The 57,671-nt window shown below is 45.8% G+C and carries 62 protein-coding genes and 1 pseudogene (2 of these 63 running past the window's edge); 6 read left to right on the forward strand and 57 right to left on the reverse strand.

The annotated features are described in order from the left end of the window. From MHH86_RS21535 to MHH86_RS21550, 4 genes are all read right to left on the reverse strand, one after another. Positions 1–239, reverse strand: partial view of a helix-turn-helix transcriptional regulator gene (locus MHH86_RS21535; protein ID WP_036676012.1) — the start only. Its footprint begins 421 nt before the window's first position; the window shows 239 of its 660 coding nt (coding positions 1–239); its start codon is at positions 237–239; its stop codon lies beyond the left edge, outside the window. Positions 240–1,184: 945 nt separating this feature from the next. Further along, positions 1,185–1,361 (reverse strand): S-layer homology domain-containing protein, encoded by a 177-nt coding sequence (locus tag MHH86_RS21540; RefSeq protein ID WP_080742546.1) that lies wholly within the window; start codon positions 1,359–1,361, stop codon positions 1,185–1,187. 39 nt (positions 1,362–1,400) lie between these two features. After that, complete coding sequence (locus MHH86_RS21545; protein WP_038572498.1) at positions 1,401–1,814, reverse strand: hypothetical protein; 414 nt, start codon at positions 1,812–1,814, stop codon at positions 1,401–1,403. A 117-nt stretch (positions 1,815–1,931) separates the two neighbouring features. Beyond that, positions 1,932–2,849 carry a LysR family transcriptional regulator gene (locus tag MHH86_RS21550; RefSeq protein ID WP_038572500.1) on the reverse strand — a complete coding sequence of 306 codons (918 nt, stop codon included), beginning with the start codon at positions 2,847–2,849 and terminating at the stop codon, positions 1,932–1,934. 164 nt (positions 2,850–3,013) lie between these two features. Between MHH86_RS21550 and MHH86_RS21555 the strand changes: the two genes are divergently transcribed. Then, on the forward strand, positions 3,014–3,763 hold the full coding sequence (locus MHH86_RS21555) for an SDR family oxidoreductase (protein WP_036676006.1): 750 nt from the start codon (positions 3,014–3,016) through the stop codon (positions 3,761–3,763). Between the two features lie 79 nt (positions 3,764–3,842). Here MHH86_RS21555 and MHH86_RS21560 read toward each other — a convergent pair whose 3' ends face one another. The 4 genes and pseudogenes from MHH86_RS21560 to mobB all read right to left on the reverse strand — a co-directional run bounded on the left by MHH86_RS21560 (position 3,843) and on the right by mobB (position 5,998). Further along, positions 3,843–4,133 (reverse strand): MazG nucleotide pyrophosphohydrolase domain-containing protein, encoded by a 291-nt coding sequence (locus MHH86_RS21560; protein WP_036676004.1) that lies wholly within the window; start codon positions 4,131–4,133, stop codon positions 3,843–3,845. Between the two features lie 154 nt (positions 4,134–4,287). Then, on the reverse strand, positions 4,288–4,773 hold the full coding sequence (locus MHH86_RS21565) for a molybdenum cofactor biosynthesis protein MoaE (protein WP_038574689.1): 486 nt from the start codon (positions 4,771–4,773) through the stop codon (positions 4,288–4,290). A 252-nt stretch (positions 4,774–5,025) separates the two neighbouring features. Beyond that, positions 5,026–5,343: pseudogene (locus MHH86_RS21570) on the reverse strand (NTP transferase domain-containing protein); the annotation flags it as partial. Beyond that, positions 5,327–5,998, reverse strand: coding sequence for a molybdopterin-guanine dinucleotide biosynthesis protein B (gene mobB / locus MHH86_RS21575; protein ID WP_244886529.1), 672 nt, complete (start codon positions 5,996–5,998; stop codon positions 5,327–5,329). The gene mobB and the pseudogene MHH86_RS21570, both read right to left, overlap by 17 nt. A 134-nt stretch (positions 5,999–6,132) precedes the next feature. Between mobB and MHH86_RS21580 the strand changes: the two genes are divergently transcribed. Further along, the gene (locus MHH86_RS21580; RefSeq protein WP_169744792.1) at positions 6,133–6,846 is read left to right on the forward strand and encodes a YwiC-like family protein; all 714 of its coding nucleotides are present in this window, start codon (positions 6,133–6,135) and stop codon (positions 6,844–6,846) included. A gap of 191 nt (positions 6,847–7,037) precedes the next feature. Here the strand turns inward: MHH86_RS21580 and moaA are convergent, their stop codons facing one another. The 11 genes from moaA to MHH86_RS21635 all read right to left on the reverse strand — a co-directional run bounded on the left by moaA (position 7,038) and on the right by MHH86_RS21635 (position 20,382). Beyond that, positions 7,038–8,054 carry a GTP 3',8-cyclase MoaA gene (gene moaA, locus MHH86_RS21585; protein WP_036676001.1) on the reverse strand — a complete coding sequence of 339 codons (1,017 nt, stop codon included), beginning with the start codon at positions 8,052–8,054 and terminating at the stop codon, positions 7,038–7,040. A gap of 25 nt (positions 8,055–8,079) precedes the next feature. Beyond that, entirely contained in the window at positions 8,080–9,330 is a 1,251-nt protein-coding gene (gene glp / locus MHH86_RS21590; protein ID WP_036675999.1) for a gephyrin-like molybdotransferase Glp, read from the reverse strand. Positions 9,331–9,372: 42 nt separating this feature from the next. Continuing rightward, on the reverse strand, positions 9,373–10,863 hold the full coding sequence (locus tag MHH86_RS21595) for a nitrate/nitrite transporter (protein WP_036675998.1): 1,491 nt from the start codon (positions 10,861–10,863) through the stop codon (positions 9,373–9,375). Between the two features lie 260 nt (positions 10,864–11,123). Beyond that, entirely contained in the window at positions 11,124–11,651 is a 528-nt protein-coding gene (locus tag MHH86_RS21600; RefSeq protein ID WP_038572503.1) for a hemerythrin domain-containing protein, read from the reverse strand. Between the two features lie 23 nt (positions 11,652–11,674). Then, a complete protein-coding gene (locus tag MHH86_RS21605) occupies positions 11,675–12,322 on the reverse strand; it encodes a response regulator transcription factor (protein ID WP_036675996.1) in 648 nt (215 codons plus the stop codon). 7 nt (positions 12,323–12,329) lie between these two features. Further along, entirely contained in the window at positions 12,330–13,382 is a 1,053-nt protein-coding gene (locus tag MHH86_RS21610; protein WP_244886365.1) for a sensor histidine kinase, read from the reverse strand. Positions 13,383–13,393: 11 nt separating this feature from the next. Then, the gene (locus MHH86_RS21615; protein ID WP_036675992.1) at positions 13,394–13,852 is read right to left on the reverse strand and encodes a GAF domain-containing protein; all 459 of its coding nucleotides are present in this window, start codon (positions 13,850–13,852) and stop codon (positions 13,394–13,396) included. A 52-nt stretch (positions 13,853–13,904) separates the two neighbouring features. Further along, a complete protein-coding gene (narI, locus tag MHH86_RS21620) occupies positions 13,905–14,591 on the reverse strand; it encodes a respiratory nitrate reductase subunit gamma (protein ID WP_036675990.1) in 687 nt (228 codons plus the stop codon). Next, entirely contained in the window at positions 14,588–15,154 is a 567-nt protein-coding gene (gene narJ, locus MHH86_RS21625) for a nitrate reductase molybdenum cofactor assembly chaperone (protein WP_036675989.1), read from the reverse strand. Before narJ ends, narI begins: the two co-directional genes overlap by 4 nt. Then, positions 15,147–16,718, reverse strand: a complete 1,572-nt coding sequence (gene narH, locus MHH86_RS21630) for a nitrate reductase subunit beta (RefSeq protein WP_036675987.1) — start codon at positions 16,716–16,718, stop codon at positions 15,147–15,149. The genes narJ and narH overlap by 8 nt, the downstream gene beginning before the upstream one ends. After that, positions 16,708–20,382: a nitrate reductase subunit alpha gene (locus tag MHH86_RS21635; RefSeq protein ID WP_342479418.1), complete on the reverse strand. Its 3,675-nt coding sequence runs from the start codon at positions 20,380–20,382 to the stop codon at positions 16,708–16,710. The genes narH and MHH86_RS21635 overlap by 11 nt, the downstream gene beginning before the upstream one ends. Positions 20,383–20,769: 387 nt before the next feature. Between MHH86_RS21635 and MHH86_RS21640 the strand changes: the two genes are divergently transcribed. Continuing rightward, the gene (locus tag MHH86_RS21640; RefSeq protein WP_036675981.1) at positions 20,770–21,189 is read left to right on the forward strand and encodes a hemerythrin domain-containing protein; all 420 of its coding nucleotides are present in this window, start codon (positions 20,770–20,772) and stop codon (positions 21,187–21,189) included. Between the two features lie 277 nt (positions 21,190–21,466). Here the strand turns inward: MHH86_RS21640 and MHH86_RS21645 are convergent, their stop codons facing one another. From MHH86_RS21645 to MHH86_RS21660, 4 genes are all read right to left on the reverse strand, one after another. Then, the gene (locus MHH86_RS21645; protein WP_341286631.1) at positions 21,467–21,862 is read right to left on the reverse strand and encodes a DUF488 family protein; all 396 of its coding nucleotides are present in this window, start codon (positions 21,860–21,862) and stop codon (positions 21,467–21,469) included. Positions 21,863–22,201: 339 nt separating this feature from the next. After that, the gene (locus MHH86_RS21650; protein WP_076141343.1) at positions 22,202–22,555 is read right to left on the reverse strand and encodes a cyclic-phosphate processing receiver domain-containing protein; all 354 of its coding nucleotides are present in this window, start codon (positions 22,553–22,555) and stop codon (positions 22,202–22,204) included. A 38-nt stretch (positions 22,556–22,593) separates the two neighbouring features. After that, entirely contained in the window at positions 22,594–23,370 is a 777-nt protein-coding gene (locus MHH86_RS21655; protein WP_076141344.1) for an RNA ligase family protein, read from the reverse strand. Between the two features lie 418 nt (positions 23,371–23,788). After that, positions 23,789–24,262, reverse strand: coding sequence for a hypothetical protein (locus MHH86_RS21660; RefSeq protein ID WP_076141345.1), 474 nt, complete (start codon positions 24,260–24,262; stop codon positions 23,789–23,791). Positions 24,263–24,648: 386 nt separating this feature from the next. Between MHH86_RS21660 and MHH86_RS21665 the strand changes: the two genes are divergently transcribed. Further along, positions 24,649–26,391 carry an ATP-binding cassette domain-containing protein gene (locus tag MHH86_RS21665; protein WP_342479419.1) on the forward strand — a complete coding sequence of 581 codons (1,743 nt, stop codon included), beginning with the start codon at positions 24,649–24,651 and terminating at the stop codon, positions 26,389–26,391. Between the two features lie 181 nt (positions 26,392–26,572). Here MHH86_RS21665 and MHH86_RS21670 read toward each other — a convergent pair whose 3' ends face one another. The 29 genes from MHH86_RS21670 to MHH86_RS21810 all read right to left on the reverse strand — a co-directional run bounded on the left by MHH86_RS21670 (position 26,573) and on the right by MHH86_RS21810 (position 51,327). Then, positions 26,573–27,427 (reverse strand): IS3 family transposase, encoded by an 855-nt coding sequence (locus MHH86_RS21670; protein ID WP_081383579.1) that lies wholly within the window; start codon positions 27,425–27,427, stop codon positions 26,573–26,575. A 20-nt stretch (positions 27,428–27,447) separates the two neighbouring features. Further along, on the reverse strand, positions 27,448–28,137 hold the full coding sequence (locus MHH86_RS21675) for a helix-turn-helix domain-containing protein (protein ID WP_076147889.1): 690 nt from the start codon (positions 28,135–28,137) through the stop codon (positions 27,448–27,450). Between the two features lie 155 nt (positions 28,138–28,292). Further along, complete coding sequence (locus tag MHH86_RS21680; RefSeq protein ID WP_342479420.1) at positions 28,293–29,012, reverse strand: hypothetical protein; 720 nt, start codon at positions 29,010–29,012, stop codon at positions 28,293–28,295. A gap of 282 nt (positions 29,013–29,294) precedes the next feature. After that, positions 29,295–30,110, reverse strand: coding sequence for a sporulation transcription factor Spo0A (gene spo0A, locus MHH86_RS21685; RefSeq protein ID WP_036682806.1), 816 nt, complete (start codon positions 30,108–30,110; stop codon positions 29,295–29,297). A 197-nt stretch (positions 30,111–30,307) separates the two neighbouring features. Next, entirely contained in the window at positions 30,308–31,420 is a 1,113-nt protein-coding gene (spoIVB, locus tag MHH86_RS21690) for a SpoIVB peptidase (protein WP_080742549.1), read from the reverse strand. A 138-nt stretch (positions 31,421–31,558) separates the two neighbouring features. After that, positions 31,559–33,286, reverse strand: a complete 1,728-nt coding sequence (gene recN, locus MHH86_RS21695) for a DNA repair protein RecN (RefSeq protein ID WP_038572526.1) — start codon at positions 33,284–33,286, stop codon at positions 31,559–31,561. A gap of 46 nt (positions 33,287–33,332) precedes the next feature. Continuing rightward, entirely contained in the window at positions 33,333–33,782 is a 450-nt protein-coding gene (gene argR / locus MHH86_RS21700; RefSeq protein WP_036682813.1) for a transcriptional regulator ArgR, read from the reverse strand. 31 nt (positions 33,783–33,813) lie between these two features. Beyond that, positions 33,814–34,260, reverse strand: a complete 447-nt coding sequence (locus MHH86_RS21705) for a hypothetical protein (RefSeq protein WP_076098663.1) — start codon at positions 34,258–34,260, stop codon at positions 33,814–33,816. A gap of 292 nt (positions 34,261–34,552) precedes the next feature. Continuing rightward, entirely contained in the window at positions 34,553–35,452 is a 900-nt protein-coding gene (locus MHH86_RS21710; RefSeq protein ID WP_342479421.1) for a TlyA family RNA methyltransferase, read from the reverse strand. 45 nt (positions 35,453–35,497) lie between these two features. Continuing rightward, positions 35,498–37,402 carry a 1-deoxy-D-xylulose-5-phosphate synthase gene (dxs, locus tag MHH86_RS21715; RefSeq protein ID WP_036682816.1) on the reverse strand — a complete coding sequence of 635 codons (1,905 nt, stop codon included), beginning with the start codon at positions 37,400–37,402 and terminating at the stop codon, positions 35,498–35,500. 99 nt (positions 37,403–37,501) lie between these two features. Further along, the gene (locus tag MHH86_RS21720) at positions 37,502–38,449 is read right to left on the reverse strand and encodes a polyprenyl synthetase family protein (protein WP_076098644.1); all 948 of its coding nucleotides are present in this window, start codon (positions 38,447–38,449) and stop codon (positions 37,502–37,504) included. After that, positions 38,436–38,693 (reverse strand): exodeoxyribonuclease VII small subunit, encoded by a 258-nt coding sequence (gene xseB / locus MHH86_RS21725; RefSeq protein ID WP_036682818.1) that lies wholly within the window; start codon positions 38,691–38,693, stop codon positions 38,436–38,438. Before xseB ends, MHH86_RS21720 begins: the two co-directional genes overlap by 14 nt. Then, on the reverse strand, positions 38,671–40,050 hold the full coding sequence (gene xseA, locus MHH86_RS21730) for an exodeoxyribonuclease VII large subunit (RefSeq protein WP_038572529.1): 1,380 nt from the start codon (positions 40,048–40,050) through the stop codon (positions 38,671–38,673). The genes xseB and xseA overlap by 23 nt, the downstream gene beginning before the upstream one ends. Positions 40,051–40,061: 11 nt before the next feature. Then, complete coding sequence (folD, locus tag MHH86_RS21735) at positions 40,062–40,919, reverse strand: bifunctional methylenetetrahydrofolate dehydrogenase/methenyltetrahydrofolate cyclohydrolase FolD (RefSeq protein WP_036682821.1); 858 nt, start codon at positions 40,917–40,919, stop codon at positions 40,062–40,064. 42 nt (positions 40,920–40,961) lie between these two features. Continuing rightward, positions 40,962–41,414 carry a transcription antitermination factor NusB gene (nusB, locus tag MHH86_RS21740; protein ID WP_036682824.1) on the reverse strand — a complete coding sequence of 151 codons (453 nt, stop codon included), beginning with the start codon at positions 41,412–41,414 and terminating at the stop codon, positions 40,962–40,964. Positions 41,415–41,671: 257 nt separating this feature from the next. Further along, complete coding sequence (locus MHH86_RS21745) at positions 41,672–41,905, reverse strand: DUF2273 domain-containing protein (RefSeq protein ID WP_036682825.1); 234 nt, start codon at positions 41,903–41,905, stop codon at positions 41,672–41,674. Positions 41,906–41,920: 15 nt separating this feature from the next. Further along, entirely contained in the window at positions 41,921–42,460 is a 540-nt protein-coding gene (amaP, locus tag MHH86_RS21750) for an alkaline shock response membrane anchor protein AmaP (protein ID WP_036682827.1), read from the reverse strand. Between the two features lie 74 nt (positions 42,461–42,534). Continuing rightward, entirely contained in the window at positions 42,535–42,951 is a 417-nt protein-coding gene (locus MHH86_RS21755) for an Asp23/Gls24 family envelope stress response protein (RefSeq protein ID WP_076129649.1), read from the reverse strand. A 115-nt stretch (positions 42,952–43,066) separates the two neighbouring features. Further along, positions 43,067–44,410, reverse strand: coding sequence for an acetyl-CoA carboxylase biotin carboxylase subunit (gene accC / locus MHH86_RS21760; protein WP_036682831.1), 1,344 nt, complete (start codon positions 44,408–44,410; stop codon positions 43,067–43,069). A 54-nt stretch (positions 44,411–44,464) separates the two neighbouring features. Beyond that, on the reverse strand, positions 44,465–44,974 hold the full coding sequence (gene accB, locus MHH86_RS21765; RefSeq protein ID WP_036682835.1) for an acetyl-CoA carboxylase biotin carboxyl carrier protein: 510 nt from the start codon (positions 44,972–44,974) through the stop codon (positions 44,465–44,467). Positions 44,975–45,121: 147 nt separating this feature from the next. Continuing rightward, positions 45,122–46,039, reverse strand: coding sequence for a SpoIIIAH-like family protein (locus MHH86_RS21770; RefSeq protein WP_036682837.1), 918 nt, complete (start codon positions 46,037–46,039; stop codon positions 45,122–45,124). Between the two features lie 67 nt (positions 46,040–46,106). Next, positions 46,107–46,751, reverse strand: coding sequence for a stage III sporulation protein AG (gene spoIIIAG / locus MHH86_RS21775; protein ID WP_036682839.1), 645 nt, complete (start codon positions 46,749–46,751; stop codon positions 46,107–46,109). 43 nt (positions 46,752–46,794) lie between these two features. Beyond that, entirely contained in the window at positions 46,795–47,571 is a 777-nt protein-coding gene (spoIIIAF, locus tag MHH86_RS21780; protein ID WP_342479422.1) for a stage III sporulation protein AF, read from the reverse strand. Positions 47,572–47,598: 27 nt separating this feature from the next. Beyond that, positions 47,599–48,831 (reverse strand): stage III sporulation protein AE, encoded by a 1,233-nt coding sequence (gene spoIIIAE, locus MHH86_RS21785; protein WP_036682845.1) that lies wholly within the window; start codon positions 48,829–48,831, stop codon positions 47,599–47,601. Positions 48,832–48,875: 44 nt separating this feature from the next. Beyond that, positions 48,876–49,265, reverse strand: a complete 390-nt coding sequence (spoIIIAD, locus tag MHH86_RS21790) for a stage III sporulation protein AD (RefSeq protein ID WP_036682847.1) — start codon at positions 49,263–49,265, stop codon at positions 48,876–48,878. Positions 49,266–49,272: 7 nt separating this feature from the next. Further along, entirely contained in the window at positions 49,273–49,476 is a 204-nt protein-coding gene (gene spoIIIAC / locus MHH86_RS21795; RefSeq protein WP_036682849.1) for a stage III sporulation protein AC, read from the reverse strand. Between the two features lie 13 nt (positions 49,477–49,489). After that, complete coding sequence (gene spoIIIAB / locus MHH86_RS21800) at positions 49,490–50,008, reverse strand: stage III sporulation protein SpoIIIAB (protein WP_036682851.1); 519 nt, start codon at positions 50,006–50,008, stop codon at positions 49,490–49,492. After that, on the reverse strand, positions 50,001–51,002 hold the full coding sequence (gene spoIIIAA, locus MHH86_RS21805; protein ID WP_038572536.1) for a stage III sporulation protein AA: 1,002 nt from the start codon (positions 51,000–51,002) through the stop codon (positions 50,001–50,003). The genes spoIIIAB and spoIIIAA overlap by 8 nt, the downstream gene beginning before the upstream one ends. An 82-nt stretch (positions 51,003–51,084) precedes the next feature. Further along, positions 51,085–51,327, reverse strand: coding sequence for a YqhV family protein (locus tag MHH86_RS21810; RefSeq protein WP_036683194.1), 243 nt, complete (start codon positions 51,325–51,327; stop codon positions 51,085–51,087). Positions 51,328–51,650: 323 nt separating this feature from the next. On the opposite strand from MHH86_RS21810, the gene MHH86_RS21815 reads away from it, so the two are divergent. Then, positions 51,651–52,517, forward strand: a complete 867-nt coding sequence (locus MHH86_RS21815) for a YitT family protein (protein WP_342479423.1) — start codon at positions 51,651–51,653, stop codon at positions 52,515–52,517. Positions 52,518–52,651: 134 nt separating this feature from the next. Here the strand turns inward: MHH86_RS21815 and MHH86_RS21820 are convergent, their stop codons facing one another. The 5 genes from MHH86_RS21820 to MHH86_RS21840 form a co-directional block, all read right to left on the reverse strand. Then, a complete protein-coding gene (locus tag MHH86_RS21820; protein WP_342479424.1) occupies positions 52,652–53,905 on the reverse strand; it encodes an aspartate kinase in 1,254 nt (417 codons plus the stop codon). 193 nt (positions 53,906–54,098) lie between these two features. After that, positions 54,099–54,647, reverse strand: a complete 549-nt coding sequence (locus MHH86_RS21825; RefSeq protein ID WP_076223549.1) for a dihydrofolate reductase family protein — start codon at positions 54,645–54,647, stop codon at positions 54,099–54,101. 147 nt (positions 54,648–54,794) lie between these two features. Further along, positions 54,795–55,352 carry an elongation factor P gene (efp, locus tag MHH86_RS21830; protein WP_038572538.1) on the reverse strand — a complete coding sequence of 186 codons (558 nt, stop codon included), beginning with the start codon at positions 55,350–55,352 and terminating at the stop codon, positions 54,795–54,797. Positions 55,353–55,399: 47 nt separating this feature from the next. Next, complete coding sequence (locus MHH86_RS21835) at positions 55,400–56,470, reverse strand: Xaa-Pro peptidase family protein (RefSeq protein WP_036682862.1); 1,071 nt, start codon at positions 56,468–56,470, stop codon at positions 55,400–55,402. Between the two features lie 74 nt (positions 56,471–56,544). Beyond that, entirely contained in the window at positions 56,545–57,036 is a 492-nt protein-coding gene (locus MHH86_RS21840; RefSeq protein ID WP_036682865.1) for a YqhR family membrane protein, read from the reverse strand. Positions 57,037–57,191: 155 nt separating this feature from the next. Here MHH86_RS21840 and MHH86_RS21845 point away from each other — a divergent pair, with 155 nt between their 5' ends. Beyond that, positions 57,192–57,671, forward strand: the start of a protein-coding gene (locus MHH86_RS21845; protein ID WP_036682868.1) for a DUF1385 domain-containing protein. The gene runs 519 nt beyond the window's last position; the window shows 480 of its 999 coding nt (coding positions 1–480); it begins with the start codon at positions 57,192–57,194; its stop codon lies beyond the right edge, outside the window.

Genomic DNA, 57,671 nt, shown 5'->3' on the forward strand with positions numbered 1-57,671 from the left:
ATATCTGGCATATAATCTGCCAAATGGTACATCCGATTCTTCAGATCCGTTCCAAGCGCTTCAATGATCTTGTCCAGATTGTCTTTAAGCGGAATGCTCTCTCCACGTTCGATTTTGCTGAGCTGTGAGTAACTTATACCGCTCTTTTCTTCCAGTCCTCTTAAGGTTAACCCTCTCGTCTTTCTGATGTGCCGAATGAAATTACCCAGCTCATCGGGATAGTTCTCAAAATCATTCATGGGAGTCACCTCCCTACTATCATAACACAACATAACAATTTGTGTTGGCTAATAACAATTATTCCTTGTTTTTACTTGCCTCTGAAGAGCAATTCCCAGTATTCCACGCCCAATATAACCCTATCTTTACAAAATACCGGAAAAAGACTCAGCGCTCGTCTGTAAGGATTTGGAATATGCTCGATACTCGCCTCAGTTTTACTATACGCTTAAACCCCATCTGTATTCTGCATCTTATCTTCCGTTTACTGACTCAGTTTACTTACTTTACTCATCTAGCTCACCTTCTCAACTTGCTCACTTTACTCACTTGACTTACCTAGCTCACTTGGCTCACATAGCTCACCTTACTCACCTTACTCACCTTACTCACCTTACTCACCTTATTAACTCAATTCTACTTCATCGGACCGAGGAGACCTTATTAAGCTGATTTCTGCCATTCTGCTCAGCTATCGGACTCAAATGCAGCTATTCATTAAAATATATTACGATTCCGTGCAAAAGTATGACAATAAGAGCTATGGAGTCCGAAAAATTGGAAAAATAGACCAAAAAGTTCAAATAGCGGCAATACAGTCCGTTACGATCCCAAACCATCGAGGCTATCTGTTAAAACAAACTTTCTTGATAAAAGTAGCTCGTCCGAGCCAAACTTACCAAGTGTGCGTCGCTGTTGGCGCACTTTAGCTTTAGCGTACCTCAGTGAGCGTACTTTAGCTTTAGCACACCTCAGCGAGCGTGCCTCAGCTTTATTGTACCTTAGCGAGCGTGCCTTAGTTCTCTGTTCTCCATATACACTTACCTTTTGTGTCACACCCTTATTTTTACTTTTACTCCGCTTCCCCCTCAGTGTATTCATGCGTGCGTATCCTGCGTATATCCCACTAATCCAATTATCAAAAAAACAGCCAGTCCCTATAAACCTGAGACTGGCCATAATCATTACTCCATAACACTCAGCAGGTTGAGGATCATCTGTGCACTTTCAGCACGTGTTCCGTTTTGGTCCGGTGCAAATTGCCCTTCAGCACGTCCTTGCATCAAACCAAGTCTGTACACTTCACTGATTGCCTCTTGAGCCCACTGTGGAGCAAGACCAATATCATTGAATGCCGAAATGTTACGGCTAGCTACAGATACACTACTCTTGGTGTAAGCTTAAAGTCCATTGGGAACACCCGTAGCAAAACCGGGGATTTCATAGAAATCACCGTTGATCCCTGCGATCACTCGGTTTCCAGGCGAATCCGCATACATGGCCATTTCGGTAACGCCCTTCATACCGTATACCTTTCCATCCTTCGTACCTGCCCGCAGCTCCAAATTTCCTTGTTGCGGGTTGAACTCCACTGCATGTATCTTTTGTAAACCACGTTCATTCTGGAGATCTATCCAGGTATACATCGCCCCGGGTGCAAGCTCTGTTTGGCGAACATCAATAACGGTTCCGTAATCTGTTGCTGGTAAATATAAATCAGAAATGGAAGCGCGAACAATTGCTCCCGGTTGTAACAACGAAATCAACAAAACAAAGATAATAACAACATTAATTTGCCTAAGATACCATCTCACTATGTTGACATCCTCCCCACTTGGCTGTCCTAATATCGATCTGAGCTTGGACAACATCATAGGGTTAATATTAACTAGGAAGCGTAAAGGTTAGATAAAATTTACCAAGGCATACTGTTAACTTCGTCTAATCATTTCATCAAATTCATGCTTTAGCCTGTTGATAAATCTCCGGGCGGTCTGGGAGGTCTGTTTTGAAGCAGAGACAATAGCTCCTGAATATTTCGCACGGGTATCTGGTGATCGTAACTCGATGGTTTTCATGAAGGCTGGAGAACCCTCTGATATTTTCAGAAACGAATAATCCAGACCAATTGTGATGGCCAGTCCTTCTGCAACTGCATTCTCAATCGCCCGTGTGTTGTTACTTACAAAAAGCAAATTGATCGGCCCATAGCCAGATAAATATCGCTCTACATAGTCCTTAATGTAAGAATCATCGTATAAAACCAACGTCTGCCCCACTAACTGAGCAGGTGTAAGGATGGAATTCAGGGCAAGCGGTGAGTGAGGATGTACACCGACTACAATCTTTCCTTCCACTAACCGTTCAAACTTAACCCCTTTATATTTGTCAGGCATTCCCTCCGGCGAGACCATAAGTCCAATGTCCATTTCATCCTGCAGTACATTATCCAGAATTTCTTTAGGTCCCTTTTCAAAAATCTCTATTTTCACATTTGGAAAATCTGCCTTAAAGCTAGAGATTACCTTCACCATCAAATGCATGGGTCCAGGTATCATAGCAATTTTCAAATGACCACTTAACGTATCGCTGTAAATCTGTGCTTCTTCTTTTAATTCATTTACTTTCATCAGGACTTCATTTGCTTTGCTAATAATGGCATTTCCTTCTGCTGTGGGAACCGCCTTTTGCCCGCGCGAACGGATGAACAAAGTAACTCCCAGCTCAGCCTCCAGCATGGTAATGGACTGGCTCATTGCGGATAGAGTGATATGACGATTCTGAGCTGCTTTGGTTAAAGAACCAATCTTTGCGACTTCTACGATATTCTCGCACTGCTCCAAATTCATTTGAATCACCCCTTAAGTTAATCTTTACTTAATAACTATTAAATTTACTTAAATTTTAATTAATTTAGACAAGTGCTACAATGTAAATAAGTTAGTAAGTAACCATTTTTACTATATCAACTTTCATTTCTAGTATAACTATATTTCTCGAGGGGGAAACTCAAATGACAGACAAAAGAGTAGCCGTAATAACAGGTGGAGCCAGTGGAATCGGGAAACAAACCGCCATTAAATTTGCAAGTAAAGGTGATCAAGTTGTCGTTGCCGATTTCAATCAACAATTAGGTGAAGAAACGGTAGCACAAATTATTAAAGATGGTGGCGAAGCTATTTTCGTCAAAACTGACGTCTCAAAATACGAAGAAGTTGAAGCACTCGTTCAGAAAACTGTAGATACTTATGGAAGAATTGACGTAATGTTCAACAATGCCGGCATCGGCCGCGTCACTCCTGTACTAGACCAAGACCTTAAGGATTATCATAGTGTCATTAATGTCAATCAGCATGGCGTAGCCCATGGGATTATCGCTGCTGGTAAAAAAATGCGTGAGCTCGGCATTAAAGGTGTGATCATCAATACAGCTTCTGTATTTGGATTCCTAGCTTCCCCAGGTACATTCGCATATCACGCTTCCAAAGGTGCGGTCATTATGATGACTAAATCCGCAGCACTAGAACTTTCCGTCCATGGTATCCGCGTGCTTGCCGTTGCTCCAGGCGCTGTGGATACGCCAATTATCCAAGGATATAAAGATCAAGGAATGGTCGACCAAATGAAGAGTAAAGTAATGGGTAACAAATTAACATTGCCTGAACAAGTTGCAGACACTGTATACTTGCTCTCCTTACCAGAAGCTAGTGCAATTAACGGTAGTGTTGTAATGGCTGATGAAGGTTATGCTTCATTTAAATAAAATTTCGGGTGAAAAAAATCCAAGGCTTCCCACAGGGGAGGTCCTTGGATTTTTTTTTATAGTATTCAATAGATACACCTTACTCCCAAGTCCTCTGTTCATTAATCTCCAGCTTACGTTTAAAAGCCTGCTCCAGATCAATGCCAAGTTTATTGGCCAGATCAAAAATATTCCACACCACATCGTACATCTCGTATCCCAAGTTTTCTTTCCGCTCTGCATCTGGATGAAAAGATACGGACAAAACTTCTTTGGACAACTCCCCAACCTCAGTCATTAAGTACAGCATTCTCTGCTCAATGGTGCTGGTATCAAACCCTTTGATTTCACTGAACTCCTTAACATACTGTTGAAACTCTGCTGCATTCATTTCCTTACGCCTCGCTTTTTGGGTAAAAATCCCTATGTTCTATTGCTGCCTTAGGTTTAGATGGCTTGAATTGATTAATATTATACTACAAGGCAATTCGAGCAGTACTCATTTATGTTCTTTGCTTCCTCCCCTGCTTCATTAATAGCCGCCTCTACTTCTTATCTTCTGCAGAAACATCCGGAAAAAATGGCCGCCCTTCCGGATAGGTTAATTGATTCAGCTGATCGCCAACCCATGCTTCGCCGTCTTCGCCCATTTCTTTTTTCCAAATAGGCACGATTTCTTTAATCCGGTCAATCACATATTCATTCGCTTCGTAAGCGGCCTTACGGTGCGGCGAGGATACAGCGATCACAACGGCGATATCAGTGATTTCAAGTTTTCCTATCCTATGGGTTACAGCAACCATAGTATTTGGCCAACGCTCATTCACTTCCTGCCCGATTCGTTCCAATTGCGCTACAGCCATGAGCGGATAAGCTTCATATTCAAGATATAATGTCCGCTTACCCTGCGTGAACTCCCGTACAGTGCCTAGGAATAAGGTAATCGCTCCCGCTTCTCTACGCAGGACTTTATCAGATACCTCCGCTGGTGTGATCGGTCCGTCTGTAATTTCAAATAATGAACTGCCCATGTGATCACTCCCTTTCGATAGATGCAGCAAATCCTTATATTGCTCAGGTGTATCTACATCTACAGTGAAATCCTCATATATACCAGCACCAGCAAGGTCGCCCTTATCTACCCCTAACCAATGCATCGAATCTAATAATCCTGATAGCTGGTACTGTCGTGTTTCCAGTCTATCAATGATACTTGGCAAAATCAGGTGCGGCCGATATACCCCATGGAGCATCTGATGCTTACCGTTAATGATGGGAAGAACAGCATCATAGTCGCCTTCCTTGAACCGGGTGAGCATCCACGAAGCTGCAGGGGCTGAAATATTAGGACTATCGCATCCGACAACCCAAGCATAATCCGTTTCCACCCTGACAAAAGCGGCATGAAACCCGCTTAAGGGTCCATGCCCTTCATAGATGTCCGGTAGAAAAATGAGACCGGATGGAAGACAATCCTCATACAGGGATGCATCTTTCGTAACAATAATGATCTTGGAGCAAAGGGTACGCATCTCCTTCACCTGTCTAACAATAAAATGCTCCCCGTGATAGGTCAGGAGCGCTTTATTCCGACCCTTCATCCGGGAATTCTGTCCCCCTGCCAGTATTATTCCAGTCAGCACAATGTGCACCTCCTGTAAGGGAATCTCCTTCTCTTATGTCAGGGATTCCTATATTAGATTGAAGCAGCGACAAAGCCAGGTTGAGGACCTCCTGATCTATAAGAGCTTGATCCCTTAAAAGTAGTACAGGGGTAGTATTCTTGCTTACCACAGACGTTACACTTTTCATATTAGCGTCCTCCTCCCAGCTTAACCACATATAAATATTCGTTGCTTGACTTCGCAGATTTATCATTTCATTTACATTGCGGATCAAGGCGATTTTGGGATAATCTGCAGATTTGAACCCTTCAGCAATCAGCAGATCAACCTTACCATACATAGACTGTACGATTTCTTCTAATGAAGTCTCGGACTTCCGCATTATTCTTGTAGCCTCAGACGATGTCAGTACGGTTTCAATCGCACCGTGCAGCAGATGCCTGCTGCTGTCTGTACCCGGATCATCTAATTGAAAATGGTGAGCATCGTGTTTAGCAGACCCGACGCGTATACCTTGAGTAGATAGAGCTCGAATTAAACGGCAGGCAAGTGTTGTTTTTCCGCTATTCTTGTACCCGACAATTTGTAATACAGGAACCGGACCCTGTACTGTTGCATGATGAGATTCCATACTCACGATGTTTACTCCTTTTCTTAAAATGATTAGTGCTTCAAATCACCCGGGTCCCCTCAAGGAAAAACGTATAGTTAAAGAGTATGGCATCCTCGCATGCCATGATATTTCAGGGTAGGAGGATGTTTACTATGAAGAAGTATATCCCTAACCAGCACGGCGCCTGGGCGATGCTCGTCCTTCCCTTTCTGTTCGGGGTAGCCGCATCCCAGGGGCAACCGATACATATTCCGCTGTTTGCTTGCTGGCTTCTGATCTATTTGTTCAGTTTTCCTTTACTGCAGGGGGTGAAGACAGGAAGATTTAAACGCTATGCCCAGCCCTTGAAGGTATATGGAATTCTGCTACTCCCTTTGATCGTCTATCTGGTAGTAGCCGAACCTAAGTTGTTATGGTTTGTTCTACCGCTCGTGCCTTTGTTCGCTGTAAATCTCTATTATGCAAAAACTAAAAATGAACGTGCCCTGCTCAATGACATCTCGGCCATTTTGGCATTTTGCCTGATCATTTATCCGGTCTTCTACGTCGGTCAGGGAGAAAGCTGGCGGACAGCGACCGAGTTGTTCCTGCTGGCTGTCCTGTACTTTGTCGGAACCGCTTTGTATGTCAAAACCATCATCCGCGAACGAAATAATATTAGCTTCTATTACGGATCTGTTCTATATCACCTGCTGGTTGCAGCAGCCGGGCTGTTCCTGTTTCCATCTCTGCTTGTTCCGCTGCTCATCCTGCTTGTGCGGGCAGCTGTCCTGCCAAAGACGGGCATCACAGTAAAACGTACCGGAATCATCGAAATTGGCTTCTCCTTTATGTTATATGTGTCTGTGCTCGTGTTGTACTTCTAGTATACAGTTGTAAAAAACCAGAAAGCTCATCTGCCGGTAATCCGGGTAGAGGAGCTTCCTTGTTGTTGCGTTAGTCTATTCTGCGATCATTTCCGGATTGCTCGATCCTGGAGGTACAGTAAGGATACATTGCTCAGCCAAATATGATCTGCCATCCGGCTCGATCAACAGCTGAAATTGCATTCTGCTCTTTAACCTCCAATATAGGACATGCCGATCTTTGTTCTGTTCTTCACGGTTTGTTCTGTCCGCTCATCGGAGTAACGGTCTGTCCGCTGCTCCCATACATCCCTAATGGCTAGCAGCAGGCTTTGGTCACTCGCCCCGCTGCGGAGCATTTCCCTGAGATCAAAACCGTCTGATGCGAACAGGCAAGTGTACAATTTGCCGTCGGAAGACAGCCGGGCACGTGTACAGGAAGAGCAGAACGATTCAGATACGGAAGTAATAAAACCGACCTCGGTGCAGCTACCCTTGTGCCGGTACCTTTTGGCTACCTCGCCAAAATAATTATGGTCCTGTGCTTCCAGTTCAAATGAGCCTTGGAGGCGCTCCAGTATTTCCCGTTTGGTTACAACCTTCTCATAGCTCCAGCCGTTATCGTTGCCGGCATCCATAAACTCGATGAACCGCAAAGTTATATTCTTATCCTTGAAATAGGCAGCCATCGGTACAATCTCCGATTCGTTCACACCTCTTTGTACCACCATGTTTACTTTGACCTCAAACCCGGCTTCTACGGCATGATCAATATGATGCAGAATTAATCCAGACGTAAAGCCCCGTCCGTTCATTTTTCCAAACCGCTTATGCTCCAAAGCATCCAAGCTGACGTTCAGTCTGCGGAGTCCTGCAGCATACAGTGGCGCTGCCTGCGCACCGAGCAGTACCCCATTCGTCGTCAGTCCCATATCTTTTACACCGCCGATAGCACGGATTCCCGCAACAAGCTCAGGCAGATTACGCCGCATAAGCGGCTCGCCACCGGTCAACCGGATTTTGCTTACTCCAAGGGATACGAACAGCTTCGTCAGCCGGCAGATTTCCTCAAAGGTTAACAGCTCGCTTGCGGGGAGGAATGCATAATCATCACCGAACACTTCCTTCGGCATGCAGTAGGAACAGCGGAAATTGCACCGGTCTGTTACCGAAATCCGCAAATCATGGATAGGCCGTCGCAATTGATCCTGTAGTGGATGTGCATTCATGACTCTTATCTCCCTTCCGGTAGGCTTACAGTACCCATTTATCCGTACCTTCTTCAACACCCAGAAGCAGTACATCAACAAGATCACCTGCGGCGTAACCTCTTGTCCCGCCCGGCAGCACAATCAGCGAATTCCCGCGTGCGATGGAAGATACGGCATTAGATTTATTGAAACCGGCAGGACGCACCGAGGTGCGGTCATGAACAGCCCGGATAAACCGGGTGAACGGATTGGCCTTTGGGTAATCCTCTGCCAGTACCGCCGTCGTGCGCGGCAGATAAATTTTATCCGCTCCCATCATTTTGAGCAGGGCGGGTCTAACAAACAGCTCGAAGCCTGTGAAGCAGGCAGAAGGATTGCCGGACAGTCCGAACAAGTACTTATCCCCGGCAACCGCAACTGTGGTCACGCTGCCCGGACGCATCGCCACCTTGTTGAACAGCACATCAGCCCCGAGACGGTTATATATTTCCGGCAGGTAGTCATAATCACCGACGGACACACCTCCCGTTGTGATCAGGCAGTCTGTTTCTGTCATTGCCTTCCGCACCGTCAGCAGGCATGCTTCCAGTTGGTCTGCGGCTGTATCATACATCCGGTAAGGAATACCCATCCGGGCGAGCTGGGCTGCGATCATCGGTCCGTTACTGTTGCGGATTTTGCCGGGTGCAAGCTGTGCTGTCACCTCCAGCAGTTCGGTTCCCGTAGACAATATCCCTACTACCGGCCGCTTACCGACCTGAACATACCCATAACCGAATGTAGCCAGCAGCGCTACAATCCCGGGATGAATGAAGCTGCCGGCCGGAACGATCATTTCTCCTGACCGCATATCTTCACCCTTCAGGGACAGATTCTCCTGTGGCGCAAAAGCTTTACGGATTGTAAACGTATGACCTGCTGCTGTGGCCTGTTCAAACATAACTACAGCATCCGCTCCTGCCGGCAGCGCCGCTCCCGTCATCAGACGGACAGCTTCGCATGGCCCAATTGCAATCTGAGATACTGCCCCTGCGCCGATATGATCTACTACAGTAAAGCTGATCCTGTTATTACCGGAAGCACCGGCAGAATCTGCCGAAGAAATTGCATATCCGTCATAGGGTGATCGGGTAAAATGCGGAACATCATGGGTTGCCGTCAGCGGCTCCGCCAGGATCCGTCCATAGCTTTCAGCAAGTGGAATCCTTTCTGTACCTATGCGACATGCTCTTTCAGTTACCCGGAATACAGCTTCGGCAACGGTAACCGGAGTTCTGGTCTTTTCCACCTTCATCTGCTCCTAACTTAGTGCCGTACTAAAAAACGGTTCATCCGGTTATTTCTCCGTAATATCGCTGAATGTGCCTACATACCGGACATCTTCGCCGGTCTCATCCTTTACAGCGCTGATATTCAGCCACTGCAAATACTCTTCCCCGCCCTTGCGCTTGTTCCAGATTTCACCCTGCCACATCCCCTTCTCCCTGACTTCGCTCCACATTAAGCGGTAGAACTCCTTGGATTGGCGGCCTGACTTCAGAATGCTGGGCTGTCTGCCAAGAACTTCGTCTTCCGTATAGCCGGTGAGCTTCGTGAACGCCGGATTGACGGTCTTGATCAGACCGGAGACATCCGTAACCAGAATCCCCTGTCCGGTAGAATTGAACACTTCAGAGGTAAGCGCAAGCCGGTCCTGAAAATAGATCCACACTACCAGCACCAGACTGGCCAGCGCTACCTGAGAGAGCAGCATGAACCCGATGGAATATTGCCCTGTAGCCGAATAAATCACCGACAGCATAATGGGAGGGAAAAAACCGCCCAGACCGCCCATCATCGATACGATCCCGTTGGCGACACCCGCCTGCTTATTGAAGTACAGTGGGACTAATTTGAATATGACTCCGTTACCGATTCCCGCGCTGAACGCAATAGCAAGGCAACCTACTGTATATAAGCCCATGTCAGGCATAAATGCCAGGATGATTGCTGCAACCGTATAAATACTGAATGTGCCGGTAAGCAGAAACAAAGGCTGGAACTTGTCGGCAAGCCAGCCGCCTATCGGCCGGAAGAAGGTCGCAACGGCAATGAAGCCGGCTGTGCGCATCCCGGCATCCACTTTTTCCAGACCGAAGTTCGAAACTAGAAAGTTCGGCAGATAAATAGTGAAGGCAACGAAGGAGCCAAAGGTTATGAAATAGAACAAGGAGAAAAGCCAGAGCTTTTCATTTTTGGACACGCCCTTGATCTGTTCAATAATCGGCGTTTTGAGTTTAGGCTCATGACGATCCCCAAAGAAGAAATTTAATGCGATAAATACCAGTAACAGGATAAGATACATTTTAACCGCGGGTGCCCAGCCAATCTGTGCTGCCACAATCGGAGCCGAGAAGGTAGTGACAGCTGTTCCGATATTCCCGATCCCGTAGATTCCGTTGACCAGACCATGCTTATCTTTAGGGAAATACTTCGGCAAAGAGGTTACACCTACCGAAAAAACGGCTCCGCCGATTCCCAGGAACAAACCTCCGATAATTAAATGAGTGACCGAGGATGCTTCACTGATGAAATATACCGGAAACAAAAGCAGGATAAAGCTGAACATAAAAATAATGCGTGCTCCCAGAATGTTTGCATAATAGCCTAAAGGAATCCTTAGAATAGAGCCGAGCACCACCGGAATAGCCGTGACCATCGCTAGCCGCCCCGGAGGAATGCTGATATCCTCGGAAATAAAGGGCATCAGGGAAGAGATGATCACCCACACCATGAATCCAGTAATCAAGTTTAATGTTTGTAGCGGCAATTGCATTTTTTTAATCATTCGACTCACCTTTTCGCCGTTTATTCTCTTGATTATTCATACCAATACTTCCTGTACTCATTGTATCCGCCGATCCCCCGGCTCAGATATAGGGGAGTCCCCTTTCCCTGACAGGGGAAACCCTAAAAATAAAATAACCCCACATAGTGGGGCCTTGCTCCAGAACTTATTCACTCCTATCACAAATGAAACATAATACCTTATCTACTCTCTTAATAAGACCCAAAAAGCCGCCCCAAGTAGGAGCAGCCTGTTCATTATCACGTAATGAGCGTATTCAATTGCTGGCTTAACCGTTCTTTGTCTTTCGCACTCAGCTGATGCTCGGCCATCGGGTAAATGACAGTCTCTTCTTTGACAAAGTGTACCGTCAGAACCTCAAAAGCCTCCCCTGCATCCTTAACAGCTGCGCGGATATCCTCAAGCGGCAGCATATCTATATTGCCCTCTGTGTAATGCAGGAAATGCCCTATATATCCGTCAATCTCGCGGTGCTCCTCCTGGATGCCGACCAGTGGTCCTTGTTCAAAGCCGATATAACTGCCAAGCAGCGGGAAAAAAAACGTTTCTTCCTTCACAGTATGCTTCTTCAACGGACCAGTAAACTCCAGAATCGCCTTACGCAGCTTATGCAGCTGTGTCCTAGATTCTTCCAGAACGGGCTGATCGTGTTCAAACCAGAGTACAAGGGCATGCCATTCTTCCATCAGAAATGATAAATAGCGGTGTTCATTCTCAAGAATACGCATGGCGGGCATCGTAAACTTGAGCCCTGTATTTTCCGGCATCCTGCTAACCCTCCATTTGCAAATCAGAAATCCAGCATTTTTTTCCTTAAAGCATACTCGACCAGCTCCGGTCTGCTTTTAAGGTTTAACTTCTCCATAATTTTCGCTTTGTGGGCTTCCACCGTTTTTACCGAAATAAACAGCTTCTCTGCGATTTCCTTGTTCCCGTATCCCTTGGCGATAAGCGGCAGGATCTCCAGTTCACGTTTGGACAACAGCTCAAACAGATCCTCTGTACCGCCGGATTTGTCCTGCTTAATAAATTCACGGACCAGTGAGGTCGCCATCTTAGGATGGATATAAGTGCCGCCTTCATAAATGGTCCGGATGGCCAGCAAAAGCTCCTCGTCCGGAGTGCTTTTGAGAACATAACCGGAGGCCCCGTTCTTCAATACATGAAAAAGATATTCATCATCGTCATGCATCGTCAGAATCAGGATTTTGGTATCGGGATAATCCTCTTTAATCTTCCCGGTTGCAACCAGCCCACTTTCGCCCGGAGGCATGCTTAAATCCATAATCAGAATATCCGGCCGGAATTTGGCAACCATTATATAAGCTTCCCTCCCGTCTGCCGCCGCTCCGATCACTTCTATGTCATCCTGAAAATTGAGAATCATGGAGAATCCGCTCCGTACGATCGCATGGTCGTCTGCAATGACGATCTTCATCAGAAGCTCATTCCTTTCCTCGGGATAATCCTACTGGCACCTGTAAAATAATGGTTGTGCCCCTACCTATCCCTGAATCTACGGTGAAGGTGCCACCCACCAGCTCCGCCCGTTCCTGCATGCCAAAAAGACCAAGTCCGGTTCCATTGGGTTCGTCTCCCTGAATGAAGCCTGTTCCCTCATCCTTAATCAGAAGCCGCAGCACGCCGTCATTTTCTGTAAGAGATACTTTGACGCTGTCTACCTGGGCATACTTCAGGGCGTTCAACACAGCTTCCTGGCATACACGGTACATGACGGTTTCAATCTCACTCTCATACCGTTTCTCCAAAAGCCGGGACTCATATTCAATTATAAGTCCGTAGCTTTGTTCCATCCGCTTGAAGTGTGACCGGAATGCAGCCTCCAGCCCGAAATCATCAAGTGCAGCCGGCCTGAGCTCCACGGAAAGGTTGCGGATATCATTCAGAAGTCTTGTCATGGATACTTCGGTCTGCTTCACCTTCTTCAGCAGCTGTTCATCAGCTGTCATATATTTGAGCACACGCAGATCAATCACGGCACTCATCAGCTCTTGGGCAACGCTGTCATGCAGTTCACGGGATATCCGCTTGCGTTCATTCTCCTGCGCCTCAATGATATGCTTCATCATCTTGTTCTGGTAGAACTTCTCTTGTGTCGTGAACTGTCTGCTCAGATCCCTGAGCATAAACACTCTGATACCATTCTCGTCATCTATCGTGTGAAAGGTGGCGGCATAAGGGACAATCCCCTTATCTTTCGTCTCCAGATAGACTTGATAAGAGGTAAATTCCTCTGAGTCCGGTGTATGAAAGTAACAATTAAGGCATGTGCGGAGCTCCGTCTCACTAGTGTATCCCCGGCAGGTCCCGCATAGTGCCTCCGGATTTCCCTGATACAACTGCTTCAGGATATCCTGGTCAACGATGTTCTCGGCAGCCGGATTCATCGCCAGGGCTTTCCCTTGCCGGTCAAAAAAGAACATCGCCTCCGAGCTGTTCTCGAACAGCTTCGTCATGAGCAGGCTCCGCAGATCCATTCCGGGTGTCATCAACTGAGCAACAATTCCTTCCCGTTCAAGTCTCCAATCCCCTTACGTGCTACCCTGTCCAGGTCTCTCAGCATTTCAGCGGTTACCTGCCGTTCACCCCTGAAACCGCCTAGAAGCACGCCTGCGACGCGGGCATCATTCCACACCGGTACAGCACCAATACTGTTCAAATTCTCCATCTTAGTAATGGGATAATTAAACAAGGTATCAGGCTTCACATCTGTCTGCACAGAAGGGATTAAGAACGGTTTTCCGGTCTTGAACACGATCCCTGCAATCCCTCTGCCGGATTGAAGTACAATCCGTTTGTAACGGTCATTAGTGTTCCCTGAGGCGTATTTCCACCGGATTACATAGTCATATTCCGCAGGTTCAGCAAGAGCCAGCGACATGAAGTCATATCCTAGAGCTGCGCGGATCCGGTCAAGTTCGATTTGATAATCCACCTTATTGTTCATCGTTTTCTCTCCTCGATTAGAACAGGAAAAGAAGTCCACGCAACTCTTTCCGTTAATTCGATTTATTTCTTCTGTATAGGATATAACTTCTGCCTATATAATTCAACGGAACACTCCATACATGGACCAACCGGGTGAACGGCCAAAAGGCAAAGATGGCAAACCCTGACAAGATGTGAAGCTTGAAGGAAAACGGCACATCACTCATCAGTGACGGGTCCGGACGGAACATGAACAGGCCGCGGAACCAGACAGAAATCGTATCGCGGTAGTCAAACTCAGGTTGTACGGCATTCGTTACAATGGTAGAGTACATCCCCATAAACACGATAAACAGGAGGAGTGAGTTGACTATCAGGTCCGATGCACTGCTGAGACGGCGGACATTCTTAAGCGTAAAGCGCCGCGAAGTCAGAATCAGCATCCCGAGCAGTGTGGCTGCACCGAAGATGCCCCCGATGTATACCGCGCCGATATGGTAAAGATGATCACTTACGCCGATGGATTCCAGCCATGATTTCGGAACAGCGAGCCCGCCAATATGGCCCAGGATAACCGGCATAATTCCGAGGTGGAACAGAATGCTGCCGAATTTCAGTTGTTTCTTTTCAATAAACTCACTTGATTTGGCCGTCCAGTTAAACTGATCCTTACGATAACGAAAAATATGTCCGCCGATAAAGATCACCATACACATGTAGGGAAAAATGACCCATAAAAACTGACCCAGCATATTCATTGACTCAGGGCCTCCTGTTCAGCACAAGCTTTTAATGTTTCGCGCAATCCCTTAACCAGATGGAAATAGGGACTTTCATTTCGTTCCAGAGCCTTGAGCAGATGATACGTACCATCCTCAAGAATCGCTATCAGCATCCGGAAATTCTCCGGCGCTCCCGGGACTTCCAACCACTGCGCGGCATATAGAAATTCACACATAAGCGGCAAATAATCAGGTAGTTCTTCCTCCGGCATTTCCAGACCGAACATTTCGTACAGAAGCTTCAACTTGGCGAGCATTTGCCCCCGTTCCTTGGCCTCCTCAAATTTGAAATAGGTCATATACAAGGCGCAGTCCTTCTGAAAATCAAATGTAGCGGCATAACTCTCCTGAATCTCATCCAGACTGAAGCTCTGCATTTGCTTCCAATAGGTATGCACATGGGCATAACCCGGATGAGTGCTGTCAAACGCCTCTTCCAGAAAAGCCGGATGAAAGTCCAGCTTCTCCGGGTACATGAGCTGCAGGGCGAAATAACCGAAGGATTCCTTGTAATCATGCAGTTTGATCAAATCAATCACGCCAAATCCCCCCGTAGAAATTCTCTTCATACATTTCCTTGCCGGTCTTCATCGTGTCGCCGGCAGAGCTGGCAGGTCCGCAGCCGTCACAACCGGAGCCGGAGCCCATATCGCCCATCCCGTTTCCGAAACCGGTCGAGCCCTGGGCACGGTAAGGGTTCATGTGCTGCTCCTTGTGGGAGGTTGGGATCACGAAACGGTCTTCATATTTGGCAATCGCGAGCAGCCGGTACATTTCCTCTGTCTGCTGTGCTGTCATACCGACACGTTCAAGACGGCTAGCGTCAAACCCTTGGCCTGAGGATTTAGCGCGCATGTAGGAGCGCATCATGGCCATCCGCTGCAGGGCTTCTTTGACGGTCTCCGTATCGCCTGCGGTCAGCATGTTCGCCAGATACTGGATCGGTGTGCGCATCTCTTCGATAGCCGGGAAAATCATATCGGGATTCTTCAGCGAATCTTTACCTTCAAAATAATTCATGATCGGGCTAAGCGGCGGCACATACCACACCATAGGCAGTGTGCGGTATTCCGGGTGAAGCGGGAAGGCAAGCTTGTGCTCAATCGCCAGCTTATAGACCGGTGAGTTCTGGGCTGCCTCCAGCCAATCCTCAGAGATACCATCTTTTCTCGCCTGGGCAATGACTTCCGGATCATGCGGATTCATGAACAGATCACATTGTGCTTTGTACAAATCTTTCTCGTCCGGGGTGGATGCGGCATCAAGAACCTTGTCGGCATCATACAGCAGAACCCCGAGATAGCGGATTCGGCCTGTACAGGTCTCGGAGCATACCGTAGGCAGTCCTGCTTCCACACGCGGGAAACAGAAGGTGCACTTCTCCGCTTTGTTGGTCTGCCAGTTGAAATACACTTTTTTATACGGACAGCCAGTCATGCAATATCTCCAGCCTCGGCAGGCTTCCTGGTCGACCAGAACAATCCCGTCTTCATCCCGTTTGTACATCGCACCTGAAGGGCAGGAGGCGACACAGCTTGGGTTGAGGCAGTGTTCACAGAGGCGCGGCAGATAGATCATAAACGATTTCTCGAAGTTGAATTTAATTTCTTCCTCGATCTTCTGGATATTCGGGTCAAGCGGGCCGGTTACATGCGCTCCCGCCAGATCATCCTCCCAGTTAGGCCCCCATTCCAGATCCATCTTCTCGCCTGTTACAGCAGAATGAGCCCGCGCCACCGGGGAATGCTTTTGCTCTCCTGCATTCGTCAGATGCTCATAATTGTAAGTCCACGGTTCATAATAATCCTTCATCTCCGGCATGTCGGGGTTGTAGAAGATTTTGCCGAGCGCAATCTTGGACAGCTTATTGCCGGATTTCAGCTCCAGCTTCCCCTTGCGCAGCTGCCAGCCGCCCTTGTAGAGCTCCTGGTCTTCCCAGCGTTTCGGATAACCAATCCCCGGTTTCGTTTCCACGTTATTGAACCACATATATTCCGCACCTTTACGGTTCGTCCAGGTCGTCTTGCAGGTCACGCTGCAGGTGTGGCAGCCGATGCATTTATCCAGATTCATTACCATTGCAACTTGCGCTTTAATTTTCAAGCCAGTTGACCTCCTTCATTTTGCGGACGGCTACGTAGACATCACGCTGGTTGCCGATCGGACCATAGTAGTTAAAACCGTAGCTGAGCTGTGCGTATCCGCCGACCATCTGGGTAGGCTTCAGATGAATCCGGGTAGGCGCATTGTGGCTTCCGCCGCGCGTATCCGTAATTTCAGAGCCCGGTACTTGAATGTGCTTGTCCTGGGCATGGTACATAAACATGGTGCCTCTCGGCATCCGGTGACTGACAACCGCGCGTGCAGTTACGACACCGTTACGGTTGTAGACTTCGAGCCAGTCATTATCCTCAATGTGATGTGCCGCAGCATCCTCATTATTGATCCACACGGTTGGACCGCCCCGGAACAACGTCAGCATGTGCTGGTTATCCTGATAGGTCGAATGGATATTCCATTTCCCGTGCGGTGTCAGATATCTCAGAACCAGAGAATCCTGTCCACCCTTCACTTCCTTGTCACGCGGCCCGAAGACCATCGGAGGCAACGTTGGCTTGTAAACCGGCAGCGCTTCGCCGAACTGCTGGAAGATTTCATGGTCAATGTAGAAATGCTGTCTTCCGGTCAGCGTCCGGAACGGAACGAGACGTTCAATGTTCGTGGTGAACGGTGAATAGCGCCGTCCCTGCTTGTTCGACCCGCTGAATACCGGTGTCGGAATGACTTCCCGCGGCTGTGCGGTGATGCTCTGGAACGTAATCTTTTCTGCGGCCCGGTCCGCCGAGATATCCCGCAGCTCTACTCCTGAATCCTTCTCCGCTGCAGCGTAAGCCTTCTGGGACACGCGCCCGTTGGTAGCCGAAGACAGGTGAAGAATCGTATCTGCGGCCTGGCGGGCAGTCTGCAGCTTCGGCAGTCCGTTTTTAATCGTTTCATCGAAATAAACACCGCTGAGCTTCTTCATTTCCTCATATTCTTCGGCGACAGAGAAGCTGATGCCGTGCGCGCCTGCTTTGCCGATTGCGAGGTTAGGTCCGAGTGAAATGTATTTGTCATGAATTTTAGTATAATCACGCTCTACAATAGTAAAGTTCGGCATTGTTTTGCCCGGGATAGCCGGAACTTCGCCTTTGGTCCAGTCTTTGACAAGACCCATCGGCTGTGAGATCTCGCTTACCGAATCATGGCCGAGCGGTGACATCACAACATCCTTATAAACGCCAGGCAGATGCGATTTTGCCATTTCGGAGAATACCTCAGCCAGCTGGCGGTAAATATCCCAATCCGACCGGGATTCCCACAGCGGGTTAACTGCCGGATTGAACGGATGAACAAACGGATGCATGTCAGTCGACGACAGATCTGTTTTCTCATACCAGGTTGCGGCCGGCAGCACGATATCTGCATAGAGGGGTGTTGTCGTCATCCGGAAATCCAGGGCAACCATCAGATCGAGCTTACCTTCGACATCCTCACGCCAGATAATCTCTTCCGGTTTCTGTTCTTCATTCGGCTCGGCCAGCAGACCGTCGGAAGCTCCGAGCAAATGCTTCATGAAGTATTCCTGCCCTTTGGCAGAGCTTGAAATCAGGTTCGAGCGCCAGATAAATAATGAACGGGGAAAGTTCTCCGGTGCGCCGGGATCTTCCACGGCAAACCGTGTTTTCCGTGATTTAATCTCTTCCACGGTGTGACTGATAATCTCGCTGTTAGTCTTCTTGCCTTGCTGTGCGGCTTCCTCGGCGAACAGAAGACTGTTCTTGTTGAATTGCGGGAAGGATGGCAGCCATCCGAGACGGGCAGCCAATACGTTATAGTCAGCCGGATGTTGGTAAGCTACATCCCCTCCAGTCGGCGATTTCAGTGAATCAGTGCCGCTCTCCTCATAACGCCATTGCTCTGTTGCGAAATAGAAGAACGAAGTCGCGTTCTGCTGACGTGCCGGACCCTGCCAGTCCTTGGCAAAAGCAACCGTTGACCAGCCTTCAATCGGACGGCATTTCTCCTGACCAACATAATGCGCCCAGCCGCCGCCGTTAACACCTTGGGAAGCGGTCAGCACCACTAGATTCAGAATGGAACGATAGATGGTATCGCTGTTGAACCAGTGATTAATCCCTGCGCCCATGATGATCATAGAGCGTCCACCCGTATCAATCGCATTCTGGGCAAATTCGCGGGCAATCTGAACTACGACACTCGCCTTTACCGTCGTAATCTTCTCTTGCCATGCCGGGGTGTAATAAGAGGATTGATCCTCATATCCCTTTGCGTTAAGCGGACTTTCTGTACGTGCGACGCCATACTGGCTCATCATCAGATCATAGACTGTGGCGGCATAACGTTCTGCACCGTCGGCAAGCCGTATTTTGCGGGCCGGAATCACCCGTCTGAAGGTGCCGTTGCCGGCATTATCGAAGTACGGGAACACGATTTCCGTCCACTCTTCTCCGTGGCCTTCGATGGTCAAGGCGGGTTCTACTTTACTGCCGTCTTCCCGCTCGAGGATCAGATTCCATTTCTTTCCTTCCTCCCAGCGCTGCCCCATGGTACCGTTCGGAACCATCATCTCACCAGCCACCTCGTCAAAGATTACCGGTTTCCAGTCTGAGTGCTGGGAGTTATCTCCAAGATCACTCGCCCGCAAGAAACGTCCGCCTTTAAGGGCATCCTCATGAGGGTCAAGCAGAATCAGGAAAGGCATATCTGTATATTGCTTCGCATAATTCAGGAACATCGGCTCCTGGCGTTCCTGGTAGAACTCTTGCAGGATGACATGCGTCATGGCCTGGGCAAGCGCAGCGTCCGACCCTGGATTCGGGGCCAGCCAGTTGTCGGCGAATTTGACGTTCTCTGCGAGATCCGGTGCCACCGACACGACTTTGGTTCCCTTATAGCGTACTTCAGTCATAAAGTGGGCATCCGGCGTCCGAGTTAGCGGTACGTTAGAGCCCCACATCATCAGGTAACCGGCGTTGTACCAATCCGAAGATTCTGGAACATCCGTCTGCTCGCCCCAAATTTGCGGGGAAGCCGGAGGAAGATCAGCATACCAGTCATAGAAACTGAGCATTTGACCGCCTAATAGTGATATGAATCGCGCCCCCGATGCGTAGCTGACCATGGACATGGCCGGAATCGGTGTGAAGCCGGCGATGCGGTCGGGACCGTATTTCCGGATCGTGTAGATCAGCTGGGCCGAGATCAGCCGCAGCGCGTCGTCCCAGGCTACACGTATATGTCCACCTTTACCGCGCGCCTTCTTGTACTGGCTAGCCTTCTCGGGGTCTTCAACAATACTGGCCCAGGCATCGATGTAATTGTCATGCTCCTTCAACGCCGTTTGCCACAGCCGCCACAGTTTCCCTCTGATATACGGGTATTTCACGCGCAATGGACTATATTCGTACCACGAGAAGGTAGCTCCGCGGGGACAACCGCGCGGTTCAAACTCCGGCATATCCGGTCCGCAGGAAGGATAATCGATCTGCTGATTTTCCCAAGTAATGATTCCGTTCTTCACAAACACCTTCCAGCTGCAGGAGCCTGTACAGTTGACTCCGTGAGTGGTACGCACTACTTTATCGTGAGACCAGCGCTGGCGGTACATATTCTCCCAATCTCTATTTTTCTCTTCAAGAATGGACCAGTTTCCGGAATAGCTTTCAACCGGTTTAAAAAAGTTAAGTCCGAATTTCTTCTTCATCGATCCAGAACACTCCCTTCAAAATTTATTCAATTAATACCATTATGGATCTACCCGGCCGTGCTTCCCATTAGGGAAACACCTATTGAACCTCGGGAATTCCCTCGATCTGAATAAAAAGCAAAAAGCCTTTCCCACTGAGGAGAAAAGCTGTGTTCCTGCCGTTTACTTCCCGGGCAGAGGATCCCATTAGGGACTTCCCTCTATTTCGTCCGGGGAATTCCTTAGCGGGAATTCCTCTACAAATTCGTGTGCTATACTGGCAAGTGGAAACGGCTTTACCGTCCTTTTTTGAAGACGGTACCGTTTCAGCGAGAAGTAGAATGATCATTATCATATGAAACATATAGATTCTTATATTTTCGAAAAACGGGAGGATGAAGCAACATGCCAGGACCCTCACTACGCCAGTTGCATGCCCACCATGCCATTCATCAGGGCGGGCTCTCCGGCGCTGTAGCCAAGACCGAAGAAGTGGAAGAACTGCTGGAAGCGAAGGAATTTGAAGTGGCGCATCAGGCCGCCGAACATCTAATTGAGTACTGGGAGACGCGGATTATCAGCCATGCTGACGCGGAGGAAGACGGGTTCTACCAGGAAATGGCCGGGAAGAATCCTAACCTGCAAGACGCAGTTCTCGGGCTTACACGTGATCATGAATTATTGCGGATTATAGTAAAAGATGTCAAAGCATTGCTTGCGGAAGAAGGCCTCACTCCGGAGGTGCTTCACCAGTTCCACGCGCTGCTGGTTGTGAACGCGATTCATAGCCGGGATGAAGAACGTCTTCTGTTTGAGGAGGCTTGACCTCATTTCTAGCTTGCAGGATGGCACGCAAATCAGCTTTGTTAATCAGTAATTCTTGCAGCGTGTATTCGCCCAACAATGGAAGCGATGATTGGCGAACTGCCCAGGCTCGGGATGAAAGAAGAGCAAATTCATTATGAGTTTTTCGGACCGGCACTCCAATTGAACAACAATTTGATTATGAATCTATTCACCCAGCATCTAATTTTATTTATTAAAAAAAGCACACGGGCCTCCCTCGAAATCCTTAACGATTCGGGGGAGATCCGTGTGCTTTTTATCTGGAAAGCAGCCATTTATATAATACATTCGCATGATTATGTATTGGGTCTTTCGCGGCATATACCAACGTAACATCCTGTTTCAGCACCCGTTCACGGATTGTCGCTGCAAGTCTCACGCGCGTCGGATCTTCCTCCAGTTCCCGGATATAACGGTCACTAAATGCCGCAAAACGCTCCGGCATGTGGTCAAACCATTTGCGCAGCTCCGGGCTTGGAGCAATCTCCTTCATCCATTCGTCTAATGCCGCCTGCGGTTTCGTAATTCCGCGTGCCCACAGCCTGTCCACCAGTATCCGGTACCCGTCCTCCGGAGCCGCCGGCTCATAAATCCGCTTCAGACATATAGAGTACTGATGTTCATCTAAATTGCGGCAGGTATTCACCAACATGTAGTCTCCCTCCTGGTATCCATACTGGAACGGACCGTTGTCCAATTGCTGTATCGAACGTGCGGTCAGCTATTCCAAAAGAGCGATTTCTTAGTACACTGAATATACCATGGAACAAATTTTCCTGCCAAGGACAGTAACTTGGAGGGAATGTGGTACCGTAAACAGGTTGATTGCCGATTAAATCCTAAACCATGTAGAAGAGCCTCACAGAATTGCATTTACTGGTCAGAACTATTATCATATCCATCGTTGCTAAAAGAACTAATAATATTATTCCACTCCGTTTTTTTATTGTTTCGTACTAATAGCTTCATTCCATAATAAAGAATCCTCTTATTAATCTCCACTATATTTATTAACGGTTACGGGATAATAGTAAATTTCTATATCTTCATTTATAAAACCTCTACGTTGAGCAGCCAATAAGGTCTCGTACATATTCCTTCTTCCTACAGGATTATCCGTATGATGATATATCTTATTCGCCCTTAAACCATGCTCACAAAAGTATTTTACGAAATCATACCCATTCTTTAGTTCAATTCCATCGGCGCCTTCACCTAAATCATGGTCAAGAGTTAGGATATTCACTTCATTATTTTCAAATAGTTTAACAGCATCTTCAAATGTCCTTGCCAAGGTGAATCCTTCTGGACAGTCTCGTAAGTCATCAAGATAAACATTTATCATATCGAACCTCAATTTTTGGCAAAATGTTTATTTTTCTATTACTTTCTAAACGTTCTTTCATAATCTTCAAGCCGTATTTTTCTAATTTGTTTACGATCCGTTGTTCTAACAATGATTCCTTCTGATTTGCCTGTTGCGTCGATTCCTACTTGAGTATTCTCGAATCTTTTTAAATAAGAATATGTACTCTCAAGAGAAGTTGGAAACTCGGAACCCTTTATGGTTTCAAGAAGTGGTGCGGACTGCAAATCCATGCTTTCAATAAATCTCTTCTTCTCAATTTCATCATAAAATGGTTGATTTCCGTGATCACGCCACACCGCAATTTTCTCCTGCGATAACTCAAGAAGTCTATATAATTCATCCTTATTCAAGGAGAACATATCAAATACACGATACCCTTGAGTTTTTCTGTCAGAATAGTTCTTGGATGCTTTAGTTTTTCCTCCATAAGATTCCTGATAAATTACGGTTAATGCCCAGTCAGCCTTAGGAAAGATATCTGCAATTACTTTTTCTGCTAACGGCTTAAGAAATTCCGCAATGTTCCCATAAGGATTACCGATTCTATCTCCTTTTGCATATAACAATTCTTCTCTGGAACCAATTAGATAATCAACTTCATTAACATCATTTTTTAATAAAATGATCCTTGAATTTTCACCATCAACTTTTTCGTAAACAAAAATATCGTCTAATTCTGCGAAGCCTCTTGACTCCGTTAAAACATCATTTAACCGACCTCGTTCACCTAGTTGATGATATGTAAGAATGCTAGGGTACTTTGTTAAAGAATTAATTTTCTTTAAATCCATAAACTATTCTCCCACTTTCAAATTCAGTTTATATGACTCTTGCTCTTATAAACATAAACCAAAGATAATCAAGGAATATTTTACCACTGATTACGTGTTCACATGTTATTCCTGATGGGATTGTCATAAAGAGTTCTCCTTATTTGATTACCAATTTAATTTTGAAGATAGGTATCATCAGAATCTACGAAATCACTTTGTGGTTTACGCATGAGGTTTATACCTTCAATACGTTACATTCACTAATACGACAAATTAATATTTTCATAATCTTCTACCCATTCTTTTCATCATCCGTTAATGGTAATGTTGGAGCAGCAAAGAGGGTTCTTATATGTATTTTCAAGTGATACTCATGTAATAGAAAATCAGCAAAATAAGAACATGAAAATAGTTGTAAAAAACTAATAAATCTTCTTTAATAATCTGATTCAAATATTGTTTCGTTTTTATCATTTGAGAAAATAATTTTTAATTGAGCAGTCGGATTCCAAATTCTACTATCTTTTATAATTAGATATTTTCCACCTGTATATTCATACTCACGAGTTTTACTGTCAATCACTACTGAAAATGTTTTAGCATCTTTTAAAACTTGCGTATTATTAATTACAAGGCCAATTGAACCTTTCTCCAAACCACCAATAACGATCTCATCTCGTATCATACCCGTAGATTTAGTATAGTCAGAAGCACTACGATAAATATAAATATAGGGCAAGCTAAAAATGTAATATTCCTCGTCGTTTAACTTTTGTATAGAAACATAATCCAAATTTTCATTTTCGATAAATTGATCTAATTCTTTTTCAGTGATTGCATTCCAGCTACATCCTGACAAAAAGAAGAATACACAAAAAGATAGAATTACATATCTCAAATGAAATTTCATATTCCCTCCATAATTTTAATATTACACTTAAGTTATTTACATCTGTAGCTATGATTCTCCTTAATAAATTCAAGCATGTACGTATCTTAAAAAAAACAAAGGATTTATTCTTACTAAATCCACTATAACATTAAATGGAATATTTTCCGCAGCTTATCTTCTACCAAGGCAATAAATTCCGAGTTGTAGCCATAAGGTATTTATAGGTTTTATGACCATAATTTAATAGTCTGTAAGATTGTATTATCAGATGATTTTAACACCTTTAATGCGAAATGATTGAAGTTGCTTGTAAACAGTGTTACTCTATCAACGGTAAACTCAAAATCTGTGCTCTTCAATACATCTTATAATAGTCACTATTTTTAGTTAAGAAAGGTAACACTATGATAAAAGTTGATAACTTATCCTTCGCATTCCCGCAAAAAGACCTATATAAAAACATTTCATTTACGCTTGAAGAGGCACAACATTGCGCTTTTATAGGAACAAGCGGCAGTGGTAAAAGTACACTGATCGATATACTAATGGATCCAGAAAAATATTTGTTCGAAGGCAAGCTAGAGATGGACCCAACCTGCAAAATTGGGTATGTAAGTCAGTTTTCGCAACTAGACAAATCTAAAGAAACAACCGTTTTTGAATATATAGGAGAAGAATTTATTAAGATACAAAATGAAATAACAGCTATTCTCACTGAAATGGAAACATCATCAGATATTGATTCATTACTCGAAAAGTATCAATTAGCTCTAGATGCCTTTGATTTAATGGATGGAAATGATTTTGAAAGCAATATTAATAAGAAACTAAATTTAGCCAACCTCTTGAAACTAAAAGATGCTAGGGTATCCGACCTAAGTGGTGGGGAATTCAAGCTTATTCAAGTGATGAAGGAAATGCTGACTAATCCAGACTTAATGATTATGGATGAGCCCGATGTATTTTTAGATTTTGAAAACCTAAATGCACTTAAAAATCTTATTAATGCTCACAAAGGAATATTGCTAGTGGTTACGCATAACCGTTATCTATTGAATCATTGTTTTAACAAAATTATACACCTTGAAAATATGGAGATCCAAGAGTTCGATGGGCGATATATTGAGTATAACTTCTCATTACTTCAGACGAAAATTGAGTTACAAGAAATCGCAGTCGCTGAACAAGAAGAGATAGAGAGATACGATAACATTATTGATAATCTTAGAGCGATCGCAACCTATAATTCAGAAGCATCTAGAGGAAGAGCGTTAAAAGCTAGGGTTAAGTTTCAAGAAAGATTGGAAGCGCGAAAAATTAAAGCGCCATTCGTTGATATTAAGCAACCAAAAATCAGTTTTGGTGTGGACAATGAAATTGAAGAAGACATCACTGTTTTAAATGTGAATAATTATAGTGTTTCCTTTGATGAGTTGATTTTAGAAAATGTTAACTTTGAGATGAAACCTACAGATAAAATAGCCCTTATCGGTCCAAACGGTACCGGGAAAACGACTTTACTCCGAGATATCTTTAAAAATAATCATGATTCAATTAAAATGAATTCTGATATTAAAGTGGCTTATCTTTCTCAGCTTCAAGACGAAGTGCTAAAGGATTCTAATACCATACTAGAAGACTTCATCGATGCCGGGTTTGCAACTTATGACGAGATTAGAGCACATCTTTCAAACTATGGCTTTGAAGGAGAAATTCTTAATCAAAAGATAGAATCTTTATCTGGTGGCGAAAAAAATATACTGCAATTGGCAAAAGTTTCTGCTAGCAAAGCAAACTTATTGCTTCTTGATGAACCGACAAGCCATTTAGACACCTATACACAAATCGCACTGGAGAAAGCCATTGAAGACTATAAAGGTGCGATACTCATGATTTCTCATGATTTCTATTCTGTAGTAAATGGGATGGATTATGTACTAATCATTGACGATAAGACGATTAGAAAAATGAGTATGCGAAAATTCAGAAAGATGATTTATGCCAGTCATTTTGATAAAGATTATTTAGAAAATGAACAAAATAAAAAAGCAGTTGAAATGAAAATAGAATTAGCTTTAAAAGACAATAATTTTGAACTTGCAAAAGGTATGGTTGATGAGCTAGAAGAGCTGATTAAGTTGCTTTAAATTCCAACCCTCTGAATGAAATGATTACAAGAACGATGAAATAAAATGTTGGTGGAAAAGTATCCAAAAAAAAGACACTGATGAATAGATTGAAGTGCTCCCTGTCAAGTGGACAGTGTAAAAAACAAAAATAGTTAGTTTAGATACCTCAGTTCGTATTGCCAGAACTGAGGTATCTTCGTTATGCAGCTCGTCGGTATTCGCTAGGTGACAAGCCATCCAAACACTCTGTGTAGCGGTAATTATTGTAGTAGTGAATATATTTGCTAACCTCTGTGAGGACATCATCATAGGTGTCATACTTTGTAAGATAATAGCTTTCTGACTTGTATGTACCCCAAAAACGCTCAATAGGTTGGTTGTCCAAACACCGACTCACACGAGACATGCTTTTCTTAAATCCGTATTTTACATGAAGTCGGTTGTACTCATGAGACGTGTACTGGAAGCCTCTGTCGCTTTGTAAAAGAGGGGATACGCCAGGATTCTTCGCGTAAGCCCTCTTCAACGTATCCATCACGAGTTTATTGTTGTTGGAATGGCTTAATACCCATGAGACAATGGAATTATCATATACATCAATAATAGCGCTCAAATAGGCTTTGCGCCCATTCCCGTACTTCAGTTCAGTCACATCTGTACACCATTTTGAATTAGGAGAATTGGCATCAAAGTTACGGTTCATTACATTTTCAACTACATGGATCTCCGTAGCTTTCACATAACTCGCTCGTTTTCTGCGAATGACTGCTTTAAGCCCAAGAGCACACATAATTCGGTAATAACGCTTTTTGTTGTACTGCTTTTTGAGCTTTCGGTTTAATTGCGTGCGCATTTGACGATAGCCAAGAATCCCTTTTCGCTTGTCATATCGTAGCTTTACTTCTTTCGCTAACGCACGAGTTTCAAGTTCTATGCAAGAGGGTTTCCATTTTAACCACTTGTAATAGGCAGATCGAGCAACCCCAGCTAACGCACACAACTTCGTAATTGCGTGACCTTTTTCTTTGTTCAGTTCTTGAATCGCTTGATACAAGTTTACTTGTCGAACGAGGGTTAGCGTGTATTTCGTCGCTTGATCTCCGCCAACTTTTTTGCGAAGTCATTCTCCATCTCTAGGTATTCATTTCGCGCTTCTAGCTCTTTAATCCGTAGTTTAAGGCGGTCATGCTCATCTAGTTCTTCTACAGGCTTTTTGCGACCGCGATTGTCCTGAAGAGCCTCCTCGCGGCCAACTTGATATTTCCGAACCCATGCGTAAACTTGCTGATAAGATACTCCGTACTTTTCAATCGCTTTCTGATAATCCAATCCATTAGCGATGGTATATTGTGCAATTTCAATGCGTTCTTCGAAAGTTGTTTTACGTCCTTGGTTCATATGAGATAGTCCTTTTCCTGTATGTGTAGGTTTCAATTCTATCTCATTAGTATACTTGGTAATCCATTTTGTCAAAACACTTCTGCTTGAAATATAATGCTTGTTTGTCACCTCTTCAACGGAGCAACGACCAGACAACACTTCGTTAACAGCAGCAAGCTTCAATTCCTTTGGGTATGATTTCCATGTTCTCGATTCTCTCAACCCGTCCAAACCATCTGCTTTATATTTCCTAATCCATTCTCTAACTGTGTGTGAACTAAGACCTAGCTGCTTTGCCTCATAGTTTGGATTTGACTTGTGCTCAAGGCACAGCCTTACGACATGTAATTTTACTTTTAAAGATGTTGGACTTCTATTAGACATTAGAAAAACTCCCATCATTGTAGCAGTAGAAGTTTTTGTTTTTTCTACTGTCTACTATGATGGGAGCTTATCAGATCTCAGTGTCTTTTTACTGCATTGATTTTATTGATAGCTCATGCCGCGGACACTCTGATTGATATAACTATAATGAAGTATCATGAGAAATTTTTATCAAAACAGTCTTTAGTCTCGCATTTAATTTTATACCATTGATAACCATAATCCGATAAGTTTGGTAGGATCAATAATTTGTTACCACAGCGGATACAATTATTTTCTGATAAATTGCCGTTCTTATAGTCCACTAAGTAACCTTCTGCTAGTTCTACTTCCTTAATGATATTTTCTAGAGCAACATCGCTTATATCAAAAGGGGTCATATCTCCTCTATTTGCATGGATAGAGCGTGAAAAAGCTCCAAATCCACCAACCAGTTCGTGGTGATGCGTATTAATCCGTCCCCCACCTCTCTCAAATAATTTGATCATCGGTTCATATATATCTGGAAACTGCAATGCGATATTGTCGCGCGCATCAAGCAAAGAGCACCAGCGTAAATAATGTATACTTATTAATTTCATAAGCATAATATCAATTTTATTAAAATTCGGACACGTTTCTAAGAAACTGTCCCACTCATTTTCCTCCATCTTAAAACCTAATAACATATCCATTCCTATGTATATACTTGCTGCTTCCTTTGAGATAAACTGCAAAAACACGCCGACTCTACGGTAATACTCTGCAATCAAATTAGCATCTGCTTCATATTCACCCTTAGATCTTACTTCTTCGTATCTTTTTTTTGAAATTTCAATGTATAAATTCGCATCAATATTCCTAATTCTTTCAACACCTGATTCGTAATAATTCATGAAGATTCCTCCGACTTAACTCATAAATGTAGTTCTGTATCTGGATAGAAAATTAGTTTATCTAACCAGTTCGCCCGATTGTTCTATGTCCCTGCTTGAGTTTCACCATTTATAAGATGGCTAATCTTTAAATAAAAACAAAACCCAATAAACCAAAAAGGTTTATCGGGTGAGATGGAAAAAGTTTATCGGCTTCAAAACAAGTTTATCGGTTTTTATATACTGACTGTAAACACCTACCATCAACCTACAATCCCTTACCCCGCACTACCCCTAACCCTTTCAACTAACCTTATGTTCAATCCGCAGCTTGTCTGCTACCATGGCAATAAATTCCGAGTTAGTAGGCTTAGATTTGGAGATATTAATGGTGTAACCGAATAAATGGCTGATGGAGTCGATGTTCCCACGTGTCCAAGCCACTTCAATCGCATGGCGAATCGCCCGTTCTACGCGTGAAGGCGTGGTTTTGAACTTCTCAGCGATTGCTGGGTAGAGCGTCTTCGTAATCGCACCAAGGATCTCGATATTGTTATATACCATGGTGATCGCTTCACGCAGGTACTGATAGCCCTTGATATGCGCTGGGACACCGATTTCATGGATGATCGAGGTAATGTTAGCGTCGAGGTTCTTGCCCTTAGAGAGCGGTACTACATTCGATCTGGACGTCGACGAATAATTGTACATGTTGGAGGAGGAGCTCATGCTGCCTTGAGAGCCGACAAGCTGACGTACACGATTTGCCAGGACCTCCATATCGAACGGTTTCAAAATATAATAGGATGCACCAAGCTGTACAGCTCTTTGAGTGATGTTCTCCTGACCAAAAGCAGTCAGCATGATGATCTTCGGTTGAGGATTCAGATCCATATCACGTAGACGTTCCAATACACCTAGGCCGTCTAAATGCGGCATGATGATATCAAGAATAAGAACATCGGGAATTTTACGCGCTTCGCTAAGCATTTGAAGCACTTCTTCACCATTGTAGGCGATACCCGTTACGGTCATATCTTCTTGCTCAGAAATGTACTCGGAAAGCAAATTCGTAAATTCCCTGTTATCATCGGCCAACAACACTTCAATATTCTGCACTGGCTGCTTCCTCCTTAATTATATCTGCTATTCGAAAATAACATTTTTTTCTTGTCTCTTACGTTTTCGACATGGAGATCGAATTCCCTTCTGTCGAAAATTATTTTTCTTTATTTTTTTTCTGCGTTGGATTATAATTAAATATTTTATCTCAATGTTCGAGGTTCTTCGTAATCGTTCGACAAAAAATCTTAAGGCTAAACCGCCTTAAGATTTAATGAATACCTATTCTCCTGTTTGGTCACACCTGAATCTTGAAGCATCCATTCGATGAAGCACCCATAACCGGACTTAGGATCATTTACAAATACATGAGTTACGGCTCCGATGAGACGGCCATCCTGTACAATAGGACTTCCGCTCATGCCTTGAACGATACCGCCTGTCTTATCGATAAGGCGTGGATCAGTGATCCGCAGCACCATTCCTTTAGTGGCTGGCGTTTGCTGATGTGCTACATGAATGATCTCAACCTTAAACCGCTCCACCTGCTGTCCGTCAACTACAGTTAGGATCTCAGCAGGACCTTCCTTGACTTGATCACTCATCGCCACGGGAATCGGTTCTTTGTAAAGACTGTGCTCGGGATTGGAGCTCATTTTACCGAAGATGCCGAAGTCAGTATTACTCTCCACATTTCCAAGCACTTGGCTTTCTTTCAAAAAATGCGCTCGTTTCTCGCCCGGATCGCCATCCTGGCTTTTGGATATGGAGGTTACACTGGACTGAACAATATGACCACTGCCTACAACAATTGGGGTACCGGTATTCATGTCTGTAATCACATGTCCCAAAGCTCCATATACACCTTGCTCGGGAGCATAAAAAGTTAATGTGCCGACACCCGCTGCTGAATCACGAATGTACAGGCCTAACCGCCACACTTTGTCATGAATGTCATACGCGGGCTTTAGCTTAGCTGTATGCTCTTTACCTCCGCGTTTGAAGACAATGGTCAAGGGGTTATTCGCTTTACCAGCACGATCCACCAGCTTGGCCACCTTGGACAACTCATCCAATTTCTCACCATTCATGGAGATCATCAGATCACCCGGCACTAAACCGCTGACCTCTCCTGGGGAAAGCTTAGATTTCTCGGATACTTCAATCAGATGATGACCAACAACCAAAACACCTGCTGATTTCACTTTCACACCGATCGTTTGACCTCCCGGGATCACCTTAAGCTCGGAATGAATTCCTTGTGCAGTCACCTTGGCTGGTTCACCATGCAGTGGTGCAGCAGAACTTAGATTTGTTCCCGTTATGCCCGATAAACTAAGAAAGAAGGCAAATAAAAGGCCTGGCATTAACTTCCTGAGGTTAGGCTTCAATGGCTGTCACGCTCCCTTTTGCTTCTTTCGCTTGACGAAAAAGGTGGTCGCCAATTGCGTACCTATAAGATAACCTTGCCCCCAGGCTTTTATTACTGTCAATCATTGCTCCGCTTAGCTTGTTGCAGCCTTACTTGCCTCGGCCAGATTAAGCATTTCCTGCGAGTGGTGCAATGTTTTTTCGGTAATTTCTACGCCACCCAGCATCCGGGCCAGCTCCATTACACGTCCATCGTTTGTTAGGGATTCCACTTCAGTCATGGTTCTTCCATCCTCAACCTTTTTGCGGATTAAGTACTGATGGTCAGCCATACAAGCCACCTGCGGCAAGTGAGTAATGGAGAACACCTGACAGGTAGAGGATAGCTTAAACAGCTTATCTGCGATGGACTGAGCGGCTCTGCCGCTGACACCGGTATCCACTTCGTCAAAAATCAGAACTGGAATTGCATCATGGCGCGCAAAAATACTTTTCATTGCCAGCATAATACGCGACAGCTCACCACCAGAGGCGATTTTGCCAAGAGGTCTCAGGGGTTCGCCCGGGTTAGGGGATATCATAAATTCTGCGCTGTCTATCCCTTGTCTTGTGAGGCGAATACGCCGACCATTGTATTCCACTCCACGGGGGTCCTCCAGCGTGTCTAATTTGACCTGCAACGAGGTTCTTTCCATTTGAAGGTCTTTAAGCTCACCCTCCACTTGGGTGGCCAGATCAGCAGCACAAAGCTTGCGTGCTTCACTTAATTCCGTAGCTGCTTCCATTAATACAGACAGCAGCGAATCGCGCTTCGCCGTCAGTTTCTCCAGATATTCATCTTTATTCTCAAGCAAATCAGTTTCCCGGTGAATTTGTTCATAATAAGCCAAAATCTGTTCTACACTCTCTCCATATTTACGTCGGAGTCCAGTGATCAAATCCAGGCGATTCTCGATTTCTTCAAGTCGCATCGGATTGAACTCGATATTTTCCCGGTAATCACGAAGCTGAAAAGCAGCATCCTCTAGCTGGTAATATGAGGACTGCAGCTGTTCGAGCACTGTTCGCAGACCCTTCTCATCGTAACGAACTGCATCCTCAAGTCTGGAAATGACATTACCGATCGATTCCAAGCCTTGTCTGTCGTAAAGCAGCTCATATGCACCCGATACGGAATCCATCATTTTCTCACTGTGGGATAGTTTGACCCGTTCTTCGGTAAGTAATTCATCTTCTCCCGGTTTTAATCCGGCGGATGAAATTTCTTCAAGCTGAAAACGATATAAGTCGAGCATTTGGTATGCCTTCTGGCTGGATTCCTGCAGCTCTCGCAGCTCTTTCTCCACCTTCGCGAAGGCAGAATACCTTTCCTGAAAAACTGCCTTTAGCGGACCAATAATCGGTTCTCCGTATGTATCCAGCAGTCCCAGATGCCGTTCCGCCTTCAGCAAGTTCTGGTGCTCATGCTGGCCGTGTATATTAACCAGCTGCTCGCCGATCTCGCGAAGCATGGTAAGATTGACCATCTGTCCATTTACACGTGATGTACTTTTACCTTGAGAGGTAAGCTCGCGCCGTATAATAAGATGCTCCTCGCGCTGGGCCTCAATGCCAAGACGCTCCAAAGTCTCCCAAACGGGATGACCGCTGGGAAGACTGAAGAGCGCCTCCATCTCCGCTTTTTCACAACCATAACGAATGGAATCCGCTGAACCGCGGCCTCCAACAATCAATCCAAGCGCATCAATAATAATGGATTTACCTGCCCCGGTCTCTCCCGTAAGCACGTGGAAGCCAGGATAAAAATGCACATCAACCGCCTCAACGACGGCAAGATTGCGTATAGACAAGGTTTCTAACACTAATAGAGCACCTCCGAGAAGATGACAGGCATCTGATTAATTATAATTAAGAAATATAACCCATGATTTGTGAAATTACAGTCTTACTGTCCTCAGGTAAACGGCAAATAATAAGGATTGTATCATCACCAGAAAGGGTTCCCATAATTTGCGGCCAGTCAATATTATCAATCAAAGCAGCGACAGAGTTAGCCGTACCTGGTAAACATTTCATCACCACAAGATTAGCCGAGGAATCGATCTGCACAAAATTATCCACAAGAACGCGCTTAAGCTTCTGAATGGGATTGTACCGTTGATCCGTTGGAAGTGAATATTTATATCTTCCATCATCCATGGGTACCTTGATGAGCAACAGCTCTTTTATATCTCGAGATACTGTGGCTTGCGTAACTTGAAAACCTGATTCACGCAAGGCTTCCACAAGCTCGTCCTGTGTCTCGATATCCTTTTGTGTAATAATTTCACGAATCTTAATATGTCGTTGTCCCTTCATTGTTGCCTCCTGGTATATAAAAAATATGGACTCAGTTTGATTCTCCGTCGTCTTTGCCAAGCTTAATTACATGGATCGATGCTGTTGCTACATTAACATATAGAACGCCGCTGCATTCCGGATAGATCAGCAGGTAGGGAAGCAAGGTATCACGTAAGCCGCTGCCAGTGAAATCCAAAGGCTTGCGTGGTCTGGAAAGGATAACTAAATATAACGATCCTTCCTCTTTTGTCGCCACATAATCTATAAATAACCGGCTATACATCTGCGCCCCATTTACGTTGAAAGACAAGGGGATTTTTAATTTCCCTCCAACGACCTCATATCCTTCATCCTCAAGTATATCAATAGAGGGATGTGGAATAATCACTTTATTGAACGGAATCTGATCCTTCATAAAAGAACGCGGAGAACTCTGCAGCCATACATATATCCGATATATTATAAAAATCGATAATGCTACCCCAATAAACGCCATAACGACCTTGTCAGAGCTACCCGCCACTATCAATCACCTCGGTGATTTATTCGCGTGAAGCCCTGGTAAATCCTGCTTCTAAGCTGTCTTTTTACGAGCTTTCCGCATAATTGATATTATTCGCTAATTCAGCAATTTACAATTACAACGAGCACAGTAAATCCAAAAAAGATTCAAAATATAAAGACCCGGATTTTATACCGGGTCTTTATTTTAATAAATTCAATCCATTTGAGCAAATCTGCAAAACACCCCGCTGACCATTTGAGGTTGACGGGGTGTTCATAAAGCTCTAGCGGCGCGGGGAGTTTCCATGAGTAGAACTCACATTAAAAGTACCCGTAGCCTGCTTAATCACTTCATCAGCAAGGGAAGCGAAGTCCTCCACTGGAATGACTGCAACAGCAGCTGCCGGCTGTACGGATACTTCTTCGCCTTCCACCACTTCTGGCGTCAGTCTCCAGTGAGCAAGAAACTCAATATTGCCTTCTCCGCCTGTAATTGGTGAAAAGGTTAATCCATGTAGACCGAATCCTAACTCTGCAGCCATAGTCAGTACATTAATCAATACCTCTTTATGGACCGCGGAATCACGAATCACACCTGATTTTCCAACCTTCTCACGCCCAGCCTCAAATTGCGGCTTGATGAGTGCAGCGATATCTGCTGGACGTTGCAGCAAGGCTTTGAGGGGTGGGAGAATTATTTTTAAGGATATAAAAGAAACATCAATACTGGCAAAGTCCGGAACAGGACCCTGCAAATCTGAAGGTGTCATATACCGGAAGTTCGTACGCTCCATGACGCTCACTCGCTCATCATTACGCAGTGACCAATCCAACTGGTTATAGCCAACATCAATAGCGTACACATGGCTTACGCCATTCTGAAGCGCACAATCTGTGAAGCCGCCAGTAGAAGCACCAATGTCCAGCATGTTCCGTCCCGTAAGATCAATATTAAATTGGCGAAGAGCCTTCTCCAGCTTTAGGCCCCCACGACTGACATACGGATGCACAGAGCCTTTAACCTTAAGGGTAGACTCCCGCGAAACCTTCATGCCAGCTTTTTCAATACGTTCCTCATCCGCGAGCACCAACCCTGCCATAATAGCAGCTTTAGCTTTCTCCCGGCTTTCATAAAAACCTTGCTCCACAAGCAGTACATCTATCCGTTCTTTACGGTGTTCCATGGTCATCTCCCGATCGTTCAAGGGTTACTAATTTCCGGCTTCCACTTAGGAAGACGAAGTCGTTTTGTAATTATAAGCACTTAGAGCCATCATGGACTTGATACGTGCACATAACGCTTCTACGGTGAGGCCTGTTTGCTGACGTTGTTCTTTAATGGAGCCATGCTCCACGAAGATGTCGGGCACACCCATCAGATGTACACGCGCGTCATAAATTTCATGCTCCGCGTAGAATTCCAATACCGCACTGCCGAGACTTCCCGCTTGGCAAGCCTCTTCAATAACAACCATATTGGTTCCAGCATGAGCCAAATCAAGAAGCATGGAGTTATCAAGCGGCTTCAGGAAACGCGCATTCACAACACCCACCTGAATCCCTTCCCGCTTCAGCAAATCAGCGGCTTCTTCAGCCACTTGAACCATAGGACCACATGCCACTACAGCATATCCTTCTCCTGTACGCAGTCGTTCCCATGATCCTATAGGAAGGGTATGCAGTTCAGCATCCATTGCCACGCCTGTTCCGTTAATACGCGGATAGCGGTAAGCAATTGGACCGTCATTATATTCAAGTGCCGTCTTCATCATATGACGCAGCTCATTTTCGTCTTTTGGCATCATCATAACCATATTAGGGATATGGCGCATAAAAGCAACATCGTACACACCCTGATGAGTCTCACCATCCGCACCCACAAATCCAGCACGGTCAATGGCGAACATAACATTGGCGTTATGGCGGCAAATATCATGGACGATCTGATCATAGGCACGCTGCATGAAGGTAGAATACACGGCGTATACCGGTTTCATCCCTTCCATAGCCAAAGCTGCACACAGGGTTGCTGCATGCTGCTCGGCAATCCCGACGTCAATCATGCGATCCGGAAATTCCTTCGCAAAAGGAAACAACCCTGAACCGCCTGGCATCGCAGGGGTAACTGCAATCAGGCGCGAATCTTCACGTCCCAGCTCAATCAGCGTACTGCCAAATACTTCGGTATACATTGGAGGACCTACAGCTTTAAGTGCCTGACCCGACTCAATTTTGTAAGGGGAAATGGCATGCGATTTATAGAAATCAGTCTCAGCCGGTTTGTAGCCCTTGCCTTTGGTCGTCAGCACATGCACAAGCACAGGACCCGCCACGTTATCTGCTTGATGGAAGGTGTCGATCATTTTCTCCAGATCATGTCCATCCACTGGCCCAAGATACGTAAAGCCAAGCTCTTCAAACAATACTCCGGGTACCATCATATATTTAAGACTGTTTTTTAACTGTTCAGCGGTTTTCGCTAATCGTCCACCGATGGCCGGAATCTTCTTAAGCAGCCCTTCAACCTCGTCTTTAGCACGCAAATAATGACGGTCCGAACGAATTTTGCTTAAATAATTGTGCATCGCCCCTACATTCGGAGCAATCGACATTTCATTATCGTTCAAAATAACCATCAGCTTACGCTTCTCATGGCCAATGTGGTTAAGCGCTTCAAAGGCCATCCCGCCGGTAAGCGCACCGTCACCAATCACGGCAATTACCTTGTTGTCTTCGCCTTTAAGATCACGAGCCATAGCCATCCCCATCGCTGCCGACAAAGAGGTGCTGCTATGTCCAGCTTCCCACACATCATGTTCGCTTTCAGAGCGCTTAACAAAGCCGCACAATCCCTGATATTTGCGCAGGGTATCAAAGCGATCTTGACGGCCGGTCAGTATTTTGTGGACATAGGCTTGGTGGCCAACGTCGTAGATCATTTTGTCACGAGGACTGTTGTAGCAATAATGTAAGGCCAGCGTGAGCTCCACCACCCCCAGATTAGAACCGAGGTGCCCGCCGGTTGCTGTAAGCTTCTCAATCAGAAATCGTCGAATTTCCTCTGCAAGAGTAGTTAATTCTTCGACTGACAGTGATTTCAGTTGTTGTGGATCATTTATTTGTGGAAGCAGCACGAATAGTTCCCCGCTTTCCTAGATGTTGTAAAATATATAAAAACCATTATAACACAAACGAAACGGCTGTCGAAATACAGCCGCTTCGAAAGTTCAAACTTAGTGATCACGTGCCATTAAATAATCTGCAATTTCCAGCAGGCGCTGGTTGTCGTAAAAACCGCCATTCAGCACAGCATTTTGAGCTGCTTCTGTAAGCTGCTTCACCTCAGCACGAGATTCCTCTAACCCAATAAAATAAGGGTAGGTTACCTTCTGCTGTTTGATATCGCTGCCTGTTTTTTTACCAAGCTTGCCTTCATCTCCAACCAAATCAAGAATATCATCCTGAATTTGAAAAGCGAGTCCGATGCTTGTGCCAAAATCACGCAGAGCTTCAAGCTGCTTCTCTGTTGCCCCTGCGATACGTCCGCCGGCTAACAACGAAAAGATAATTAAATCTCCGGTTTTATGCAGATGAATATACTTCAGCTGTGCAAGATCTGTTAGTCCTTGCTCGCCTTCCATATCTGCTATCTGACCGCCGACCATGCCGCGTGGACCCGCCATTTCCGCCAGATCCTCCACTATGGATAAAACATTATCAGCAGGGATGCCAAATTTACGGGAGGCTTGTACCACACTGTAAAAAGCATGGGTCAAAAGCGCATCACCCGCAAGAATAGCTGACGCTTCACCAAAGACTTTATGATTCGTCAGCTTACCGCGCCGATAATCATCATTATCCATGGCAGGCAGATCATCATGAATCAACGAGTAGGTATGTACCATCTCAATAGCAGCAGCAACAGGCAAGGCTGCTTCACGGCTGCCTCCCAGTGATTCACAAGCAGCGATCACAAGCAGCGGCCGGAGGCGTTTGCCCCCTGCCATTAGCGAATACTTCATCGCTTGCTGTAAATTTTCTGGAACCGTCCATGCTGCGGGAAGAATAGTCTCAAGCTCCTGTGAGAGCAAATCACTTATCGATGCGATGTAATCCTCCAGCGGCTGCCGCATGCTTTCACTTGCGGAGCTTCCCTCCAGATCATTCTCAAAGCGATTCATCGGCGTCCCCTTCCAGACGTGCACCAAACGGCTTTTTGCGCAGTTCTCCGTCCTCTTGGGTAATCATTTCGATCTTACGCTCTACTTGTTCCAGCTTGCTGCCGCAAAGCTGCGACAGCTTCATGCCCTGCTGAAATAAATCGATGGCCTTCTCCAGAGGAACGTCGCCGTGTTCAAGCTCACGAACGATTTCCTCCAGTCGGTCCATAGCGCCTTCAAAATCAAGTTCCGCTTCCTTCGTCATCGTCTTTGCCATCCTCCTTCATCCCCCATACTTGGCAGTTCAGCTGTCCGTCATTCATCTTTATCACCACAAGATCGCCAAGCTGCACTTCGGTCAGCGATTTGATTAAATGTTCTTCCGCCTCGTCATACACTAAGCTGTAGCCGCGCGACATTACTTTTAGCGGGCTCAGCGCATCCAGGTGACGAATCTCTGCCACATAGCGAGATCGCTTCTCCTGCAAACGAGCCTGCATAGCGCCCATTAACTCACGGCGCATGCTGTCCGTGCGCTGACGTGCTGCGGCAACACTGTCGCGCGGATGGAACCGCTGCAGACTGTGATGCAGCACCGCCTTACGCTCGCGGGAACGGCTGAGCCGTGCATCCGCTGAGCGCTGGAGCCGCTCACGCAGCATGTCCAGCCGCTGCGTGTGCTGAATCAGCGTCCGGCGCGGGCCTGCCAGCGCCAGCGAGCGCTGCAGCACCGAGTGGCGCTCGCGTCCACGCTGGGCGCGTTGTTGCAGCGCTTGGCGCAGCCGCTGCTGCAGCTGGCGAAGCTGCGCAGCTAGCTCGCCGGCGTGAGGCACGGCCAGCTCAGCGGCCGCTGTGGGCGTAGCCGCGCGGAGGTCGGCGGCGAAATCGGCAATCGTGAAATCGGTCTCGTGGCCGACGGCCGAGATGACCGGAATCCTTGATGCCGATATCGCTCGCGCGACTTCCTCCTCGTTGAATGCCCACAGCTCCTCCAGCGAACCGCCGCCGCGGCCGACGATAAGCACGTCGGCTTCACCCATGGCGTTCAGCGCACCAATCGCCTTCACTATCGAAGGCGCAGCGCCTTTGCCTTGCACCAGTACGGGATAGATTACAATAGCTACCTGCGGAAACCGCCGCTGAAGCGTAATCACAATATCTCGTACAGCTGCTCCTGTTGGGGAAGTAATCACACCAATACACTTCGGGAACCGCGGCAACGAACGCTTGCGAGCTTCTGCAAAAAGGCCTTCTTTTTCAAGCTTGCTCTTCAGCTGCTCATAGGCCAGATATAAACTGCCAATCCCATCAGGCTGCATATGTGTGGCGTAGAACTGATATTGCCCATCCCGTTCATAAACGGTCACATTACCTCTGGCAATTACCCGAGCGCCTTCTTTCGGAATAAAGGGTAGCCGCTGGTTATGAGAAGCGAACATAATCGCTTTAATGCGGCTGCTCTCGTCCTTAAGTGTAAAATACATATGCCCGCTGCCATGATGTGTAAAGTTGGATATCTCTCCGCGAATCCACACATCCGAAAGTAAATTATCCGAGTCTAGCTTCATGCGGATATAACGGTTGAGTTCTTTGATCGAATAAACCTGCCGCTCTGCCGCCATGAATCTTACCCCTATTCCAGGCCGTGACGGCGTTTAGCCGCAATCAGCGTGTTGCTCATCAGCATTGTAATAGTCATCGGACCAACCCCGCCTGGAACAGGCGTGATGTATCCGGCAACTTCTTTTGCACTTTCATAATCAACATCACCTGCGAGTTTACCGTTATCCAGACGGTTCATGCCCACATCGATGACAACAGCACCCGGCTTCACATAGGAAGCATCAATGAAATTAGCTCGTCCGATCGCTACAACCAAAATATCCGCTTGACGGCTAATCTCTTGCATATTAGCTGTACGGGAATGGCACATAGTTACGGTAGCATTTTCGCGTTGCAACAAGAGGGAAACTGGCTTTCCTACAATATTGCTACGACCAATTACAACGGCATGTTTACCTGCCATACCTGTTCCTGTACGTTTGATCAGTTCGATTACTCCTGCAGGAGTACATGGAAGAAGACTGTCGGCACCGATGACCAGGTTGCCTACATTGACAGGGTGAAAGCCGTCTACATCCTTTTCCACGGAGATTGCATCAATAACAGCCTTCTCCTCGATATGCTTAGGCAATGGGAGTTGAACCAGAATTCCGTCGATATCATCGCGTCCGTTTAGCTCTGCTACCAGTGCCAGAAGTTCTTCTTGAGAAGTGGATTCATCCAATTTATGCACTTCCGAATGGAATCCTAAGCTGATACAAGATTTCTCCTTATTGCGAACATAAACCTGAGATCCCGGGTCTTCACCTACTAGAATAACAGCCAAACCGGGCTTTACGCCGCGTTTCGCCAGTTCAGCAACCTCTTGGGCAATGCTAATACGAATTTCCTCGGATACTTGTTTACCACTGATGATTGCTGCTGTCATGTTAGTCTCTCCCCTTTTATATACTTTACTATGGTTTATAAATTAAGAATGGTCAGCTTTAATAGTATCTATCTCTTGGATCATCTTGCCGAGTACTCCGTTAACAAACTTCCCGGAATCATCCGTTCCAAAATGCTTGGCCAAATCGATCGCTTCATTCACCGCAACCTTCGCAGGCACATCATTGGCGAACACCATTTCATACGCTGCTAAACGTAGAATCTGACGATCCACACGTGACAGACGGCTCATTTGCCAGCCCTTCAGGTAATGTTCAAGTATATCGTCGATCGCTACCTTGTGCTCCCATACCCCATTCACATGCTCTACCACATAGTGTTTAAGCTGAATCTCGTCCGTGATTACACGTTCGGTTTCATTCTCTTCTGAAGCTTCCTCGAGCAGCATTTCTACGGCTTCCGCGCTTTCCACATCGTTCATTTCCATCTGATACAGGCTTTGGACAATAATCTCTCTAGCTATACGTCTTTTCATGTGTTCCTCCTAAAATCTTATATCGCATTAAAATATTCACTTGTACTGCAACAACGTCTACAACCCAAATATCGCTTCACACTTATTCATTCTTTCCCTAATCCTGTGAGGATTATTGCACAAAGCGAAGATACCTTCAGAGGAAGCTCGCAAATATACCTATCCCTTGTCGCAAAAAAACCGCAAAGCCTTTCTTCCGGGGGCAACGGACAACACAAACTTACGGTTTCCTGCTCCGGGAAAAAGACTATCGCGGTTCACTTAAAGGGACGCCAGCGTCCGGATAATCGCGAAACCAACTCCTGCCATTGAAACAGGGGCGCTTGCGCGGTATCCTTTCTTTTGCCGAGCGTATATCCGATGAACACTACCAGTGCAAAGAACAGCATATCCCAAAAACCGCAAATTAAATAAATCAAACCCAGACCAATGCCGAAAGTCACTCCGGCGATTCTACCCCCGTGACTTTCCCATACTTCTTTCCAAGACATAAGGGAAACTCACCTCTATTCCACTCGACTTTTGAAGCTTGGAGACTGCGTGAGGTTAGCAATATATACAGACACATCAGCAACCGGAATGCCGGTTGTCTCCTGCACGAAATCATGCACCTGACGTTGTACTTCTGTGGTAAGCAGCGGTAATGAATGCTCACCGTCGACTACTGCACGAATTGTAATTTCAAGGCCAGCCTGCGAGACACGAATACGTGACTTGAGATCTCTGATTCCCTTCACTTTACCGGCAGCCTTAAGACTCAGATTCTCAATAGTTTCCATTGAAATCTGGATATCCCCATACTCTGTACGCTGATCGACCGAAGGCAATGAAGCGCGATCACGGCGCAGAGAGATGTAGAAAAATCGGATGCTCAGAAGGAACAAGACAACTGCTACTATTATTGCTGTAATATAAGCTGCTGGTCCATTCTCAATCTCCAAAGTTCTAGGAATCGCACCGCTTAAGAGGAGGATGGCAATAACAGATAGTATTCCGATACTTAAGCTGTAGACAAACAGCAAAAGTCTGTCCAAAATTTTTGCCACGAGTCTCATAACCTCCTTAAATTAGAGTAAACCCTCGACTTTGCTGTCGGGGGTTTATGGAAGAACGATGACTGCTATTTCACACGAAGAATCGTTTCTGTTTCTTCGTTCTTGTCTACAGTGTTGTTGTTCTTGAATTGCACATCATGAATATGCACATTCACTTCCACAACAGTCAGACCAGTCATAGTCTCGATGGAGCGCTTAACATTACGTTGAATTTCAGCAGCCACTTCAGGAAGGCGATTGCCATATTCAATAATTACAGAAACATCCACCGCAGCTTCACGTTGTCCAACCTCTACTTTAACTCCTTTGGACAGATTCTTACGTCCAAGAAGTTCAACAATACCACCGGCGAATCCGCCGCTCATACCTGCTACACCTTTAACCTCAACGGTCGCCAGACCTGCAATAACCTCGATTACTTCAGGAGCAATCTGGATTTCACCGATTTCCGTCCGTTCGTATTCTGTCGGCAATGTACTCATTTTAGACTTCACACCTTTCAAGAAAGATTGTTCATGATTTCAAGCGTAAAGCACGTCTCTTATTAAACATACTATATCATTTGACGAACTTTATGACAAACAAACCGAAGTCGTCCTAAATTTCATACTCTTCAAGAAACTTAATGTCAAAGTTACCATCCAAAAATACAGGATGCTCCAACAGTTTCTGATGGAAAGGGATGGTGGTATGAATGCCTTCCACGGCGAATTCAGCCAAGGCGCGCTTCATCTTCGCAATCGCTTCCTGACGTGTAGGAGCCCATACAATCAGTTTTGCAATCATAGAATCATAGAAAGGGGAAATTGTATATCCTGGGTACGCCGCACTATCTACACGAACGCCAAGGCCTCCTGGTGGCAAATAAAAGCCGATTTTTCCTGGTGAAGGCATGAAATTACGCTCAGGATCTTCAGCATTTATACGGCATTCAATGGACCAGCCATTAATCACGATATCTTCCTGAGTGAATGACAGCGGATTGCCTTCTGCTACAGAGATCATTTCCTTAATCAAATCCACACCTGTAACCATTTCTGTTACTGGATGTTCAACCTGGATACGGGTATTCATCTCCATGAAGTAGAACTGTCCATCCGGTCCAAGCAGGAATTCAAGTGTTCCGGCTCCCGAATAATTAACGGCAAGTGCTGCTCGAACTGCTGCATTACCCATTGCTTCACGAATTTCAGGTGTAAGCACTGAACAAGGTGCCTCTTCAATCAGCTTTTGGCGACGACGCTGTACGGAGCAGTCCCGTTCACCTAAGTGCACTACATTGCCATGTTTATCTGCAATAATCTGAATCTCCACATGCTTCATGCCTGTTAGGAATTTCTCCAGATATACACCAGCGTTACCAAACGCCTTTTGTGCTTCCTGTTGTGCAGCAGTGATCTGCTTCACCAAAGATTCCTCGTCCTCAGCAATCCGTATTCCCTTACCCCCGCCACCCGCAGTAGCCTTAACGATGATTGGGTAACCAATATCGCGGCCCAGCATGACAGCTTCCTCTACATCGCCTACAAGACCATCTGAGCCCGGGATAATCGGAACTCCAGCCAGTTTCATGGTTTCCTTCGCCACAGCCTTGTCACCCATACGGTTTATGGCATCTGGAGAAGGTCCTATGAAGATAATATTGCAAGATTCACAAATCTCTGCAAAATCCGCATTTTCAGCTAAAAATCCATAGCCAGGATGGATGGCATCACATTCCGTTAAGGTGGCTACACTCATAATATTTGTAAAGTTCAGATAGCTGTCCTTGGCCGGCATCGGACCGATGCAGTAAGCTTCATCAGCCAACCGGACATGCAGTGAATCCCGGTCGGGTTCCGAATAGACCGCGACGGTGGAAATGCCCAGTTCACGGCAGGCCCTAATAATGCGGACCGCGATTTCGCCGCGGTTGGCAATCAACACTTTTTGAATGTTCATGCGTTTCCTCCCAAAGTTTTGCGAAGCTTCCGCTCCTTAAGTAGTCTGCGGTATTTATTCCGGTTTAACCAAGAATAGTGGTTGACCATATTCTACAAGCTGACCGTTCTCAGCAAGTACAGACACGATTTCACCTTTGATCTCCGCTTCCAGCTCATTCATCAGTTTCATCGCCTCGATAATGCAAACCGTTGATTTTTCACTTACACGGTCTCCAACATTAACAAACGAAGGCGTTTCCGGAGAAGCGGCACTATAAAAGGTCCCCACCATTGGAGACACAATTTTATGTAGTTTGCCTTCATCAGCTGCTTGTGGCTGCTGCGCTGGAGGAACTTCACCAACTACCGGATAGGATACTTGCGGTACGCTCTGCGGCTGCGGGGCAGGCGTAAAGGGATAGGCAGCATAAGGAGTCGCCTGTACTGCTGTTCCATCAGCTTCAGGGCGATCCGGTTTGCGAATTGCAAGCTTCATTCCTTCGCTTTCGATCTCCAACTCATGTACAGAGGAGGTCTGGTCCAGCAATTTAATCAATTCCTTAATTTCGCTCAACTTGAACATATATCAGTTCACTCCTTCAGCTTTCTCTCGAAGCCACTTCTTAAGCGGACAAGATAACTTTATGTATTATATCACAATCGGTAAAAATGGAAAGAGCCCGGGGCAACCCGAGCTCTTTCGTCATTTTTCTTTTAATTTTACAGCTTATTATTGCTCGGAAACGTATTGTACACTAATTTTATCTTGAGATACACTGAGTTCCTTCATTACGAGATCCACGATACTAACCGCTTGTTTTACATCCAGTTTGTCGCTGAGAACAACCACTTTGTAGCTGTCTCCAGCTTCTTCCTTTACAATCGCTTCTCCATATTTTTGTTGAAGCTGTTCTTCGATACCGGTAATTTTGGATTCTTTTTCTTCAAGATTGAGAAGTTGTTCTTGAGCGACTGCGTTATCAGCAGGTGTTTTATCCATGTCATTAATCAAAGCAAGCAAGTCTTGTTGGTTCTTAAGATTCTTTTGCTCACGTTCATAAAGGTAGTTAGTGAACATGCTGCTCGCCGATACACTTTGAGAAGCTACTTCATCGAGAATTTCTTTGTCATTTTTGGCTGGAGTCTTGGTGGTTGTATTTGCGGCTGTATCTTTAGCAGATGTATCTGTTTTCGCGGCATCTTTAGCAGCAGTGTCGGTTGTTGCCTTCTCTGAGTCACTGCTATTTGCGGCAGCTTTACTGCTATCGTCCTTAGCAGCTGTAGTTGTACTGTCGTCCGTTTTAGCAGTAGTAGTGCTATCATCCGTTTTAGCGGTAGCAGCACTGTCATCCGTTTTGGCGGCAGTAGCGCTGTCGTCCGTAGTAGCGGCGCCAGTAGTGCTATCTACAACGCCTTCATCAGCAACAACATCGCCTTGACTAACAACTTCGTTCACAACAACACCTTTGTCACCAACCGTTGGCAACGCTGCACCTGCTGTGTCTTTCAGGGAATCAACCTGCATTGTGCCAGCCGTGTCTTTTGGAATCGAAGCACCTGAGTCTTCAGTGAATAAATAGTATGCAGAGAGGACCACCATCAAGCTGAGCATAGAAACCAACCATATCGTTTGTCTTTTGCCGTTCATTCCATATTCCTCCTAAAATTTAATCTAGTGGCTGCTTCGGAAGCACTCACTTATTGACTTTCTCCTGCTACTCTTGTTTGCGTGGTACTACTGAAATGCGCTGGATCGGGACGTTCAAGCCTTTTTCTATAGCCTGCTCGACGAGTCCACGAACAACCTTGTTCTCTGCCCCTTTGGCAACTACCAGTACGCCGCGTACCTGAGGTTTAATCCGCTTCGTCACAATGGGTGTTTCGTCCCCTGATTGCGAGTAGGTTACGATTTCGCCATCCCTCGTATATTGTGTCGTATGACGTTTTCCCCCACTGGCATCCGTCTCTTCACTAAGCTGCTGGGAGTCATTCATATTACGCACCACGACAATTTCTTCTGTAGACTCCACTGTAACCATGATATCGACTGTACCAACGCCAACGATTTTCTCCAAAATCTCCTTCATCCGGTTCTCCATCGCTAGTTCGATGCTGTCGAACGAATTGGTTGTTGTGGTTGGATCACTCTGCACCAACGCCGTTTGTGAGGACTGATTCAGCGGCGGCTCGCGCCCTGTATTCTCGTTATCAATCCTCTTCACATTGACGAAGGAATTGAATAGCATGATCGCTGCGCCCAGCAGTCCCAGAATGATCAGCCAGCGAAAGGTATGACTTCTCTTCGGACTGCCGGCCCCACCCCCAGCCCACTGCTCAAGCTTTTTCAGCCAATTGCCCACTCCCATCCCTCCTAAAAATTATAGTTATTTAGAAACCGTAAGCTCATGATTTGACGTTACTAGCCACGCCGCCATCCACCTGAATGACTTTGGGATCCAAATCCCACTTCAGTTCCAGCAGCTTTACAATGGACTCCATTTCACTCGAGGACGCGCTGTCTTCAGCCACAGTTCCGTTCACTGCTTTATTAGGTTCGTCTGATGATGTCGCTTCACTCTCTACGTTATCTCCCGGATTAGCGCCAATTTTAACTTCTACAGGTGCTACAGGAGTGATTGTAATGGGTGCTGTAGTCGCTGTGCTGGAAGCTCCGGAAGTACCCGGGGAGTTAGCCGATGTCTGAGGCATAGAGACCTTTACATTAGAAATGACAGGAACATCTTCCTTACCGGTGCCGCCAGACTTCCCCATGCCCAGCGTTACGGTGACATTAACCCCGCGTTTGCCGGTCTCGCTGATAATCTGCTCTTTCATCTGACCCGCCACCTCTTCGGCAGCGAGCTGCAGACTCTGTTCCTGACGGCCTTGTGCAAGCTTTTGCCCATCTGCCAGAATCTGTTCCAAGGATGGGTCTCCCTTCCCTCCGCCAGTGAACAAACCGCCTTCTTTCTCTTGCTGTCCCATAGCGACACTCAGTTCGGAGATTGCATCACCTTTCAGGAGAGAGACGATAGGGCTGAGCATCGTGAGCAGGATTAGGAGACTTAGCACCAATCTTGCATAACGCTCCATGGATTTGCTTGGGAGCAGCAATTCAACAAATGACGCCAACAGCACAACCAGGATGATCTCCCGCAGCCAACCGCCCAACCAGCTCATGGTTTCCCTCCTAAAGGTTTTGTTGCTTCACCTCATCATTACGGTCAAGTTGCCCGCAGTCAGCATGATCGTAACCGCCATAAAAAACATTAAGGAAACAGCAGCCAAAGCAGCGAATACGTACACCATGCTTTTTCCAATCGTCTGGAGACAGACTACAATCGGTGTCTCTCCCAGCGGCTGCATCACAGCGGCGGCTATGTTGTAGATAAGGGCAAGCACCAGGATTTTGATTGCCGGAAAAGCACACAGGAACAATATGATAATGACACCCGATAACCCGATCGCATTCTTCACCAGCAGTGAAGCTGAGATTACTGTGTCTGTGGCATCCGCGAACATTTTGCCGATGACCGGAACAAAATTCCCTGTAATATATTTAGCGGCCCGAATGGTGACTCCATCCGTTACTGAGCTTGTTATCCCTCGAACGGAAATTACACCTAGGAACACAGTTAGCAGTACACCTAACAGTCCAGCACCGATGTTTCGCAGCAGGTTAGCCAGCTGGGTTAGTTTATATTTCTCCGACAATGCGCTGACCAGATGCAGCACAGCCGAGAAGAACAGAAGCGGAAAAACAAGGGTGTGGATCATGGTGCCAACCGTATGAATCATAAAAACAATTAACGGATGGGTGACAGAGACCGTAACGATATTCCCCATCGAAGCCAGCAGCGCGAACAGCAGTGGAATCATCGCCATCATGAAATCGATCATCCGGTCGATAGCATCCTTTGCATAACCAATAGCGATATTGAAGCTGTTCACGGCAATTACCAGCACCACCATATAACAGAGCGTATAAGCGACCTTACTGACCGTTTTTCGCTCAAAAGCGGTTTGCAGCGTCTCCAGAATCATGCTGAGCACACTGATCATCACAATCGTCACGAGCAGCTTTCCGTTGTACAGCACCTCATGCCACATAAAGCCTAGAAGCCCAGATAACACACCCTTCAAGCTGAGCCCCTTATCTCCTGGAAGCAGCATGTCCATTAGCGTAGGTGTGGCCCCGTCCGGGAAAAAACCACCATAATCCTTCATCAGCTGATCCCAATACGACTCCACTTTATCTTTTGGCAAATTATTCACCTGGCTCTTGACCCACTGGTCTACCGGGGAAGAACTGCCGGATTCTGGTGTTGAGGAAGCTTGCACACTCTGAGCTGTACCTGCAAACCATAGAATGAAAAAGAATGGAAGCAGCAGCAGTATTATTTTTAGTTTTGGAGGACGGAAAACACTGCGCTCTTGCATAATTTCTCCTCCCGATTCGTTGCTCAGCTCTCTTTACGATTGCTTTAAGCAGGCAGTAGTTTCATGACGGTTTCGATAATGATGCTGATAATGGGTACGGCTAGTACCATAATTAGCACTTTGCCAGCGAGTTCTATTTTGGAAGCAATCGATTCCTGACCGGCATCTCGTACAATCTGTGCACCAAACTCCGCGATATAGGAAATGCCGATGATTTTGAAAACAGTCTTCAAATAAATCATTTCCATCCCCGATGACTCAGCCACCCGCTCCAGTGTAGAGAGGATCATTCCGATCTTGCCGATCAGAAACATAAAAATTAGAATTCCTGTTGTAGTAGCAAGAAGAAAGGCGAACATCGGTTTTTGTTCCTTCAGTACGAGAATCAATATGGTCGATATCAGCCCAATCCCAACAACTTGAATAATCTCCATAGCACGCCTATTGAAAAAGAAAGATCGTTTTTATTTCCTGCAGCAACCCGTCCAGCATACGAATCACCATGAACAGCACGACTACGAACCCGATCACGGTTACCCAATGTGCAAAATCCTCTTTTCCCATCTGTTTGAGCACCGTGTGTATCATGGCGATAATTATGCCAATGCCGGCAATTTGAAAAATCGCATTGACTTCAATATTCATTCCTGGCACCTCGCTAAAAGATCAAAATGACGATCAGTACTCCAAGCAGCAGACCCAGGCTTTTACTTAACTTTTCATATTTGCCTTGATCCTCTCTGGCCACCGACTCCTCCTGCTTCAATTGCTGCAATGCTAACGCGATATGAGTGCTCTGATTCGACCTATCGCTTGTGCCGAGAGTACAGCTGAGCTGGCGAAGAATCTCTTTTTCTGTCCCCTTCATAGCGGTAGACTTCCAATATGCTTCCATCGCCCGCTGGATGGCATCCTGGGCGCTTCTGTCATAGGGAGGGCTCATCTCCTCCGCTGTTTTGACAAACAACGATTTCAGCGGGTCCTTAGACTGATTCCCAATCCGCCGCATGGCTTCCGGCAGTGGGGTGAAGCCGTACATGATCTCTGTTTCCAACCGCTGTAGTGCTGCTATTAAACCTCTGATATGTCTGGGCCTGTCTGCATATTGACGAGCAAACTGGAGACCTGCAAGCGTACCAGCCACCACAATGAGCACAGCACCGAACAGCTTAAGCATGCAAATCACCACCTAGTCGATCCCCGGGAGAGATAAGCAGCATTCCTCTTTTCTGGCCATCCAGAATACGAAACGTGAGGCCTGCTTCTGAACGATGGAGTATGACATATCTCTCGAACATCTTTTGTTCCAGCAGTCCTCCAAGACCCGGCCTACGAGCCAACTCTGTTACATCTTTTCCGTGAGCGGAAGCAATGACAGATATTCCGGCATGCAGTGCCTCGGTAACCGCTTCGGCATCTTCAGGACGGCCAATCTCATCCGCGATTAATACATCTGGAGATAGCGACCGGATCATCATCATCATGCCTTCTGCCTTGGGACACCCATCAAGAACGTCTGTCCGCGGACCCACGTCAAAGGCCGGAACACCACGCCGGCTGCCAGCAATTTCAGACCGTTCGTCAACAATTCCCACCTTCAGCCCCGGTCTATTCCCTTCGCGCTTGCCCAATTCCCCTAAGGAGATTTGTCTTGCGAGATCGCGGAGTAGGGTAGTCTTGCCATGTTGTGGAGGGGAGAGAATCAAGGTGTGCATCATTCGCTGCCGCCCCTTGTCCAGTAAATAAGGCAGCACTCCATCTGCGATTCCAGGTACTTCACGAGCAATACGGACATTAAAGCCAGTGATATCACGAAGATGTTCTACACCTCCGCCACTCAGTACTGTCCGACCAGCAAGTCCTATCCGATGACCGCCGGGAATCGTAATAAATCCTTTTCTCAGCTCTTCTTCCATCGTATATAGCGAATGGTTGCTGATCAGATCTAGCAGTCGATGAGTGTCTTCCCGATCCGGCTTGTAAGCTTCTTCAGGCCTCTGCGTCAAACTGCCATTCACTCTTAGAAAGTGATATTTACCAGAGTAGTTAATTTCCAGCGGACGACCTTCACGGACACGAATCTCCTCCACCATTCCTAGCAGCGGAAGGGGAAGGCACTTTAACAGTGCTCTTACTTTTTCAGGAAACAATTGCAGCCAGTCATCTGCCATACAAAGTACCCCCAAGCTGTCCTCTACTTAATTGCTTTATTCCATATTTATGCTTGTACGCGCCCAATATGCCTATCATCTATCATTTTTTCAAAATCCCGATTAAGAGAAAGGCTACACCGCAGCCCACCCAGCCTAATTTGCTCCATGACAGCTGCTGCGCCATCCCAGTCAGGCCAATTGCTGTCGTCAATATCAATATGGTCGGGCCTACCAAAGCCAGTCCAGAATTGACAGCGAGTGCCTTATCGACCTGATTTAATCTGAGCATTATCAGGGCAGCTATAATCTCTGCACTGCCCGAGAACAACCGCAGAGTCGCCATCCAACTCACATACTTGTCCAATCAACTCAACTCCTTTTACTAATTCATTCATACCAAAAGACATCTGAGGCTTGTTTAGCTTTCTATTATTCATGGATATGCGTGGCTTTTTCACTTTAGACAATGAGAAATGACAGATTTACAGATCAGACTGTGAAAGAATTCATAGTGAGTGGGTTCATAAATAAATATAATCAGTACGATAAAATAATTTTTACGAACGCCTTCATCTGTGGTATCCTTTTTAATTGGAAATATAGTGAGTTTATATTTTCAAAAAAAGGCAAACTAAAAAGACATAAGAAAAAGAGGGGATTTGTGTCATGCACGTTCGAAATTACGAGCTACCGCTCAGCATGCGGTCCGTAGTCAGACCAGTAAGAGAAGCGGCAATCATTATTTTTTCAGCTTTTTTAGTCGCCGCAGGGATGAGATTATTTCTAATTCCTCATCAACTGCTAAGCGGCGGGGTAGCGGGGGTGGCTTCAGTCATCGGGTATGTAACTAATCCGAAGTACATCTCAATCATTTATTTTGCGATAAACCTTCCTGTTCTGATCTGGGGATTTATTGCAGTGGGGAAAAAGTACATCTTACTAAGCATGCTTTCCGTTTTAGCTACCACCTGGTTCATGACAATTATTCCTGCGGTGAAAGTGACCAAAGACCCGATTTTGGCTAGTATTTTTGGCGGCGTAATGATTGCTGGCGGGGTTGGATTTTCTCTCCGTGCCGGGGGCTCATCTGGAGGATTTGATATATTAGGCTCGATTATTACACGTAAGCGGGATATTCCTATTGGGAATGTACTCTTCGTAATGGATGGGATCGTTATTCTGAGTTTAGGCTTCTTTAAAAGCTGGGACTCAGCCTTATACGCTATGCTCTGTATTTTTGTGAAAAGCAGAGTGGTTGATATGATTCATATTCGTCATGTCAAGCTAACCTGCTTCATTGTTACCAAGGAACGGGATAAAATGCTGAATCGTCTTAGAGAGCTGCCTCATGGCATCACAGTAGTCAACGCAGAGGGCGGTTACAGTCACGAGGGCAATACAATGCTGATGACCGTAACGACCCGCTATGAGCTGTCAGAGCTGCGTAAGACTATCCTTGAGACGGATCCAAGCTCTTTCGTCAATGTACTTGAGACTGTTGAAATTCTAGGCCGATTTAGACGTTTAGGATAAATACCCATATAGATGTAAAAAGGAACGCTGCATTCAAACCTGCAGCGTTCCTTTTCATTTATAGCTGATGCCCAAAAAGGAGACCCCGTAGCTAAGTAGCTGTAGGATCTCCCTTTTTATTGATTAAACGGCTCTTAACGACGATCCTTAGGACCACCAACAAAGGCCTGCTCAGTTGTATCCAGATTATAAGCGGTGTGAAGCGCCTGAATGATCGATGGCAAATTGCCGGATTCGATTACACAAGAAACCTTAATCTCTGACGTGCTGACCATCTTAATGCTTACTCCCTCTTGGGAGAGTACATCAAACATTTGAGCTGCAACACCAGGATGGCTAACCATACCCGCGCCAACAATAGAAACCTTCACGAGGTTATCCTCGGACGTTACTTCACGGTAAGGTAAAGTTTTATGGATTTCTTTAATTACTTCCTTCGCACGATCCAGTTCATCAAGTGAAACTGTAAATGAGAAGTCAGCCTGCTCATTCTGCACACCACTTTGTACAATGATATCTACGTTTACGCCTTCTTCAGCCAGCTTGCCGAAGACTTGAGCGAGTACACCCGGTACATCAGGTACTCCTAGAATACTGACACGTGCTACATTCTTATCATAAGCAATCCCACTAACTACGACTCCTTGCTCCATGCTTGCTTCCTCCTTCACAACAGTACCTTCATTATGATTAAAGCTCGATCTAACGACCAGCTTAACTTGATGACGCTTAGCATACTCCACTGCACGCGGATGTAGTACCGCCGCTCCCAGATTGGCAAGCTCTAGCATCTCATCGTATGAGATTTCGTTCAGCTTGCGGGCTGTTTTCACAATGCGTGGATCTGTAGAATAGATACCATCAACGTCGGTATAAATCTCACATACATCTGCTTGAATAGCAGCCGCAAGGGCTACAGCTGTCGTGTCCGATCCTCCGCGGCCCAGGGTAGTGATCTCACCATCCAAAGTCATCCCTTGGAAACCGGCAACGATAACGATCTGTTCGCGTTCCAAAGACGCTACTACACGGTGTGGATCAATATCATTGATACGAGCTCTACCGTGGGTTTTGTCTGTACGGAACCCGGCCTGCCATCCTGTATAAGATACTGCATTCCGCCCGATCCCATGAAGAGCTATGGACAAAAGAGCAACGGAAATCTGCTCTCCTGTTGTCATCAGCATATCCATTTCACGTGCAGGCGGCTGCCCGTTTAATTGCTTCGCCGTATCGATCAAATCATCTGTTGTATCCCCCATAGCAGATACAACTACAACGCAGCGATGTCCCTCATCCTGCTTGTCTGCGATGCGCTTGGCAACACGTTGCATGCGTTCTGTGTCGCCGACGGAGCTGCCTCCGAATTTCATAACATAAAGTGACAAAGTCCCACTCACTCCCCATATCGGTCTATGTAGTTGCTTCTAATCGGTTTCCCGCTTTAAACCAGTATAATACGAAAATAGCGTAATGCGTTAATGATTTCATTAAAAAATTATTGATTTTCCAGAAGCTAACAAAAAGATAAGGTCAGCTTCAACACACTAGCTGACCTCATTTCACTCGTCTTCCAATATTTCAATGGGAAGCTGGTCGATAAGTCAAGGCCATCACTCCAGAACTGAATCTTTTGGAGTCCACTAGCTCCAACGTCTTCTCTTCACCAACGTTATCGAACAGTCGCTGACCGCTACCCAGCAGAATCGGGAAGACCAGAAGCTGATATTTATCGACAAGGCCAAGCTGCATGAGGCTCTGCGCAAGCGTACGACTGCCAAAAACGAGAATATCTCTCCCCGGCTGCTCCTTCAGCTTGGACACCTCCTGAACAAGATCGCCCTTGATCAAGCTTGAATTGCTCCATGTTGTTTCTTCGAGAGTTGTGGAGACTACGTACTTAGCGTATCCATTCATCATTTCACCGTACTCACCCGTCTGCTCAACCATATTTGGCCAAGCCTCTGCAAAACCTTCGTAGGTTGTCCGTCCTAACATTAGAGCGTCAGCAGCTTTCAGTTCAGCAAATTTGAAATGCTCCTGTTCTTCACTTCCGAATGAGAAGGTCCATTGTGGATTTTCCATAACACCATCAAGGGATATGAACTCAGATATAATTAATTTTCTCATATGCGCCTCCTTCTAATCCTTTAATTCGTAAGTATAATATCCCACACCTATACTGTTCCTCATGCATCCTCGTTTATATACCAAAAACCCCCCACCGTAATAACGGGGGAGGCTGATTGGTTATAAGTTCAGCAAGTATGATGCTTCCTACGCGCGGGAGATATATTTACCTTCGCGAGTATCAATAAGCAGCACATCTCCTTCATTGATGAACAAAGGAACTTGTACAGAATGACCTGTTTCAAGCTTGGCCGATTTAGTAGCGCCTTGAGCTGTATTTCCCTTCACACCTGGCTCAGTTTCAACAACCTTCAGCTCTACACTGGTAGGCAGGTTGATCCCAAGGATTTCACCTTGGTAACTGATGATGTTTACAGTCATGTTCTCTTTAAGGAAGTTCAATTCCCATTCAAGCTGCTTGCTGGACAATTCGAATTGGTCATAGGTTTCGTTGTCCATGAAAGCATGCTCAGATCCGCTTGCATACAAATATTGCACGCCACGGTTCTCAATAATAGCACGGCCAATAGTTTCACCTGCACGGAAAGTACGCTCTACAGTGTTACCATTGCGCAGGTTTTTCAGCTTAGAGCGAACGAACGCTGCACCTTTACCTGGTTTAACGTGCTGGAAATCAAGAACGGTAAAAATATCACCGTCCACCTCTACGGTCAAGCCTGTCTTAAAATCGTTTACTGAAATCACTAAAAATCCCTCCTGAATTCGATAATTAAACCACTACTTTTTCATACTTACAGTACTGTATATTCTTTGGACGAATGGGTCAGCAGCGATATTCCGCTCTCGGTGATCACAATATCGTCTTCAATACGTACTCCGCCAATCCCCGGCAAATAGATACCTGGTTCCACAGTAACCACCATTCCCGGCTGCATGATATCGTCACTCAGCTTGGACAAACGCGGCCATTCATGAACTTCCATTCCAAGTCCATGACCCGTGCTATGTCCAAATTGATCACCATATCCGTAGCTAGCGATGATATCACGTGCCAGTGCATCACATTCCCGTCCAGTCATACCCGGTTTGATATGTGCCAACGTATGTAGCTGAGCTTCCAGCACAATATCATAGATTTCTTTCAGCTTCGGATCTGGAGCTCCGAGTGCAATGGTACGAGTCACATCTGAGCAGTATCCATCGAGTAATGCGCCGAAATCAAGCGTAATAAATTCATTACCTTGAATTACACGGCTGCTTGCTACGCCATGCGGCATGGACGAACGTTCACCTGAAGCAACAATCGTATCAAAAGATGACGCAGTTGCCCCGTGGGTACGCATATAGAATTCCATTTCCAAATCGACGTCTCTTTCAGTCATGCCTGGTTTGATCACATTCAGAATATGATTGAATGTAGCATCAGCCAGATCAGCTGCACGTTGCATAACAGCAAGCTCTTCAGCATCCTTGAACATACGGAGGTCTTCCACGGCTTTGGAAACTGGAACTAACACTGCCGGCTTAAGGGCTTCCGCATATGAGGTATAAGCGCTGAATGAGACATCATCCTGTTCGAAACCAACACGTACCTCACTGCCTGTTGGCAGCAACTCGCGTACTGTATCAATAAATTTAGGACCATGCTCTACAACCTTAACTCCTACCGCTTGATCCGCAGCCTGTGTCATGTACCTGAAGTCAGTTAGCAGATAACAATCATCGCTTGTCACCAATACATAACCGGACGATCCGGTAAATCCACTTAAATAGCGGCGGTTATAACCGCTGGTTATCAACATTGCTTCCAATCCTTTATCCTGCAAAACCTTACGCAGCTTGGAGACGCGCTCGTTACCCATTTTCATTCTCCTCTCGAAATAGCCACATTGTATTTTAACATAGGGATATCCCCTTGAGAAGTTTTTTCGAGCCGTTAGGCAAGTGCAGTCGCTTGCTCACGCTTTCGTTCGTCGGTATACTCAATCGCCGCTGTGTATCCAATGAACATCCCCCAAAGTAAAAAAAGGCAGAACTCACTAATCACAGTGTTCCACGGCAGCTTAAAAGGCGGCTGCATAAGAAACATTTGCGAGCCGGGAATAAATATAACTACCCACCACAAAACACCATAAACCAATCCTGGCCAAGGTCCCTTCAGCTTGCGCAGAATAAGCACATATAGCAGTGAGGCTATCACTGAAAATAAGATGAAAAACAAATAACCCACGAGATGTCCATACATTGTTGTCAGAAAAGTATGTTTAAAAAACGGCTCTGCTAAATAACCAGGACTAACCTTGGTAAAGCTGAACCAGTAGATTAACCAGTGCAGCCCTCCCCAAATCAAACCTGCGAAAAAACCTAATTCGAGCGCAAAAAACCAAATATTAGTATGATCTGATTGTTGTTGATGTGATTTGCTCATAGAATTGCCTCGCTTTCCGTATTTTAATACCGATTTGTCTCTCCTTGTCCCTATAAGGTAGTATGTGCAGCAAAAGGCGATCCAACTAGTAATGTCTTCAAAAATTAGTTACAATGTATTATATAAATCATATTAATTACGGGAAGGTGAATTGGTTGTCCCAGGAAACTCCCAGCTATGGCGGCCAAGCCGTCATTGAAGGCGTCATGTTCGGCGGCAAGCATATTAATGTAACAGCCGTGCGACGAAAGAATCAGGAGATTACATTTTTGGAGGTGCCAAGAAGCGATAAGAGCTGGGTCACTAAACTGCGCAAGATTCCGCTGCTTCGCGGCCTTGTCAGTATTATAGATGCCAGCGCCAAAGGCTCTAAGCACTTGAACTATTCAGCTGAATCCTATGCCGAAGATGAATTGGAACCCGAAGAACTGGCGAAAGAGAAAGCTAAGCCGAAGAAAAAGGACGAAGGCTGGAGCCTCGGAATGATTTTTGGCGTTGCTGTAATGGGTATTCTCTCCTTCTTATTCGGAAAGCTCATTTTTACGCTTGTCCCAGTATTTGTCGAAGATTTTTTATTCAAGAATGCATTTGATAACTATGTACTGCACAACCTCATAGAAGGCGGCATTAAAATG

The organism is Paenibacillus sp. FSL F4-0097 (assembly GCF_038593125.1).
Lineage (GTDB): Bacteria > Bacillota > Bacilli > Paenibacillales > Paenibacillaceae > Paenibacillus_AQ > Paenibacillus_AQ odorifer.

Coding starts and splice junctions, on each gene's coding strand:
- accC (WP_036682831.1), bottom strand. CDS start 44,410: ATGAACATTCAAAAAGTGTTGATTGCCAACCGCGGCGAAATCGCGGTC.
- MHH86_RS21835 (WP_036682862.1), bottom strand. CDS start 56,470: ATGGGTAACGAGCGCGTCTCCAAGCTGCGTAAGGTTTTGCAGGATAAA.
- MHH86_RS21720 (WP_076098644.1), bottom strand. CDS start 38,449: ATGAATCGCTTTGAGAATGATCTGGAGGGAAGCTCCGCAAGTGAAAGC.
- moaA (WP_036676001.1), bottom strand. CDS start 8,054: ATGAATGCACATCCACTACAGGATCAATTGCGACGGCCTATCCATGAT.
- MHH86_RS21640 (WP_036675981.1), top strand. CDS start 20,770: ATGCCAGGACCCTCACTACGCCAGTTGCATGCCCACCATGCCATTCAT.
- mobB (WP_244886529.1), bottom strand. CDS start 5,998: ATGGAATCTCATCATGCAACAGTACAGGGTCCGGTTCCTGTATTACAA.
- MHH86_RS21650 (WP_076141343.1), bottom strand. CDS start 22,555: ATGATAAATGTTTATCTTGATGACTTACGAGACTGTCCAGAAGGATTC.
- MHH86_RS21580 (WP_169744792.1), top strand. CDS start 6,133: ATGAAGAAGTATATCCCTAACCAGCACGGCGCCTGGGCGATGCTCGTC.
- xseB (WP_036682818.1), bottom strand. CDS start 38,693: ATGACGAAGGAAGCGGAACTTGATTTTGAAGGCGCTATGGACCGACTG.
- MHH86_RS21635 (WP_342479418.1), bottom strand. CDS start 20,382: ATGAAGAAGAAATTCGGACTTAACTTTTTTAAACCGGTTGAAAGCTAT.
- MHH86_RS21745 (WP_036682825.1), bottom strand. CDS start 41,905: ATGTCTTGGAAAGAAGTATGGGAAAGTCACGGGGGTAGAATCGCCGGA.
- MHH86_RS21825 (WP_076223549.1), bottom strand. CDS start 54,647: ATGAGAAAATTAATTATATCTGAGTTCATATCCCTTGATGGTGTTATG.
- MHH86_RS21680 (WP_342479420.1), bottom strand. CDS start 29,012: ATGAATTATTACGAATCAGGTGTTGAAAGAATTAGGAATATTGATGCG.
- spoIIIAF (WP_342479422.1), bottom strand. CDS start 47,571: ATGAGCTGGTTGGGCGGTTGGCTGCGGGAGATCATCCTGGTTGTGCTG.
- MHH86_RS21550 (WP_038572500.1), bottom strand. CDS start 2,849: ATGAATTTGGAGCAGTGCGAGAATATCGTAGAAGTCGCAAAGATTGGT.
- spoIIIAD (WP_036682847.1), bottom strand. CDS start 49,265: ATGGAGATTATTCAAGTTGTTGGGATTGGGCTGATATCGACCATATTG.
- spoIIIAC (WP_036682849.1), bottom strand. CDS start 49,476: ATGAATATTGAAGTCAATGCGATTTTTCAAATTGCCGGCATTGGCATA.
- MHH86_RS21665 (WP_342479419.1), top strand. CDS start 24,649: ATGATAAAAGTTGATAACTTATCCTTCGCATTCCCGCAAAAAGACCTA.
- MHH86_RS21655 (WP_076141344.1), bottom strand. CDS start 23,370: ATGGATTTAAAGAAAATTAATTCTTTAACAAAGTACCCTAGCATTCTT.
- nusB (WP_036682824.1), bottom strand. CDS start 41,414: ATGAAAAGACGTATAGCTAGAGAGATTATTGTCCAAAGCCTGTATCAG.
- MHH86_RS21595 (WP_036675998.1), bottom strand. CDS start 10,863: ATGATTAAAAAAATGCAATTGCCGCTACAAACATTAAACTTGATTACT.
- xseA (WP_038572529.1), bottom strand. CDS start 40,050: ATGGCGGCAGAGCGGCAGGTTTATTCGATCAAAGAACTCAACCGTTAT.
- spoIIIAE (WP_036682845.1), bottom strand. CDS start 48,831: ATGCAAGAGCGCAGTGTTTTCCGTCCTCCAAAACTAAAAATAATACTG.
- MHH86_RS21605 (WP_036675996.1), bottom strand. CDS start 12,322: ATGAAGATCGTCATTGCAGACGACCATGCGATCGTACGGAGCGGATTC.
- spoIIIAA (WP_038572536.1), bottom strand. CDS start 51,002: ATGGCAGATGACTGGCTGCAATTGTTTCCTGAAAAAGTAAGAGCACTG.
- MHH86_RS21610 (WP_244886365.1), bottom strand. CDS start 13,382: ATGGATCTGCGGAGCCTGCTCATGACGAAGCTGTTCGAGAACAGCTCG.
- MHH86_RS21840 (WP_036682865.1), bottom strand. CDS start 57,036: ATGAGCAAATCACATCAACAACAATCAGATCATACTAATATTTGGTTT.
- MHH86_RS21600 (WP_038572503.1), bottom strand. CDS start 11,651: ATGCCGGAAAATACAGGGCTCAAGTTTACGATGCCCGCCATGCGTATT.
- accB (WP_036682835.1), bottom strand. CDS start 44,974: ATGTTCAAGTTGAGCGAAATTAAGGAATTGATTAAATTGCTGGACCAG.
- spoIIIAB (WP_036682851.1), bottom strand. CDS start 50,008: ATGCTTAAGCTGTTCGGTGCTGTGCTCATTGTGGTGGCTGGTACGCTT.
- MHH86_RS21815 (WP_342479423.1), top strand. CDS start 51,651: ATGCACGTTCGAAATTACGAGCTACCGCTCAGCATGCGGTCCGTAGTC.
- folD (WP_036682821.1), bottom strand. CDS start 40,919: ATGACAGCAGCAATCATCAGTGGTAAACAAGTATCCGAGGAAATTCGT.
- MHH86_RS21565 (WP_038574689.1), bottom strand. CDS start 4,773: ATGGGCAGTTCATTATTTGAAATTACAGACGGACCGATCACACCAGCG.
- glp (WP_036675999.1), bottom strand. CDS start 9,330: ATGAAGGTGGAAAAGACCAGAACTCCGGTTACCGTTGCCGAAGCTGTA.
- MHH86_RS21660 (WP_076141345.1), bottom strand. CDS start 24,262: ATGAAATTTCATTTGAGATATGTAATTCTATCTTTTTGTGTATTCTTC.
- MHH86_RS21705 (WP_076098663.1), bottom strand. CDS start 34,260: ATGGCGTTTATTGGGGTAGCATTATCGATTTTTATAATATATCGGATA.
- argR (WP_036682813.1), bottom strand. CDS start 33,782: ATGAAGGGACAACGACATATTAAGATTCGTGAAATTATTACACAAAAG.
- MHH86_RS21675 (WP_076147889.1), bottom strand. CDS start 28,137: ATGTCTAATAGAAGTCCAACATCTTTAAAAGTAAAATTACATGTCGTA.
- MHH86_RS21555 (WP_036676006.1), top strand. CDS start 3,014: ATGACAGACAAAAGAGTAGCCGTAATAACAGGTGGAGCCAGTGGAATC.
- narI (WP_036675990.1), bottom strand. CDS start 14,591: ATGAATATGCTGGGTCAGTTTTTATGGGTCATTTTTCCCTACATGTGT.
- MHH86_RS21615 (WP_036675992.1), bottom strand. CDS start 13,852: ATGAACAATAAGGTGGATTATCAAATCGAACTTGACCGGATCCGCGCA.
- MHH86_RS21710 (WP_342479421.1), bottom strand. CDS start 35,452: ATGGAACACCGTAAAGAACGGATAGATGTACTGCTTGTGGAGCAAGGT.
- MHH86_RS21770 (WP_036682837.1), bottom strand. CDS start 46,039: ATGAACGGCAAAAGACAAACGATATGGTTGGTTTCTATGCTCAGCTTG.
- MHH86_RS21560 (WP_036676004.1), bottom strand. CDS start 4,133: ATGAATGCAGCAGAGTTTCAACAGTATGTTAAGGAGTTCAGTGAAATC.
- MHH86_RS21645 (WP_341286631.1), bottom strand. CDS start 21,862: ATGTTGGTGAATACCTGCCGCAATTTAGATGAACATCAGTACTCTATA.
- spoIVB (WP_080742549.1), bottom strand. CDS start 31,420: ATGCCAGGCCTTTTATTTGCCTTCTTTCTTAGTTTATCGGGCATAACG.
- MHH86_RS21755 (WP_076129649.1), bottom strand. CDS start 42,951: ATGAGTACATTGCCGACAGAATACGAACGGACGGAAATCGGTGAAATC.
- MHH86_RS21810 (WP_036683194.1), bottom strand. CDS start 51,327: ATGGCGACTCTGCGGTTGTTCTCGGGCAGTGCAGAGATTATAGCTGCC.